This is a genomic window from Allochromatium humboldtianum, assembly GCF_013385175.1.
Lineage (GTDB): Bacteria > Pseudomonadota > Gammaproteobacteria > Chromatiales > Chromatiaceae > Thermochromatium > Thermochromatium humboldtianum.
In genome coordinates, this window is the sequence record NZ_JABZEO010000016.1 from 1 (window position 1) to 57,671 (window position 57,671).

General features: G+C 65.4%; 42 protein-coding genes and 1 pseudogene (1 of these 43 running past the window's edge). 25 read left to right on the plus strand and 18 right to left on the minus strand.

Annotation, left to right across the window (positions count from 1 at the left end):
* The 9 genes and pseudogenes from HW932_RS21670 to HW932_RS17820 all read left to right on the plus strand — a co-directional run.
* Positions 1 to 183 (plus strand): annotated as a pseudogene (locus HW932_RS21670) (hypothetical protein); the annotation flags it as partial.
* A 122-nt stretch (positions 184 to 305) separates the two neighbouring features.
* Positions 306 to 1,307: an AraC family transcriptional regulator gene (locus HW932_RS17785; protein ID WP_176977829.1), complete on the plus strand. Its 1,002-nt coding sequence runs from the start codon at positions 306 to 308 to the stop codon at positions 1,305 to 1,307.
* Positions 1,308 to 1,472: 165 nt separating this feature from the next.
* Positions 1,473 to 1,790 carry a hypothetical protein gene (locus HW932_RS17790; RefSeq protein ID WP_176977830.1) on the plus strand — a complete coding sequence of 106 codons (318 nt, stop codon included), beginning with the start codon at positions 1,473 to 1,475 and terminating at the stop codon, positions 1,788 to 1,790.
* Between the two features lie 88 nt (positions 1,791 to 1,878).
* Positions 1,879 to 2,691: a DUF2092 domain-containing protein gene (locus HW932_RS17795; protein ID WP_176977831.1), complete on the plus strand. Its 813-nt coding sequence runs from the start codon at positions 1,879 to 1,881 to the stop codon at positions 2,689 to 2,691.
* Positions 2,688 to 3,023 (plus strand): hypothetical protein, encoded by a 336-nt coding sequence (locus tag HW932_RS17800; protein ID WP_176977828.1) that lies wholly within the window; start codon positions 2,688 to 2,690, stop codon positions 3,021 to 3,023. Before HW932_RS17795 ends, HW932_RS17800 begins: the two co-directional genes overlap by 4 nt.
* Positions 3,024 to 3,038: 15 nt before the next feature.
* Complete coding sequence (locus tag HW932_RS17805; RefSeq protein ID WP_176977832.1) at positions 3,039 to 5,282, plus strand: patatin-like phospholipase family protein; 2,244 nt, start codon at positions 3,039 to 3,041, stop codon at positions 5,280 to 5,282.
* Between the two features lie 211 nt (positions 5,283 to 5,493).
* Positions 5,494 to 5,778 (plus strand): ribbon-helix-helix domain-containing protein, encoded by a 285-nt coding sequence (locus HW932_RS17810; RefSeq protein ID WP_176977833.1) that lies wholly within the window; start codon positions 5,494 to 5,496, stop codon positions 5,776 to 5,778.
* A complete protein-coding gene (locus HW932_RS17815; protein WP_176977834.1) occupies positions 5,775 to 6,326 on the plus strand; it encodes a GNAT family N-acetyltransferase in 552 nt (183 codons plus the stop codon). Before HW932_RS17810 ends, HW932_RS17815 begins: the two co-directional genes overlap by 4 nt.
* A gap of 27 nt (positions 6,327 to 6,353) precedes the next feature.
* Positions 6,354 to 7,877 carry a fumarate hydratase gene (locus HW932_RS17820; protein ID WP_176977835.1) on the plus strand — a complete coding sequence of 508 codons (1,524 nt, stop codon included), beginning with the start codon at positions 6,354 to 6,356 and terminating at the stop codon, positions 7,875 to 7,877.
* 132 nt (positions 7,878 to 8,009) lie between these two features.
* On the opposite strand, the gene HW932_RS17825 is transcribed toward HW932_RS17820, so the two are convergent.
* Complete coding sequence (locus HW932_RS17825) at positions 8,010 to 9,323, minus strand: DUF3422 family protein (protein ID WP_176977836.1); 1,314 nt, start codon at positions 9,321 to 9,323, stop codon at positions 8,010 to 8,012.
* Positions 9,324 to 9,557: 234 nt separating this feature from the next.
* On the opposite strand from HW932_RS17825, the gene HW932_RS17830 reads away from it, so the two are divergent.
* Positions 9,558 to 10,961: a formylglycine-generating enzyme family protein gene (locus tag HW932_RS17830; protein WP_176977837.1), complete on the plus strand. Its 1,404-nt coding sequence runs from the start codon at positions 9,558 to 9,560 to the stop codon at positions 10,959 to 10,961.
* Between the two features lie 18 nt (positions 10,962 to 10,979).
* Positions 10,980 to 12,209, plus strand: coding sequence for a nucleoside recognition domain-containing protein (locus HW932_RS17835; RefSeq protein WP_176977838.1), 1,230 nt, complete (start codon positions 10,980 to 10,982; stop codon positions 12,207 to 12,209).
* A 52-nt stretch (positions 12,210 to 12,261) separates the two neighbouring features.
* On the opposite strand, the gene HW932_RS17840 is transcribed toward HW932_RS17835, so the two are convergent.
* Positions 12,262 to 12,840, minus strand: coding sequence for an AAA family ATPase (locus tag HW932_RS17840; RefSeq protein ID WP_176977839.1), 579 nt, complete (start codon positions 12,838 to 12,840; stop codon positions 12,262 to 12,264).
* 153 nt (positions 12,841 to 12,993) lie between these two features.
* Between HW932_RS17840 and HW932_RS17845 the strand changes: the two genes are divergently transcribed.
* The 9 genes from HW932_RS17845 (at position 12,994) to HW932_RS17885 (ending at position 32,126) form a co-directional block, all read left to right on the plus strand.
* Positions 12,994 to 15,159, plus strand: coding sequence for a vWA domain-containing protein (locus HW932_RS17845; RefSeq protein ID WP_176977840.1), 2,166 nt, complete (start codon positions 12,994 to 12,996; stop codon positions 15,157 to 15,159).
* A 43-nt stretch (positions 15,160 to 15,202) separates the two neighbouring features.
* Positions 15,203 to 15,940 (plus strand): ABC transporter ATP-binding protein, encoded by a 738-nt coding sequence (locus HW932_RS17850; RefSeq protein ID WP_246296915.1) that lies wholly within the window; start codon positions 15,203 to 15,205, stop codon positions 15,938 to 15,940.
* On the plus strand, positions 15,937 to 17,844 hold the full coding sequence (locus HW932_RS17855; RefSeq protein ID WP_176977842.1) for an ABC transporter permease: 1,908 nt from the start codon (positions 15,937 to 15,939) through the stop codon (positions 17,842 to 17,844). Before HW932_RS17850 ends, HW932_RS17855 begins: the two co-directional genes overlap by 4 nt.
* On the plus strand, positions 17,834 to 19,528 hold the full coding sequence (locus HW932_RS17860; protein ID WP_176977843.1) for an SUMF1/EgtB/PvdO family nonheme iron enzyme: 1,695 nt from the start codon (positions 17,834 to 17,836) through the stop codon (positions 19,526 to 19,528). Before HW932_RS17855 ends, HW932_RS17860 begins: the two co-directional genes overlap by 11 nt.
* Before the next feature lie 34 nt (positions 19,529 to 19,562).
* Positions 19,563 to 20,222, plus strand: coding sequence for a glycine zipper domain-containing protein (locus tag HW932_RS17865; RefSeq protein WP_176977844.1), 660 nt, complete (start codon positions 19,563 to 19,565; stop codon positions 20,220 to 20,222).
* The gene (locus HW932_RS17870) at positions 20,219 to 20,764 is read left to right on the plus strand and encodes a hypothetical protein (RefSeq protein WP_176977845.1); all 546 of its coding nucleotides are present in this window, start codon (positions 20,219 to 20,221) and stop codon (positions 20,762 to 20,764) included. Before HW932_RS17865 ends, HW932_RS17870 begins: the two co-directional genes overlap by 4 nt.
* Positions 20,761 to 21,885, plus strand: coding sequence for a S41 family peptidase (locus HW932_RS17875; protein ID WP_176977846.1), 1,125 nt, complete (start codon positions 20,761 to 20,763; stop codon positions 21,883 to 21,885). Before HW932_RS17870 ends, HW932_RS17875 begins: the two co-directional genes overlap by 4 nt.
* 397 nt (positions 21,886 to 22,282) lie before the next feature.
* Complete coding sequence (locus HW932_RS17880; protein ID WP_176977847.1) at positions 22,283 to 28,588, plus strand: laminin B domain-containing protein; 6,306 nt, start codon at positions 22,283 to 22,285, stop codon at positions 28,586 to 28,588.
* 49 nt (positions 28,589 to 28,637) lie between these two features.
* Positions 28,638 to 32,126 (plus strand): PQQ-like beta-propeller repeat protein, encoded by a 3,489-nt coding sequence (locus HW932_RS17885; RefSeq protein WP_176977848.1) that lies wholly within the window; start codon positions 28,638 to 28,640, stop codon positions 32,124 to 32,126.
* Here the strand turns inward: HW932_RS17885 and HW932_RS17890 are convergent.
* The 6 genes from HW932_RS17890 to egtB all read right to left on the minus strand — a co-directional run bounded on the left by HW932_RS17890 (position 32,098) and on the right by egtB (position 40,839).
* The gene (locus HW932_RS17890) at positions 32,098 to 33,258 is read right to left on the minus strand and encodes a phosphotransferase (protein ID WP_176977849.1); all 1,161 of its coding nucleotides are present in this window, start codon (positions 33,256 to 33,258) and stop codon (positions 32,098 to 32,100) included. The genes HW932_RS17885 and HW932_RS17890 overlap by 29 nt on opposite strands.
* Before the next feature lie 74 nt (positions 33,259 to 33,332).
* Positions 33,333 to 34,613, minus strand: coding sequence for an H-type lectin domain-containing protein (locus tag HW932_RS17895; protein ID WP_176977850.1), 1,281 nt, complete (start codon positions 34,611 to 34,613; stop codon positions 33,333 to 33,335).
* 217 nt (positions 34,614 to 34,830) lie between these two features.
* The gene (locus HW932_RS17900) at positions 34,831 to 37,062 is read right to left on the minus strand and encodes a RelA/SpoT family protein (RefSeq protein ID WP_176977851.1); all 2,232 of its coding nucleotides are present in this window, start codon (positions 37,060 to 37,062) and stop codon (positions 34,831 to 34,833) included.
* A 76-nt stretch (positions 37,063 to 37,138) separates the two neighbouring features.
* Positions 37,139 to 38,380: a DUF1015 domain-containing protein gene (locus HW932_RS17905; RefSeq protein ID WP_176977852.1), complete on the minus strand. Its 1,242-nt coding sequence runs from the start codon at positions 38,378 to 38,380 to the stop codon at positions 37,139 to 37,141.
* A 138-nt stretch (positions 38,381 to 38,518) separates the two neighbouring features.
* Positions 38,519 to 39,514, minus strand: a complete 996-nt coding sequence (gene egtD, locus HW932_RS17910) for an L-histidine N(alpha)-methyltransferase (protein WP_246296917.1) — start codon at positions 39,512 to 39,514, stop codon at positions 38,519 to 38,521.
* A gap of 32 nt (positions 39,515 to 39,546) precedes the next feature.
* The gene (egtB, locus tag HW932_RS17915) at positions 39,547 to 40,839 is read right to left on the minus strand and encodes an ergothioneine biosynthesis protein EgtB (protein WP_176977854.1); all 1,293 of its coding nucleotides are present in this window, start codon (positions 40,837 to 40,839) and stop codon (positions 39,547 to 39,549) included.
* 210 nt (positions 40,840 to 41,049) lie between these two features.
* On the opposite strand from egtB, the gene HW932_RS17920 reads away from it, so the two are divergent.
* Positions 41,050 to 41,712 carry an LON peptidase substrate-binding domain-containing protein gene (locus HW932_RS17920; protein WP_176977855.1) on the plus strand — a complete coding sequence of 221 codons (663 nt, stop codon included), beginning with the start codon at positions 41,050 to 41,052 and terminating at the stop codon, positions 41,710 to 41,712.
* Between the two features lie 9 nt (positions 41,713 to 41,721).
* Here HW932_RS17920 and HW932_RS17925 read toward each other — a convergent pair whose 3' ends face one another.
* From HW932_RS17925 to HW932_RS17940, 4 genes are all read right to left on the minus strand, one after another.
* Complete coding sequence (locus HW932_RS17925; protein ID WP_176977856.1) at positions 41,722 to 42,864, minus strand: hypothetical protein; 1,143 nt, start codon at positions 42,862 to 42,864, stop codon at positions 41,722 to 41,724.
* Positions 42,861 to 43,364 carry a DUF4365 domain-containing protein gene (locus HW932_RS17930; protein ID WP_176977857.1) on the minus strand — a complete coding sequence of 168 codons (504 nt, stop codon included), beginning with the start codon at positions 43,362 to 43,364 and terminating at the stop codon, positions 42,861 to 42,863. Before HW932_RS17930 ends, HW932_RS17925 begins: the two co-directional genes overlap by 4 nt.
* Before the next feature lie 160 nt (positions 43,365 to 43,524).
* Positions 43,525 to 44,235 carry a glutamine amidotransferase gene (locus HW932_RS17935; RefSeq protein WP_176977858.1) on the minus strand — a complete coding sequence of 237 codons (711 nt, stop codon included), beginning with the start codon at positions 44,233 to 44,235 and terminating at the stop codon, positions 43,525 to 43,527.
* Positions 44,236 to 44,259: 24 nt separating this feature from the next.
* On the minus strand, positions 44,260 to 46,419 hold the full coding sequence (locus tag HW932_RS17940) for a PAS domain-containing hybrid sensor histidine kinase/response regulator (RefSeq protein ID WP_343047408.1): 2,160 nt from the start codon (positions 46,417 to 46,419) through the stop codon (positions 44,260 to 44,262).
* A gap of 214 nt (positions 46,420 to 46,633) precedes the next feature.
* Here HW932_RS17940 and HW932_RS17945 point away from each other — a divergent pair, with 214 nt between their 5' ends.
* Both HW932_RS17945 and HW932_RS17950 read left to right on the plus strand, forming a co-directional pair.
* The gene (locus HW932_RS17945) at positions 46,634 to 46,960 is read left to right on the plus strand and encodes a HesB/IscA family protein (RefSeq protein WP_176977859.1); all 327 of its coding nucleotides are present in this window, start codon (positions 46,634 to 46,636) and stop codon (positions 46,958 to 46,960) included.
* Positions 46,961 to 46,978: 18 nt separating this feature from the next.
* Positions 46,979 to 47,398: a SufE family protein gene (locus tag HW932_RS17950; protein WP_176977860.1), complete on the plus strand. Its 420-nt coding sequence runs from the start codon at positions 46,979 to 46,981 to the stop codon at positions 47,396 to 47,398.
* Here the strand turns inward: HW932_RS17950 and HW932_RS17955 are convergent.
* The 5 genes from HW932_RS17955 to HW932_RS17975 form a co-directional block, all read right to left on the minus strand.
* On the minus strand, positions 47,395 to 49,536 hold the full coding sequence (locus HW932_RS17955; protein ID WP_176977861.1) for a molybdopterin cofactor-binding domain-containing protein: 2,142 nt from the start codon (positions 49,534 to 49,536) through the stop codon (positions 47,395 to 47,397). The two genes, HW932_RS17950 and HW932_RS17955, sit on opposite strands and share 4 nt — an antisense overlap.
* Positions 49,529 to 49,993, minus strand: a complete 465-nt coding sequence (locus HW932_RS17960) for a (2Fe-2S)-binding protein (RefSeq protein WP_176977862.1) — start codon at positions 49,991 to 49,993, stop codon at positions 49,529 to 49,531. Before HW932_RS17960 ends, HW932_RS17955 begins: the two co-directional genes overlap by 8 nt.
* Before the next feature lie 137 nt (positions 49,994 to 50,130).
* A complete protein-coding gene (locus HW932_RS17965; RefSeq protein WP_176977863.1) occupies positions 50,131 to 52,191 on the minus strand; it encodes an HD domain-containing phosphohydrolase in 2,061 nt (686 codons plus the stop codon).
* Positions 52,192 to 52,327: 136 nt separating this feature from the next.
* Positions 52,328 to 53,617 (minus strand): citrate synthase, encoded by a 1,290-nt coding sequence (locus tag HW932_RS17970; RefSeq protein WP_176977864.1) that lies wholly within the window; start codon positions 53,615 to 53,617, stop codon positions 52,328 to 52,330.
* 3 nt (positions 53,618 to 53,620) lie between these two features.
* Positions 53,621 to 54,604 carry an aldolase catalytic domain-containing protein gene (locus tag HW932_RS17975; RefSeq protein ID WP_176977865.1) on the minus strand — a complete coding sequence of 328 codons (984 nt, stop codon included), beginning with the start codon at positions 54,602 to 54,604 and terminating at the stop codon, positions 53,621 to 53,623.
* Positions 54,605 to 54,960: 356 nt separating this feature from the next.
* Here HW932_RS17975 and HW932_RS17980 point away from each other — a divergent pair, with 356 nt between their 5' ends.
* Positions 54,961 to 55,269, plus strand: coding sequence for a DUF485 domain-containing protein (locus HW932_RS17980; RefSeq protein WP_176977866.1), 309 nt, complete (start codon positions 54,961 to 54,963; stop codon positions 55,267 to 55,269).
* Positions 55,269 to 56,990, plus strand: coding sequence for a cation acetate symporter (locus tag HW932_RS17985; RefSeq protein WP_176977867.1), 1,722 nt, complete (start codon positions 55,269 to 55,271; stop codon positions 56,988 to 56,990). Before HW932_RS17980 ends, HW932_RS17985 begins: the two co-directional genes overlap by 1 nt.
* Before the next feature lie 91 nt (positions 56,991 to 57,081).
* Here HW932_RS17985 and HW932_RS17990 read toward each other — a convergent pair whose 3' ends face one another.
* Positions 57,082 to 57,671, minus strand: partial view of a diguanylate cyclase domain-containing protein gene (locus tag HW932_RS17990; protein ID WP_176977868.1) — the 3' portion only. The gene runs 322 nt beyond the window's last position; 590 of the gene's 912 nt are visible here — the last part of the coding sequence; its start codon lies off the right edge, out of view; it ends in the stop codon at positions 57,082 to 57,084.

Here is a 57,671-nt window from a genome sequence, read left to right on the forward strand (position 1 = left end):
GGCGCTGCCAACGAGAAGCTGCTCTCCGAGATCGTGTGGCCACATTTTTGGGCTATTCAGATCTTTCTCCTGGCATTGATCTTGATGTACTGCACCATGCGTGAACTCGTTCGCGTGATAGGAAAGGACAAGGTTCAGCGGATCTTTTTCGGCCCGATGCCGAACGCAAGCGTTTCAGGATGATGCCCAACCACACGCTCGAGCGAGCCGCCCGCCAGCGGAGCCGGCGGGTACCCTCGCGGCTTTGCAACTCGGCGGCGGCTCAAAGCGGGCGTTGGCCCCTGGTGGACGACGGAGCGATCCGCATGGCGCCGCTGTTGCATTTGCCGTCACTGCTCGCGGCCCTGGGTGTCGACCCGGACGAAGTGATTCGCGCGGGCGGCGCCGACCCGGCCGCCTTCGACGATCCGGACAAGACTCTGCCCTTTCCGGTGATGGGCCGCCTGCTCGACCACTGCGCACGGGCGACCGGCTGCCTGCATCTGGGGCTGGAACTCGGGCGGCACTCGGGGCTGGACGCCCTGGGCACCCTGGGGGAGATCGCCCAGACCGCACCGGATCTGGGCAGCGCCTTGAGGTTCTTCATCCTGCACCTGCATCTGCACGACCGCGGGGCCGTGCCCCTGCTCTGGGAACGCGGCGATCAGGCGATGCTCGGCTATGTCATCCATTGGCCGGATGTTGCGGGCACCGAGCAGATCTACGACGCCGCTGTGGCGATCATCCACAACATCCTCAAGTCACTGACCGGACCGGGCTGGCAACCCGACGCCGTCTGGCTGCACTGTCCTCTGCCCGAGGACAGGACACCCTACCGCAACCATTTCCAGACCCGGCTGCATTTCGCGGCCCAATACGCCGCCGTGGGTTTCCGTGCCAAGGATCTGAGCCGACCGCTCCCCGGATCGGACGCGCGTGCCTATGCCGGCGGACTGCGCGAGGTCGAGGCACTGGAGGCCTTGCGCGACGGCGGTCTGCATGAGCGCATTCAGCGGGTACTGCGCCGACTTCTGATCGCCGGCGCCCCGGCGAGCGAACTGCGTCTGCAACCGGTCGCGGCGCTCTTCGGTCTGCATGGACGCACTCTCAATCGCCGGCTGCACGCCGAGGGTACGAACTTCAAGGCGCTGCTCGATGAGACCCGCTATCGGATCGCCTGCCAACTGTTGCGTGATACGCAACTGCCCATGCAGGAACTGGCGATCACGCTCGGCTATGCCGATGTCACCGCGTTCACCCGGGCCTTTCATCGCTGGTCCGGGGCCTCTCCCGCCGCCTGGCGTTCCTCTCGCCGACGCGACGCCTGATCCGACACGCTCACAGGGACGCAAAATGTCGTGAAATGTCAATCAGGCGTCCGGGTAATTCGACATAATCGCCGCGCCGAGGGCGATTGATCTTTGTCATGGCCAAACGGCAGCGCCTCAGGTTCGACGCCCAACCAGCCACTCACTCAGAGAGGAAGCCGCGGGATGTTCAAGTCAAGAGTCAAGGCGAGCCTCATCGCTTCCGCCGCCCTGTTCGGCGGCCTAGTCGCTGAGGTCGGGTTCGATGGCGGTTTTCTGGTTCCGCAGGCGCAGGCCGTGATCGGACGGCCCATGACACCGATGAGCTACGCCGGTGTCGCCCGCCGCACCACACGCCGAACGATCTACGCGACATCCGTCTATCGGGCGACGCTCCCCGCCGGCTGCACCACCGTCATCATCGAGGGGACGACCCTGCATCGATGCGGGGCAACTTACTATCAGCCCTCAGGCGGCCGATATGTGGTGGTGCAGGTTCAATGAATTCCCGGATTGAGAGATCGCTTCACAAGACCGCTCTCCCCATCATCGTTCCGATTCACTCGAACCCCAGCCTCGGGAAATCGACTCCATGACGACAACCACTCCAAGCGTTCCAGCCCCACGGCGTGCCCGCCTCGGCGCCGTCTCCCTGATTCTGGCCGCCTCACTGATCGGGACGGGTTCACTCGCCCAGGCCCGCGAAGGGGATGCCCAAGCCATCCTCAAGTCGATGACGGACTATGTGGGTAGCCAGACGAGCCTCGAGTTCAGCTTCGACAGTTCCATCGAGGTCATCACCCCGCAACTGGAGAAGATCCAGTTCACCAACTCCGGCGGAGCGTTGTTGAGCCGACCCGACAAGCTGCGCGCCCACCGGACCGGCGGCTATGCCGATGTGGAACTGGTCTTCGACGGCAAGACCCTGAACGTGCTCGGCAAGTCGCGCAACGTCTATGCCCAGCTCGATGGACCCGAGAGTGTCGATGCCCTGATCGAAGCCCTGCGGGCCGGCCACGGCATCGCCCTGCCGGGCGCCGATCTGCTGCTGACGAATGCCTATGAGGTGCTGACCGATGGCATCCTGGAGGCCAAGCACATCGGTCGCGGGATCATCGACGGCGTGGAATGCGAGCATCTGGCCTTCCGCAACCGCGATACCGACTGGCAGCTCTGGGTGGAAGTGGGCGAGCGGCCCATCCCGCGCAAGCTTGTGATCACCAGCAAGACCCTGAACAGCGCGCCTCAATACACGCTACAGGTCAAGAGCTGGAAGACCGGCGTCACGCCGGCGGCCGACGCCTTTACCTTCACCCCGCCCAAAGACGCGCAGAAGCTCGAAGCCCATGAACTGGTCGATCTCGACGAGCTGCCCCCGGATGCCGCCACTGGAGACGACCAATGACCCGCAAGCCACTGAAAAAAATCGCCATCCTCGCTCTGGCCACGGGAGGCTGGCTGCTCGATGGGGCGATCGGCTCCGGGACTCACCTCAGTCTGATCGCTACGACTGAAGCCGTCGTCGGCGCACCCGCGACACCCGTGAGCTATGCGGGCGTGGCGCGACGCACCACGGCTCGGGCGGTGACGCCCGGTGTCGGGGCCGGCGGCTTGGGCGGACCGGCCTCGGGCGTCGGGGTGCTGCCCGGAGCGGGTGCCGGCAAGGCCGGGGTCGGCTACAGCGGCGGTGTCGGGCGCAACCTGGGCGGCCCCGTGAATCGGGTCGGCGTCCGCTGATATCAAAGAAGGCGCATGCTCCAAAAGCACCTGGTCCTCGCCGTCCTGGCCGTCGCCGGCTGGCTCTGTAACGGCGCGATCGGCGTCGGCGCGCCGGACGGACTGATGGCGAGCGCCGAAGCCGCCCAGCGCCCACGGATCGGTCTGGCTTTGAGCGGCGGCGGCGCGCGCGGCGCGGCCCATGTCGGCGTGCTCAGGGTGCTGGAGGCGCTGAAGATCCCGGTGGACTACATCGCCGGAACCAGCATGGGCTCCATCGTCGGCGCCCTCTATGCCTCGGGCATGACCCCGGACGAGATCGCCCAGGCCCTGCAGGAGGTGGACTGGGACGAGGTCTTCACTGACGCCACCCCGCGCGACGAACGGACCTTTCGTCGCAAGCAGGACGACAAGCTGAATCTGATCCAGCACAAACCCGGCCTCAAGGATGGCCAGGTGCGGTTGCCGATGGCGCTGGTCGAGGGGCAGAAATTCGATCTGGTGCTGCGCCGACTGCTGCTGCCGGTGTCGGAGGTGCGCGACTTCGACCGGCTACGCATCCCTTATCGCGCCGTGGCGACCGATATCGCCACCGGGCGCGAAGTCGTGCTCAGGCACGGCGATCTGGCCCAGGCGGTCCGGGCCAGCATGGCGGTTCCCGGCGCCTTCGCGGCAGTGGACATCGACGGACGGACCCTGGTCGACGGCGGCATGGCCAACAACCTGCCGATCAGTGTGGTGCGCGAGATGGGCGCCGACATCGTCATCGCCGTCGACATCAGCACGCCGCTACTCACCCGCGAAGACATCAAATCGGTCCTCGGCGTGGTCGAGCAGCTCACGGGGTTTCTCACTCGCAACAACACGGAACGCCAGATCGAATCCCTGACCCGGCGGGATCTGCTGATCGTGCCGCCGCTCGATGAGGCCGGGATCAGCAGCGGTGATTTCAAGCGATCCGCCGAGGCGATCGCTATCGGCGAACGGGCCGCCCGCGACCACACACACACGCTGGCGGCGCTGGGCGTGTCGCCGGACGCCTATGCCCGCTATCTCGCCGCCCACCCCAACCCGAGGCAGGGGGCCGCGCCCGTGGAGCGTCTGGCGTTCGTCGAGATCGAAAACAATTCGTCGATCAGCGATGCCGTGATCGAGGCCCAGTTCGATGTGCGTCCGGGCGATCCGCTGGACGTCGATCGTCTGGAAGCCGGCATCGCGCGCGCCTATGGTCTGGGCCATTTCGAGAAGATCGGCTATCGGCTGGAGGAGCGCGACGGGCGGCATGGCGTGGTGGTGCGGGCTCAGGAGAAATCCTGGGGCACCAGTTCGCTGCAAGCGGGACTGCAACTCTATACCAGCTTCGGCGATGGGTCGGATTTCAATCTCGGCGGCGCCGTCACCCTGACCCCCTTCGGCGCCAACGCCGGCGAGTGGCGCACCTTCGTCAGTCTGGGCGAGGAGCAGCAGTTCATCACCGAGGTCTACTATCCGCTGGATCCGGCCCAGACATGGTTCGTGGGCGGTGATCTGGGATATGAGTCCAGACTGTTCCGTCTGTTCGACCAGGATGAGGACCGGGCGCTGGCCGAATACGACACCAGCCGTCTCGGCGCCCGTCTGAGGTTCGGACGCAATCTCGACACCTGGGGCCGGTTGCAGCTGATGTACGACCGGGCGGTCGGGGACGCCGAGGTCACTGTCGGCGCCCCGGATCTGGTGGACTACGACTTCGATGTGGGTCGACTCAGCCTGCTCGGCGCCATCGATACCTACGACAACTACTATTTCCCCAGTCGCGGCTCACTGGGCAGTCTGTCACTGATCAGCTCGCGTGAAAGCCTGGGCGCCAGTTCCGACTACGATCAGGTGCTGTTCAACTACAGCGCGGTCATGAGCCGGGGCCGACATGCCCTGCAGGGCGGCGTCACCCTGGCCACAACCCTGGACGAGGATGCCCCGGTGGAGGCGCTGTTCCAGCTCGGCGGCTTCATGCGTCTGTCCGGACTCGAACGCAACGCCCTGAGCGGCCAGCATCTGGGCCTGCTGCGCGGTCTGTACCGCTACCGGCTCAACGATGTGCTGGTACCCGTCTATGCCGGCGCCTCGCTGGAACTGGGCAATACCTGGAACCGGCGTGACGAGGTCGAATTCACCGACGCCCGTTTGGCCGGCAGCCTCTTCCTGGCAGCGGACACCCCGCTGGGGCCGCTCTTTCTCAGTTACGGCAACACGGAAGGCCGCGATCAGGCCATTTATCTGATGCTGGGGCCGCCCTGGTAAGGCCCCTCGACTCACATGGATTTGTACTCACGTTGTCAAGCTTTCGGCCAATTCAGATCGAAACCGGCACGTTCTTGCTTGATCCAGCCATCGGCTGCCGAACGTTATTTGTGGCTCCCGAACATCAATGCGAAGCTGAGCCATGACTTCCCGAGTTCCCAAGATGTGCTAGACTTTTCTACGCTTTCGTAGAAATCCCGGTCTGTCTGTCATGACCCAAATCTCAGCCAATATCTCCCCTGAAACGCGCGACCGTCTCGAACGCTATGTTCGAGCGCGCGGGTTGAAGAAGGGCTTCGTGATCGAGCAGGCGCTCTTGCATCATCTCCAGGTTGTCAGCGAGCTCCCGGACGATGCGCTGATCCCGCCGCGGCTCGTTCTCACTGCCGAGTCCGGGGCCGGAGTACTGGAGCGGTTGGCGTCCGACGAACCCCCGAATCAGGCCATGCAGGCCCTGTTCAGCGATCCCATGGATGCTCCGCGCGAGGGCGCATGAGCCTTCGGATCCGGCGACTGGAGCCGAGTGACGATCGGCGCGGATTCAGTAGCGGCAATCCGGATCTGGATCGGTTCTTCCTACGCTTCGCGGGTCAGAATCAGTTTCGTCATCACCTTGGCGTCACCTATGTGGCCGTCGCTGGGGATGTCATCCTTGGCTTCGTCACGGTTGCACCATCCGAGATCGTGATCGATGCCCTTCCGGAGGCCCGTCGTCGTCAGCTGCCGCGCTATCCGTTGCCGGTGCTCCGTGTCGCTCGGCTGGCAGTGGCCGAGTCGGCCCAGGGAAGCGGCATCGGCAAAGCGCTGCTGCGTTTCGCGCTGGACCTCGCCTGTCGCACGGCCGAGGAGATCGGCTGCGTGGGTGTCGTGGTCGACGCCAAGCCCGAGGCGCAGGCATTCTACCGCCGCTATGGCTTCGAGCCGTTTGCCGTGCTGGAAGGGGCCTTGCTCGGTCGCCCTGAGCCCGTACCCATGTTTCTTCCGCTGTCGGCGATTCCTCGCCGGTGTCTCGCCGGCACCGAGTCACCATCCGGAACCGCCTGACGGCATCGAATTGAGTGAAGACCTTTTATGACCATCATCCGCGAATCCGATTTCATCCAGAGCATCGCCGACGCACTCCAGTTCATCTCCTACTATCACCCGCGCGACTACATCCAGGCGCTGGGCGCCGCCTATGAGGCCGAGCAGTCGCCCGCCGCGCGCGATGCCATGGCCCAGATCCTCTACAACTCGCGGCTGTGCGCCGAGGGGCATCGACCGATCTGTCAGGATACCGGCTCGGTGGTGGTCTTCCTCAAGGTCGGCATGGACGTGCGCTGGGACACCCGGCAGAGCCTCCAGGCACTGGTCGACGCAGGCGTGCGCCGTGCCTACCTGAACCCGGACAATGTGCTGCGCGCCTCGATCGTGTCCCCGCCGATCGGTGCGCGCACGAACACCGGCGACAACACCCCGGCCGTGGTGCATGTCGAACTGGTACCCGGCGATCGGGTCGAGGTACGGCTCGCGGCCAAGGGCGGCGGTTCGGAGAACAAGGCCAAGTTCGCCATCCTCAACCCGAGCGACAGTCTGGTCGACTGGGTGCTGAAGACCGTGCCGACCATGGGCGCCGGCTGGTGTCCGCCCGGAATGCTCGGCATCGGCATCGGCGGATCGGCCGAGAAGGCGATGCTGCTGGCCAAGGAATCCCTGCTCGGACACATCGACATCCATGAACTCCAGGCACGTGGCCCCGCCGATCCGGTCGAGGAACTGCGTCTGGAGCTGTTCGAGAAGGTCAACGCGCTCGGTATCGGCGCTCAGGGACTCGGCGGACTGACCACGGTGCTGGACGTCAAGATCCTCACCTATCCCACCCATGCCGCCTCGCTGCCGGTGGCCATGATCCCCAACTGTGCCGCGACCCGGCATCTGGACTTCGTCCTCGATGGCTCAGGCCCTGTGCAACTGGAGCCGCCACGTCTGGAGGATTGGCCGGCGATCACCTGGGCGCCCGACAGCGCGGCGCGGCGGGTGAATCTCGACGGACTCACGCGCGATGAGATCGCGAGCTGGCGTCCGGGCGAGCGGCTGCTGCTCTCGGGCCGGCTGCTCACCGGGCGCGACGCAGCCCACAAGCGCATCGCCGATCTCTTGGCGCGCGGCGAGTCCCTGCCGGAAGGCGTGGATCTCACCGATCGCTTCATCTATTACGTCGGCCCGGTCGATCCGGTACGCGACGAGGTCGTGGGACCGGCCGGACCGACCACCGCCACACGCATGGACAAGTTCACCGAGGTCATGCTCGCCCAGACCGGGCTGATCGGCATGATCGGCAAGGCCGAGCGCGGACCGGCGGCGATCGAGTCGATCAAGCAGCATGGCGCGGTCTATCTGATGGCGGTCGGCGGCGCGGCCTATCTGGTCTCCAAGTCCATCAAGTCCTCGCGACTGGTCGCCTTCGAGGATCTCGGGATGGAGGCGATCCGCGAATTCGCAGTCGAGGACATGCCGGTGACGGTCGCGGTCGACAGCCGGGGCGAGTCGGTGCACCAGACCGGACCGGCTGAGTGGCGTGGGCGGATCGCGGGGATTCCCGTGACGGCGGCCTGAACGAAGTCAATAGAGGGGGTGCGCCCGGATCGCCGACCTCACCCCCAAGTGACCCGGAGACTCGGAGACTCGGAGACGGCCGATTCGTCCGATGCCGAACAGGCCGTTCAGAGATCACACGGGGCGCAACATCTAAACCTTCACATGCTCGGACTTGAGCAGACGCGCCTTCATGCGCCGGATGCCGAGCCAGGCGATCAGCACCACCAGAGGCGCGGCCAGCCCCGTGGCATAGGTGGCATCGAAGGCGAGCGGCAGACCATGGGCCTCCAGCGCCTTGAACAGATAGGCCAGCAGGCCGACGCCGTAATAGCCGATGGCGATCACCGACAACCCCTCGACCGTCTCCTGGAGCCGCAATTGCAGCTTGGCACGCTTGTTCATCGATTCGAGCAGGCCGCGATTCTGCTTCTGTAGCTCGACCTCGACACGCGCCCGCAGCAGACTGGTCAGACGCGCCGCGCGTTCGGCCAGTCCCTGCTGGCGCTTGGCGGTCGAATCACAGGTCGCGATCGCCGGCGTCAGACGCGCTTCGAGGAACTCGGTGAGCGTCTGCAACCCCTCGATACGCCGCTGACGCAGTTGATCCAGACGCTGCATGACCACGCTGTAATAAGCGCGCGAAGCCTCGAAGCGATAGCTGGTGCGTGCGGCCACCGCCTCGATCTCGGCAGCCAGATCGGTCAGCTCGGCCAGTAGTTCGCTCTCGGGCACCTCCTGACTGCGATCATCCTGACAGGCCATGCGCGAGGAAACCGCCACGAGACGCCGCTCGGCATCGCTCAGACAGGCGTTGGCCTCACGTGCCGGCGGCAGTCCGAGCAGCGCCATGGCGCGGTAGGAACTGACCTCCAGGATGCGTTTGGCCAGACGCCCGGCCTGATTCGGCGACAACCCCTGGTCGCGCAGCAGGATGCGCGAGAAACCGTCCTCGTGGATGCGCAGATCCGAATAGGCGCGCGCCAGACCGCCGACCACCTCGGAGCCGATCACCGGATGGCCGCCGAACAATGCGCTCAGCTCATCGAGCGAATACTCGGGCTTGTCGGCCGGTTCGAGCGCTAGCGAGACGGCGGCGACGACCTCGCCCGGTATCCCAGCCAGCCAGTCCGCCGGCAGTTGGGTGATGACCGGATTGACAAAGGGGTGCGTGAAGGGGCCGGGCAGACTGAAGGTATAGCTGACGAACTCGGTGTGGCGCTCCCAGAGCAGCCGGATGTCGCCGAGACGGACCAGATAATATTGCTCGATACGCTCCGGGCGCGGCACGCCATAGTGTTCGAGCAGCTCTTGCAGATGGCGCACGGTGCGACCGCTACCGCGTTCACCGCAGACGGCGGCGATGTGCGAGAGCCGCGCCGGTGCGCGTAGCGGCATATAGGTGCGTGCATGGAGCTCGGTGACGAGCTGATGGCGTAGCGGATGCTCCTTGAAGGGCAAGGACATAGAGGGCGTTCTCCTGAATGGAACGATCTGTGATTCGGCGATAAGTATCGCCCTGAAACCGACCTTTTAGAACCACGCTGAGCCCGGACGTTTCGCCGGGCGATGGATACGCTCGACCAAGCATACACGAAAGGCGCGCGACCCCGAGATCGGTTTGGTCTGGCATCCAGGCCGCCAAAGTCGGACAATCGCCGACATCACCGTCCCCACGACGATCGAGACCGAAACATACCGATGGCCGAGCAATCCGACTCGCAAATCTATTCCGACGCAGAGTCCGAACTGCTGCGCAAAACCCTGGAGCAGCTGCGCCAGGAGGCGGAAGAGGAGGTCAAACGGCTCAGTGCCCGACTGGGCGAGCACGACTTAGCGCCCAGCAGCCAGGTCGCAACGGCGACCGAACGACTTGCACTCCAACAGGAAATGCTGCTGATACAGCAGTCCCTAGACGCCAAGGAGCAGGCTCTCGATCACATCACCGAGGAATGCCGGCGGTTGGAGGACGCACTCGAGGACAAGCACCTGGCACTGGAAGGACTCAAGAAGGAGATCGACCGCAAGGATCAGTCGATCCGCGAGGCCCACACCGAGATCGAGCGCTTACGTCAGGAGCTGCTGGAGGCCAGTCGCACCGCCGACCAGCGCGAGATGACGCCTACTCCGTCCGCGCCGGTGATCGTGCGCGGCAAGACGCCGCGTTGGCTGGTTCCGACCACGGGCCTGCTGGTCGTGCTGCTCTCGGTCTCGGCGGTCGCCAACCTCTATCTGATGAGTGAACGTGCCGGCGCTCCTCGGCCGCAACAGGGGATTGAGGCAGTGGCCACCCAGGTCGAGCCGCCGGTCCCCAACGAATCCCTCGTCTCAGACCCCGAACCCGAGTCATCCGAACCGCCCGCCGAGGCCGGCCAGCCGCCGCGCATCCATCAGGACCGACTGCGCGACGGCACGCCCGGACCGGCGATGGTCGTACTCGCCGGCGGCAGTTTCCGGATGGGCCACAACAGTCTCGGCGGCGAGGACTACAGTCCAGCGCGTTCGGTCAGGGTCGGCCCTTTCATGATCGCGGCTCATGAAGTCACTTTTTTGGAGTACGACCGCTTTGCCCGCGCAACCGGCCGCGAGCCGCCCAGCGATCAGGGCTGGGGACGCGGCACGCGCCCCGTGGTCGGCGTCAGCTGGGAGGAAGCGCGCGACTATGCGGTCTGGCTGGCACAACAGACCGGGCGCCGTTATCGGTTGCCCAGCGAGTCCGAATGGGAGTTCGCCGCACGCGCCGGAACCACCACGCCCTTCTGGTGGGGGCAGAACGCCGGCTCCAACCGTACCGTCTGTTTCGATTGCGGCAGCCAGTGGGACAACCGCTCCACGGCGCCCGTGATGAGCTTCCCAGCCAATCCCTTCGGTCTCTATGAGACGGCCGGCAACGCCATGGAATGGGTCGCCGATTGCTATCGGGCACGTTACCAGAGCGCTCCGGACGACGGGCGCGCATTGCTCGCCGGCGACTGTTCCAACCGCGTCGCGCGCGGCGGCGCCTTCAACAAACCCGCCGACTCGATGCGCGCCTTCGTGCGCGCGCGCTTCGCGCCCGACACCAAGCTCAACATGCTCGGCTTCCGAGTGGCCCGTGATCCCTGATCCGCAGGCACAGGCGCGATGCTCAATGCACTCTGGCTCGTTTTCTTCGTCGTCGCCGGCCTGAGTGCCTTCGGACGCTGGCTGATCGACGGCGATCGAGCGGTCTTCGCCGCCGTGGTCACGAGCCTGTTCGACATGGCCCGACTCTCGGTCGAGATCATGGTGGTGCTCTTCGGCACGCTCACCCTGTGGCTGGGTTTCCTGCGCATCGCCGAACGGGCCGGACTGGTCGAGTGGCTGGCGCGCGGACTGGCGCCGCTGTTTCGGCGGCTCATGCCCGAGGTGCCGAGCGGGCATCCGGCGCTCGGACTCATCACGCTCAACTACACGGCCAACACCCTGGGGCTGGACAACGCCGCCACGCCCATCGGCCTCAAGGCGATGCGCGCGCTCCAGGAACTCAATCCCGAACCGCGCGCCGCAAGCAATGCCCAGATTCTGTTTCTGGTGCTCAACGCCTCCTCGCTCACACTGCTGCCGGTGTCGATCTTCATGTACCGGGTGCAGCAGGGAGCGGACGATCCGACCCTGGTGTTCCTGCCGATCCTGCTCGCCACCAGCGCCTCGACCCTGACCGGCCTGTTGACCGTGGCCTTCATGCAGCGTCTGCGGCTGCACGATCCGGTGCTGCTGGCCTGGCTCGGCGGCGGCGCACTGGTGCTCGGCGGCTTCATGGCGGTGCTGGCGAGTCTGTCGGCGAGTGCGCTGGCCGCACTGTCCTCGCTGCTCGGCAATCTGATCCTGTTCGGCCTGATCCTGCTGTTCCTGCTCGTCGGCGCCTGGCGCCGCGTTCCGGTCTATGAGTCCTTCGTCGAGGGCGCGCGCGAGGGCTTCGGCGTGGCGCGCGATCTCCTGCCCTATCTGGTGGCCATGCTGTGCGCGGTGGGGGTGCTGCGCGCCTCGGGGGCGCTGGATCTCGGGCTGGATGGACTGCGCGCACTGGTCGCCTGGATCGGTTGGGACGACCGCTTCGTTGAGGCCATGCCGACGGCGCTGATCAAGCCCTTCTCGGGCAGTGGTGCGCGTGCTATGTTGATCGAGACCATGCAGACGCACGGTGTCGACAGCTTTCCGGCCCTTCTGGCGGCCACCATCCAGGGCAGCACCGAGACTACCTTCTATGTGCTTGCGGTCTATTTCGGTGCGGTCGGCATCCAGCGGGCACGACATGCCGTGGGCTGTGCGCTGGCGGCGGACGTTGCTGGGGTAATGGCCGCGATCGGCGTCTGTTATTGGTTCTTTGGTTGAAGTCCGGCCCAGGATTTGGCATGGATGCCGGGACGGCTGGTCATCCCAAAACTCACTCTCGGCACTCGCCGGTTCCAGCCCGCCAACGCTCGATCGCATCGATCGCACGGCGTCGGCGCGTCTCCCGGTCGCCCGAGACGAGCACGACACGATAGCCCGCCTCCGCCAACCGTGCGCGGAACAACGCCATCTGACCACAGCGGTCCCCGGACCGATCGCGCACGCCATCCGCCACCCAGGGCACGTCGATGTCGGTCAACAGATAGAGATCCCGCCGGCGCCTTGGACGACACTCGGTCAGCATAGCGTCGAGTTCGGACGGCACGGCACCGAAGAAGCACTCCGACCAGATGCGGATGGTCAACACATCGGTATCGCAGATCAGGAATCCATCCTCCGCCAGACCGGCAGCGGCCTGATCCTCGGCTGCCTGCTGGCCGTAGGCGATCACCAGGACATCTTCCAGAACACAGTTCCCGCCGGTGCGTGCCAGCTTCTCCAGAATCCAGGCGCGCGCAAACTCGGGCACGAGCGGGACGGAGAAATGGGCCGCCAACTGCTCGGCGAGCGTGCTCTTGCCGCTCGACTCCGGCCCCGTGAATATGACTCGATGCAGAGGATCTATCTGCATATCGCCAAATTCCACATCATTCTGTCGCATTCGAATCCATAAAGGACAAAAACTGCCAACTTCATTCTCGGCACTGAATTCGTCTCCGAAATCCGGAACCCTGACTATAATCTGACTGGCTTCTCGGTTCGTGAACAAGCTTGGGGACACATCATGCCTTGGAAGACAGAACACAGAGAAAGATCCTTCGCACAAACATTCGCTTTCGCCGGCCTCCTGGCGGCAAGCTGGCTCCTATGGATGCCGGCGGCGCTGGCCGATCTGTCCGAACTGGAAGGCGACTCCGGACATCAGACCCAGACCACGGATACGCCCTCGACACCACCCGCACAGCCGATCGACGACGGCCTCTCCTGTCCGGGCGATTCACCCTGTATCGAGACCGCGACCCAACTGACGCTCCGGGTGCTGCCGCGTCCCTTCTCGAATATCTACCAGGAGCCGGTCGCCGATGGAGGCGCGATCGTCCAGGCCAATCCGCCGGCCTTCCGCCCGCTCTACGCCTTCGAGCGCCGTGACATCGATCTGCGCGAGGGCGCCGAACCGCGCGGCTGGTATCGCGTCGGCCGGACACGCACCCAGGCCGACGGCTGGATGCAGGCCAAGGACGTCTTCGAGTGGCGTCAGGCGCTGCTGGTCTCCTTCACCCATCCGGGTGATCCGATCGAGGGGCGTCATCCGGTGCTCATGTTCAAGGATCGCGAGACGCTGCAAGCCATCGTCGACGACATGGACATGGCCGCCAGCGCTCAGGCGCTCTACGACGAGATCGATCGCGGCGGCACACCCGAGGCCGTCATCAGTCTGGAGCCGAAGCGCTTCGTCGACATCACGACCAACTTCTACATGCTGCCGATCCTGCAATGGTCGCAGACCCAGATCGATGGCGACGATGTCCGTCTGCTGCAACTGGCCTCGGCCGTTCCGGGCGCGCGCGGCGCCGATACGCTGCAAACGCCCGAGTATCGCGAGCAGGCCCAGACCGGACGCGACACCGCCGATCAGGGCATCGAGGACATCGCCGTCGACATCGTCTTCGTCATCGACACCACGCGCAGTATGCAACCCTTCATCGACATGACCCGCGACGCGGTGGCCAAGATGGCGCGCAATTTCAGCGAACGCACCCAGGATCGCTTCCGCTTCGGTCTCGTGACCTATCGTGATTCGCTCGAAGCCGTGCCCGAACTCGACTATCTCACCCGCAATCACACGCCGACCCTGGTCACGGCCGAGCGTCTGGCCGAGATCCTGGACACCGACGCCAAGGCGACGCGCGTCGGCAGTCTGGGGTACGACGAGGATGTTTTCGCCGGTGTGGATGCCGCTCTGCGTCAGTCCCCCTGGCGCGAGAAGTCGATCAAGTTCGTCATCCTGATCGGTGACGCCAGCTCGCACCTCAAGGGGGATGCGCACAACTCCACACGCAAGGACGAGACCGATCTGCGGCGCGAATACGACGATGCCAACGTCCATCTGCTGGCGATCCATCTCCAGAATCCCAAGGCAGCCGAGGATTTTCCGCGTGCCCTGCAGCAGTTCGGCACCCTGGCGCGCATCCGTGGCAACCCGTCGCAACAGGCGCTGGAACAGGTCGATACGTCTCAGGATGACGCCTATCGCCAGCTGGTCGACCGCGTGACCACCAGCATCAATACCGAACTCGAACGCACACTGGCGGCCAAGGCGCCGGCCGCGCCGATGTCTCCTGGGGCCGCGACGCCCCCGACCGTGCCGGGCACCTCCCCCACAGAGGCACCCGAAGTCCTGGATTCGGTCTCAGGCATCTGGCAGGCGGCCTTAATCGAGTACATCGGCCAGTCGGCCAACCCGCCCAAGGACATCGTCGCCTGGTCGCTCGACCGTGACCTGATCAATCCGGCCGACCGCGCGCTGGAAGTCCGGGTGCTGGTCACGCGCGAGCAGTTGAGTTCGCTCGCCCAGGCGCTCGACAGCGTGATGCAGGCGCTGATGCGCGCCGAGGTGACACAGGCGCAGTTCCTCGAATCGCTGCAAAGCGTCTCGGGACAGGCGATGAAGCGTCCGGACGATCTGGCACAGGCCCAGCGTCTGGCCGATACCGGACTGCTGCCGGCCTTCATCCAGTCCCTGCCCTATCGCAGTGACGTGCTGGCCCTGACCGACGAGATGTTCGCGAGCATGACCGCCGAGCAGCGCGCTCAGTTGGAATGGAGCATCCTGGCCAAGCTCGAACAGTATCGCGCCATCAACGATCAGGTCGACGCCTGGTTCAGGCTCAACGATACGGATGCCGACAGCGACATGGTCTATCCGCTGCACATCGACTATCTGCCCTGAGCGGTCGCTGACCATGCGCGACGGACAGGCACCGATGGTCAGAATGGAGTCGATCGTCAAGCGGCGCGGCCAGGCCGACAGCGGGTTCGAGCTGCGGGTACCCGAGTTGCGGGTCGACACCGGCGAGGTGGTCGCCCTGATCGGCGAGAGCGGGTGCGGCAAGAGCACGCTGCTGGATCTGATCGCGCTCATCCTCGCGCCCACCTCGGCGGTGCAGTTCCGGCTGCACCTCGCCGGGGAGGGTGCCGGACAGGATCTGGCGGCGCTCTGGGCGCGGGGTGACGAAGGCGCGCTGGCGGCGCTGCGGCGCGAGGCGCTCGGCTATATCCCGCAAACGGGCGGGTTGCTCTCGTTTCTGAGCGTGCGCGAGAACATCCGTCTGCCCTGTCGCATCAAGGGCGTCAGCCTCGCGGATCGCGAACTGGAGACCCTGGCCAAGCGGCTCGGCGTGGCCGAGTGTCTGGACCGCAAACCGCATGCGCTCTCGATCGGACAGCGCCAGCGGGTCGCGATTCTGCGAGCCATCGCCCATGGTCCGCGTCTGCTGCTCGCCGACGAACCCACGGCCGCGCTCGACAAGCCGCGCGCACGCGCCGTCCTGGCCGACATGAACGCGCTGGCGTGCCAGCAGCATCTGGCCGTGGTGGTCGTCACGCACGATCTGGATCTGCTGGCCGAGCATGTTGACCGGGCTTATACCTTCGATCTCGAACGCCTCTCGGAGTCCGAGACGCGCTCGACCTGCCGCGCCCTGGATGACGCGAAGCGAGTCATCGCATGAAGACACATCGCTCAGGGCATGCACGCCTGGTGCCGGCCCTGGCAGCGGCGCATCTGCGTCACGACTGGATTCTCACGCTCTGTCTGGTCATCGCGCTGACCGCCGTCATCGCACCGCTCCTGGTGCTGCTCGGACTCAAGCACGGCACCATCGAGACCCTGCGCGAGCGGCTGGTCGAAGACCCGGTCTATCGCGAACTGCGTCCGACCCAGACCCAGCCCTATTCCGAGGACTGGTTCGCGCAGGTCGCGGCCTGGCCGGGCGTGGCCTTTCTGACGCCGACCATCCTGCCGCTCTCTTCGGTGGTGCAGGTGGTGCGGGCCGATGAGACGACGAGTCTGTTCGATCTGATTCCGACGGCGGCCGGCGATCCCTTCCTGCTCGAAAACGGCGCGCCTGTGCCGGGCGAAAACGAGGTGGTTCTCACCGCCGAGGCGGCGCGTCTCAGTGGTGTGGCGGTCGGCGACCGGCTCGGCGTCCGGGTCAGCCGCACCCGTGGCGGGCGCTCCGAGAACGTCCAGGCTGAGTTGAAGGTGGTCGGTGTCCTGCCGATCGGCGCCGGCACCCTGACCCGGATCTATGCGCCACTGGCGTTCGTGCTCGACGTCGAGTCCTACAAGGAAGGCTATGCCGCCGCGCGGCGCGGCTGGCCCGGCGATACGCCCGACCCCTATCCCAGTTTCGACGGCGTGGTGCTGCTGCTCGACGAACCGCTGTCGCCGATCGTGCGCACCGGAGCCATCATCCAGACCGGGTTTGCGCGTATCGGGGAAATCACGCGCGATCAGGCCGAGGCGTTGCTGGGCCTGCCGATTCCGCAACGGCTCCATGCCTACGACCTGAGCACGCCCAACACGCCGATCACCCAGTCCAACATCCGCGCCATTCAGACCAAGCTGCGCGGTCGCGAGCCGCTGCTGCTGCCCTATGTCCGCGACCTCGAACTCATCGGCGCCGATGGTCGGCCGTGGCGTCCGGCCGGGCTTTCAGTGGACGCTGCACAGGCCGCGCGGCTCGATCTGCCGCCCGTGCCCTGGGGCGGCTTCCAGGCACGCCGTGAGCGGGCCGAGGAACTGACGTCCGTGCTTTGGCCGACAGACGCAGAGGCAAATGCGGACTCGGGCGTCGGCTCGGACATGGGCTTGGACTCCAACCCAGACGCCGACACCCGTCAGGGTGCGGATGACGGCATCGTAGTCACGAGTCCGGGACGCACGGAGCTGTCCTTCGTCCTGCGATCCCTGGGGCCGAGTCCCGTGTCCGAGCCGCTGGCGCCGATCGAATTGCTCGGCATCCTGCGCACGGCTCAGGATCGGGCCGTGGCCTATGTCGCGTCGAGCGGACGCTTCGAGATGCAGCGCGCCGGCTATCGGGGATTCCGGCTCTATGCCGCCAGTCTCGACGACGTGCCGCGACTCTATCGGCGTCTGCGCGAACAGGGTCTGGAGGTCGACGCCGCGATCGAGGCCATCGAACGCATCCAGGCGCTCGACGGCGGAGCGACGCGCCTGTTCTGGCTGATCGCCTTGCTCGGGCTGTGCGGCGGAACGGCAGTGCTAGTCGCCAGTCTCTATGCCGCCGTCGATCGCCTGCGCGCCGAACTCGGCATCATCCGGCTGCTCGGGCTGTCGCGCGCGCATGTGGCCTTCTTCCCGATCGTCGAGGGGCTCATGATCGCGGCCCTGAGTCTGGCGGTCAGCTTCGGCGCCTATGGCGCGCTCGCCACCGTCATCAATCGCAGCTTCGCCAACGAGCTGGCGCCGGACGAGCGCTTCTGCGCCCTGCCCGCCTCACTGATCGCGCCCATCGTCCTGACCACACTGCTGCTGGCCTGTCTGGCCGCGCTGGTCGCGGCCTGGCGCTCCACCAACATCGATCCGTCGGAGGTCGTCCGTGCCGATTGAACGCCGCTCGATCCAGGGTTTGCGTCCGCTCTTCGGACGGCTCGGGCTATGGCTCTGCCTGTGCCTGAGCGCCGTTGCTGTGCTCGCCGAACCGCCGCCGCGCACGCCCGACAACCCCAAGCCGGCCGAGGGCGATGTCGTCATCGACCTGCCCAACGAATCCCAACTCGTCTTCCGACGACTCACGGTGCCCGGCCCAGGTTTCTGGGGCGATCAGCAGCGCGTCATCCAGATCGGCGATGCCACAGGCGGGATCTTCGAGGGACTGCAACGCACCCAGATCAGCGGTTCTTTTCCAAACGCCGACGGCACCGGCTGGGAGATCCTGCTGGCCAAATACGAGCTGACGCGCGGTCAATACATCGCCGTCATGGGTCTGGAGCGTCTGCTTGCGGTCAGCGCCGATCCCGAGGATCAGAAGATCCCGACCCTGGACGGACGCGCCAAGCGCGAGGCCCTGATGCGTCCCCTGGCCTCGGTCAGCCATCAGGACATCCAGGACTTCATCCGCACGCTCAATCAGTGGCTGTTCGACCCCGCGCATCCCGAGCGCACCACCAAGCTGCCGACATACGCCGATGTCCCCGGCTTCATCCGTCTGCCGACCGAAGAAGAACTGGAATACGCCACGCGCGGCGGCCAACCGGCCCTTGAAGCCGGCGTCTTCGACGATCGACTGCCCTTCGATGCCGCCCGTCTCGACGAGTACGCCTGGCATCTGGGCAATGCCAAGCATCAGTTGCGCCCGATCGGTCTGCGCCAACCCAATGGGCTGGGCCTCTACGATCTCATCGGCAACGCCCAGGAGATGACCACGGGCGTCTTTCGTCCCGAGATCTGGCAGGGCAAGCCGGGCGGCGTAGCGGTACGCGGCGGGAGCGTCTCGACACCGCCCGCCGATCTGCGCAGTTCACTGCGCGCCGAACTCGACGTCTATGCCTGGAAACCCGACGAGGGCCGGATCGAGGAACGGCGCTCCTACAATACGGGCGCACGTCTGGCGATCGGCTCGAACGTGGTTCTGACGACCGCGCAGCGCAAGGCGCTGGAGGATGAATATCTCGCCTACCGTAACGAGACGCGCCGCGCCATGCCGGTCGGGCGCACACTCGACAACCTGGTCGCCCAGGCCAGTGTGCAGCTCGGCACCGTCGATCCCATCATCGAGCGCCTGATGGCCGACAACCCCGCACTGCGCGAGCCGCTGCAAACGGTCCAGGTCTACATGGACCGGGCGCGCGACCGACTCGAACTGGCCCAGCGCGAGAGCGCCCGCAGTCTCGCCCAGGACGCGGCGCGCAACGGCGTCAATCTCAGCGTCTATCTCTCGCGTCTGGAGCGTCTGGCCGCCACCCTGGAATCGGCTCAAAAGCTCGCCGAACTCTCGACCCGCTATCAGGATCAGGTCGAGGCCGTCGAACGCTCGATCCGGGAGATCGAGACCGCCGCGCGCGAACAGTTGCAGGGCTATCGCGACAAGATCGCCAAGCTCGGCGAGTACGAGCCGGACTACATCGCTCAGGCCTTCAAGACCCTGGGTGAAGGCGAGCTGCCGGTGCGCGAACGCGCGGTGATGGAACTGCTCGCCGTCCATGTCGAGGAATTCGCCGAACAGCGCCGGGCCGAACCCGAACGCTGGCTGGAGGAATTCCGTGCACGTTTCAAGGACTTCAAGGACAACTGAAAACCCGACACAGAGCCAACCGAGGACATCGACCATGTCAAAATCGACGCCAAGATCGAACCCCACTCTGCCCTTGCTCCTAGCCTCCGGATTGGTCACGGGGTGCGCCAATATCCAGGACGATCAACAGCGCACCCAGGCCGAGGGCGCGGCGGCCGGCGCCGTGATCGGCGCCCTCATCGGCTATGCCATCGACAAGGAACAGGGCGCAGCCATCGGAGCCGTGATCGGCGGTGGCGCCGGCTTCGTCGTCGGCAACGAGATCGCCAAGCGCAAGAAGGCCTATGCCAATACCGAGGACTTCCTGAATGCGCAGATCGCCCGCGTGGCCGAGTTCAACCGCACCACGCTCGCCTACAACAACAAACTGCGCCGCGAGATCGCCAGTCTCGATCGTGAATCCAAGCGCTTGCAGGCCCAATACAAGTCCGGAGCGATCAAGAAGCAGACGCTGGTCAGTAAGCGCAATGCCCTGAATGAGAAGATCGCCGGCAGCAAGAAGCTCGAACAGACCCTGGTCCAGGAGCAGAAGGTCCAGTCGCAGATCCTGGCCGAGGAGCGCAAGACACGCCCGGCGAACGATCCCTATATCCGCAAGCTCGAACGCGAGGTCAAGACCCTGCAAGGCAACATCGATACGCTGCGCAGCAACAACACCCAGTTGGCCCAGATCGATCCGAGGTTGTCGGTATGAAGTCGCCCATTGCATGGTCGATCGTACTCTTCGCTCTCTGGCTCAGCGGCTGCGCCTCGGTGTCCACTGATCCGCGCGAAGGCGGACTGGCGGGCGGCATCAAGGGTCTGAGCACGGGCGCCTATGACGCACGCATCCAGGAACGCGAGGATCGTCTGGCGGTTCTCCGTCAGGTTCAGGGCGAGCTGGAGACCGAGCGCGCCGATCTCGAGTACACCAAGGCCCAGCGCAAGCAGAAGGTCGCCGCCGAGCGTGCGCGCGTGCGCCGGATGAACCGCGATATCGCCGCCCTGAATCAGCGGGTCGACAGCCTCTCGGTATCCGCGAACCGCAACGATCAGCGGGTCCGGACACTGCGCACGCGGGTTCCGCAGATCCAGAGCCAGTCGGCACGGCTGCAATCGGATCTGGATGCGTTGGAGGGCAGCGGCCTCGGAGACACCGAAGCTGATCTGAAGCGTGCTCAGCTCGAACAGCAGCGCGCCTCGCTGCAAAGCGAGTACGACCTGCTCAACCAGATGTCGCTGGATCTGGCCCGGTGACAAGGCGCCGGACGCGCGGAGTCCGCACACTGGCGTTTCTGACCGCCTGCGCGTTCGCGCTCACGGCCGGAGGCGCCGGGGTTCCGCTCGACGAGATCCGCCAGGTGTTGCGCGAGCAGGCGCTGACAGCGCCGGCAGAGTCGCGCTTGCGCGACCTGGACGCGGCGAATCTTGCTATCGGGTTGCAGGCCATCGACCCGGCGGCGCGCTATTTTCCGCGTGCGCTCTATCGCTCGCCGAATCAGGGCCGCGACGCCATGAGCGGCATCGGCGCCGAACTCCTGCCGAGCGGCGACGATCTCTGGCTGCTGCCGTTCCAGGGGGGCGCGGCGGCGACGGCCGGTCTGACCGATCGCGCGCGACTGCGGACGATCGATGGTCGGTCCATCGCGGGCTTGAGCCTGGATGAGATCGCCCAGCGGCTCCGCGGGCCGGCGGGGACGCGGGTCGTGGTCGGCATCGAGGACGCGGCCGGCGGCGCACGGCGGCTGACGATCGAGCGCCGGTCGTTCCGCCCGCTGGATGTCGAACTGGTGCAGCCGGGCGCGCATCGCATCCTGCGCGTGCGTGAGTTCGTCGCTGGACTCACCCGCCCCGCCCTGCTGGCCACGGTCGACTTCATCGAGAACACCGGTGCCGGCCAATCCGAGCAAGACCCCATCATCCTGGATCTGCGCGACGCGACCGGCGGCGATCTGTTCGAGGCGTTGGATATCGCCGCGCTCTTTCTGCCCGAGGGCGCGCAACTGGCGACCCTGGCGGCGCGCGGCGGGGTGACGAAGACGATCCGCGCGCCAGCGGGTACGGATCTGGAGCAGCCGTTGATCCTGCTGATCGGTCCGGGCACGGCCAGTGCCGCCGAGATCCTGGCCGGCATCCTGCGCGACCATGGACGCGCCCGGCTCGTCGGCCAAACGACCTACGGCAAGTGCGACTCGCAAACCGACGTGCGTCTGTCCGACGGATCGGTGCTGCGCTTCACCAACCGGGCGGTGCGCCTGCCGAGCGGTGAACACTGTTCCGGTGTCGGGATCGCACCCGATCTCGCCGTCGACACAGCCACGCTAAATGATCTGTCACGACTGGTCCCGAGGGCCATTGGAGCCATCCATGAGCGCTAGGAATCTCGAACGAACCGACATACCCGGAAGAATCCAAACCGCTTGGAGACCCGCTGTCCGATGGATGCTCTGCCTCGTGTTGGTGTTAACGACCTTGGCACCCGCGTTTGGCGATGAGACGCACGATGAAATCCTACGAGCCGCCCAAAATCCTCTTTTGAGTACGACCCCGCGCGATCAGGCGCTCGTACTCAAGCACATCAATGAGATACACCTCCTGCGGGGGATGGGACGCCTCACCGACCCGCAGTATCAGAATCTGATGTTTTGGCATCAGAGCCAGAATCTTTTGATTGCCCGACAGGCGATCGAGCGACTTGGAGTCTACAAGCTCGATGTCCAGAAGGTAGCGTCCGACGCAGGCGCATGGCGAACAGGATCGGACACGGACTTTCTCGTGTCGCGCACGGATGGTAAGCCGGTCACACTCGAGGACATCCAGGCCATCGAGCGTGCTTATCGGATCGCGACCAATGAGCAGATTCGACGGTTGGGCCGGGGTGAAATCAAGCCGCCCTCACAGCGTTATGACACCAGTACCGATTTCATGGTGGCCCATGATGCGACCACACCCGAGGAATTCGCGCGTATCGGCACTCATTTCGAGAACAAGCAGGCCGATACCTACAAGCGTATCGAGGCCGCGCGCGTCGAAGCCCAGATGCGTACCCCAGGGGCCGAGATCGATCTCCTGGATGGCGGCCACTATGTAAACGAAATGGTCGATCAGGCTACGCGCAAACAGGCACGCATCGATGCATTGAGGCGTGAACGCGCCAGTGCCGATCCCGAGCAACGGGCGAGGATCGATGCCCAAATCCGGCAACTCGAATACGAACGCAACAAATACATCAAGCGCGTCAATGCCCTGAACACCCATCTGGCGGGCAGTCAGACCTCGAATGTCGAGGGCATGCAGGATCTTGCGCGGCAGGCGAAACTGGCCTATCTGCGCACCCTCAATCACATGCTCGTCGGCTTGCCCGAGGGAACCAAGGCCCGACAAGCGAGTTTCGTTCTGGCCCTGCACATCCATGATCTGCCACCGGCACTCCGTCAGGCGCAGATCGCGGGACTCGATCCGAGTGTTCAGTCAAGGGTTCTGGAACAACTCAAACAGTTCGAGCAACTCAGACGCGCGGAGCGCGAACGTGTCTCCAAGCAGGAGGTTGTCAAGCTGGAGGGGTTCCTGAGCCAGACCGAACTCGGTCAACGACTCATCAAGGTCTTCGGTGCCGAAATCGAGGCACTCACCACCCGACCTACGGAGAGTTCGCGCTTCATCGCCGATCTTTATCGAGATCTGTCGGCAGTCGATCAGAAAATTCAGAATCGCGCCCAATCGCTGGCGATGTGGCTCGACGTCGTCACACAGATTCGCAAGGCCAAATCCGATGCCGATCTGGCCATTGCCCTGGGGCGGACCCTGGCCTCCAAGACCTATTACGGCCTGATCGCCAGCTATGCCTATACCGGACTCGTCGAACGCGATCCAACGGCACTGGCCAAATCACTCATCATCCTGCTCTGTCCCAAGGCCGCTTTGCCTCAGGTGGTACAGGCCATCGGCGGATCGGTCATCGAGTTGACGACATCCACCGTCTTCGATCATCAATTCATGGTGCTCTATGTCAGCGCCGATTTCGACAAGGACGATGGTCACTTACTCGGATTGAAAGACTTCCACGATGGACCGGATGCCGTCTGCCGCTTCGTCCATGAGACGCTGCAACCCGGTGGGGAACACTGGGTCGAGGGACTCTTCACACGCGCTCTGGATCTGGCCAAGGAGCGCAATCTGAGCCAGGAAGTGCTCAGCGGACTGAATGCCTTCGGCAAGCATGCCTTCGTGCAAGCCCTCGAAAGTACGATCTATGGAGGTTCGGCCAGCTTCATGGCCGACAATGCCAGCGTGCAACAAGCCCGCGCTGAGGTTGCCGCCGTGACGCAGCTCATCGACGACTTTGCCGAAGGACTCGGCATCGAGGTTCCGCTGACGGCGGATACGTCCTGGCCTGGATTGAGCGCGCTCGAACCTGCGGCTCAACAGGCATTTCGCAAGCTGTTCGAGTTACGTTCACAGACCTGGTCCAAGACCGAACAAACCCTTTGCGCCGCCATCAAGGAGAGTCTTGAGAGACGCCATCGTGCCGAGATGGCGCTCGCGGGGGGAGATGCGGCCGCGCTTGCGCTGTTGGAGCAGGTCGAAGCACTGTTGCATGCCTTGGATATCCACGAGTTGGGCTTGTCATGGCTGAATTACGAGGGAACCTATAATCTGGTCATGCGCACCCTGGTCATCTCCAACCAGGAGCAGCGTATCAAGGCCATGGAAACCTTGCAGCGCTATCACACGGGCTATTCGGCGGTCCAGGAGATACGCCGGATCATCGAAAGCCTGATCGTGACGAGCGCCGACAGCCGCCTCTCGCCGCGTCCATTGACCGGCGCCCCTCCCCTGACCGGCGATCCGGAATTCGATCATGCACTCGCGGCCAGGACACTCGAGCGACTTACGGAAGACCTAGCCGGCTACGAGAAACGTCTACTCTGGACCAAGCGTAACGGCGTCAACGACTGGCTGGCGAATCTGGACGATGACTTCGATCGGCAGACGCTCGAGCAGATCACGGTGGCGCTGATCGACTATCACAACGCCTCCGCCACGATGCAGGGTGCCTCCCATATCCAGACCCGCGTCAACAAAGTGCTCGAATTCGGTAAGAGTACCCTGGCGCATCTCAAGCATCGCGAGGCCTTCGGTCGAACCGAGCGACTGAGATCGACCATCGAGGATCTCATCACTCGATTCGAGGAACGCTATCGCATCCGGGAACCCGAGCTGTCGATCCTGCCGCCACCGGCGATCGTCGAAGGACGCGCAACCACGGACGAACTCTATGTCTTTGGCCTTGCCTCCCAGCATCTGCCCCCAGCGGGAGCTACCTATGTCTGGCGTGAGGATGGGCATGAGATCGGTCGTGGCGAGCGGCTCTTGTATGCCTTCGACGCAGCAGGCCGAAAAACGCTGAGCATCGATGTCGCATGGAGCAAATCGGATCGAGTCATTCGCGAAGGCAAGGTCTCGGCCAAACTCGTGGTCGACATCCTTCAGACGGCGAAGAAACCTGGATTGACGATCGATGCCCCCGAAGATCTGAGTTCGAGTGGTGCATCAGGACGATCCTATGTGCTTCGCGCGGCGGCGATCGATATCCCGGCTGACGCCGAGTTCATCTGGTTGATCGATGGGGTTGAGTCAGGTCAGGGAAAACAGTTCGTGCTGAACGCCGACCGCCCTGGCTCCAGGGCCATCGAGTTGGTCGCGCGTTGGAAGGTCGCCGGGAGTTCCACGGGCGTCGAGACGATTTGGGCACCCCCGTTGATTGCTCGAATCGTGGAGGATGCCGACAAAACCGATGACCCCAAGCCCACCGGAACTACCGAGCAAAAACCGGCTTGCTCCTACGCATATAGCGCCTGGAGCGACTGCAACCGCGCCACCAAGACCCAGACGCGAACGGTCACAGCCCGCGAGCCGGCCGGCTGCGAGGAGCGCCAGAAACCAAGCCTCGAACAGTCCTGCACTCCACCACCGACCGAAGAGGAGCTGCGCCACCGCTATTTCAACTGCCTCTGTCGCTGCTCCAGCGGCTGGGCGGGACACATCGGCGTCTGGTACGACCCCGAGGGCAAATCCATTCCCGAATGCGAGAGTTCCGGGCCCTGCTTCGGCGGCGCCGGAGCCTTCGGCTGCACCCGCCGGCATTTCTTCGCCGGGCCGAGCGACTGCGCCAAGGGCTGTTGGGAAGGCTCCTGGGGTAAGGGCGCCTATGACCCGGCCAAGGCCGATGCGTTGCGCAAAGGCGAGAACCGCAAATACAAGAAACCCCTGACCGTCCAGATCGAGGCGTCCAAGAACCCGGCCGATTTCGGCGACATCGTCGACCTGACCGCCAAGACCTCGGAAGGCTCGGGCGGCTACAGCTGGAGCTGGAGCGGCTGTGCCGAAGACGCCGCAAAAGACCGAGCCAAGGTGCCCTTCACCCAGTCATGCCGACCCTGCACGGCCAATGTCACGGTCACGGATCAGGACGGCGATACGGCCTCCGACTCGCTGCCGGTGCAATGTACCGCGCTCAGCGTCAAGCTGACCAAGGAGCGTCCGGCCGAAAACACCATCCCGGTCGGCGACAAGGCGGGGCTGCTCGCCGAGGTGTTCTCGGGCGATCAGCCGGCCGGCGGTCGCTTCACCTATTACTGGGAGCCGAACCCCGACGTCCAGTATGGCGGTGATCCGAAGAATCCGAGCTACGAGACCAGCGGCGGCGCGCAATCGCGCAACACGGCGCTGTTCCGTCAGACCGGACGCACGCCGGTCTGGGTCACGGTGCTCAAGCAGGTCGGCGAGACCAAGGTCACAGTGGGCGAGTCCGAACAGATCCTGATCGACGTGATCAGCCCGCAACTCAGCCTCAAGGCCGACAAGACCAGCCCGCTGATCGGCGAGACGGTGGTACTCACCGTCGAGGAAACGCCGAAGATGAGCGACGATCTGGTCAGCTTCTGGTGGGAATACAGCGGCGAGGCCAGCAACCCAGGTGTCCACCCCAATACGCCCAACAGCCGCGCCTGGTCGTACAAGCCCAAGAACGACAAGCCCGTCACCATCACCGTGCATGCCAAATCGAAGGACAGCGGCGAGGAACTCGACAGCGCCTCTCTCACCCTCACCGCACGACGCATCCAGGTCAGCGTCAGCGGACCCAGGATCGCCGGTCCGGCGCCCATGGTCTGGAAGCCGGGAGTCGGCCTGGTCGCCGCCGAACGTCAGGTCGCCGAACACCAGCGGGTCGAGTTCTCCGCCACGCTCAACCCGTCTATCGACAATCCGCGCTACCAGTGGCGGATCGAGCCGTCCGGCTGCTCGATTCATTCCCCGAGTGCTCGCGACACCGGCGTCACCTGCTCCAGCACAGGCAGCTACAGTCTCAGCGTGACCGTGAAGAACGCCGACGGCGCCGAGCTGGGCAGCGGCGCCGGTCAGCTCAGTGTCAGCGTCTCGCAGGCCGCCGTGGACTCCGGTCGGAAGACGGCCAAGGCGATCGAGGAAACACTCGCGCAGGCCCGCGAACAGGCCGGGCGCGGACGTCTGGACGAGGCGCTGTCGCTCGCCAAGCAGGCGCTCGCACTCGATCCCGCCTATGCGCCGACCAAGCAGTATGTCGCCAGTGTCGAGAAGGCCAAAGCCGGCCTCGATCGCGACCTCGCCGCCATCGAGCAACTGATCGGGCAGGGCAAACTGGACGCTGCGCGTTCACGGCTCGACACGCGCGCGAAGGCATTCCCCGAGTATCCCCCGCTCGTCGTACTCCAGGAGCGGCTGAAACAAGCGTCCAAGTCCACCGGCGAGAAGGGCGTCAAGACAGCCACGGCGACCGGCGTCTGGGAAGTCGTCGCCAATGGCTGGCCGGGGCGGCTCGAACTGGGAGCGAACTGTACGCGACTGCGCATCGAACGCGGCTGGGAAGCCCTGGCGTCCGTTTCGGTGGCAGACGGCGTCCTGAACTTCACCCGCCCACTCGGCGCCGTGACTCAGGTCTATCGCGGCACGCTGAGTGCCGATGTCGTGCAGGGAACCTTCACCCAGGGCGGCGCACCCAGGACATACGATTGGTCGGGAAAGCGTCTGGCCGGCGAGACGCCCTGCAGCGATGACACGACGCCCGATCCTGAATCCAAGCCCGAGTCCGGGCCGACATCAGGTCCGGCCAAACCCACCGACAACAGCGGGACCATGTCGGGTTGGAGCGTCGACTCCGATGTCGTCGAATCGACGGCCGGTGAGATCAGCACCAGTCCGCCATCGGACGGCGTCACCAGCTATTACAGGGCTCCGGCCTCACTGCTCGGCGACTGGTCCGGATTCAGCCGGCTGAGCTTCGACAAGAAGAGCAGCGGCGGCCGCTCCTACGCCAGTCCGGACGAGTACGGAGCCGATGGCGACGTCGTCATCGAGAGTCCGCACGGCACGGCCAGATTCGATATCGAACCCGATCACAGCGGCAACTGGCGTACCTATCGGATCCCGCTCAGCGGCGATGGCTGGAAGCTCGGCGGCGGGGCGCGCTCGCTGGCCGAGGTGCTGACGAACGTGACGGGGCTGCGGATTCGTGCCGAATATGGCGTGGGCAAGGACGAATCGGCGCTGCGCGCCGTCCGGCTGGACGGGCAGGCGGCTGCAACGTCACCGCCATCCGGCACGCAGACCGCAACCACGTCCGCTGTCTCGTCTACTGAGACCAGGATCCCGGCCGAGCCGGTCGTCTCCTTCGACAACGGCAACATCTACGGCGTCGGCAACGGTCCGACCTCGACCACGACCTTCGAGCTGGAGGAGCCGCGCATCCTGGCCATGATCCAGAACTACCACTGGAACTCGGCCCGTGGCGCGACACCCGGCACCATCGCCCTACGCGACGCCCAGGGCCGCCAATACGGCCCCTGGCAGACCGAGGGCAGTCCGGGTCAGGGCGGCGTGCCCAATGCGTACTGGACGGCACGTCCGATGATCCGGTTGCCGGCCGGTGTCTACACGGTCATCGACTCCGATCCGGCATCCTGGGCGCAGAACGCACAATCAGACGGACGCGGCTTCACGCGCGTCGAGACCCTACCGGCGTCTGGTGGCGTGAATCCCTGATTCACCTCACATGCACCATCGCTTTACACCAACCCTAGAGGACAAGACGATGCGCGATCGAAGACACAACGACTGGCGTTGGCTGTCCGCCGGACTGCTTTTGCTCCTGGCTCAGAGCGGCGTCTCGGCCCGCGAGACCTTCGAGGTCATGGAGGTCGAGGGCCGTGTCGAACAGGCGACTGGACCGGCTGAGTTGCAGCAGCTCGACGCCGAGGATCGAGTCACGGTACGCGCCCTGATCGGATTCGGGCGTCTGCCGGAGCCGCTCAGGAAACTGGTGCTCGAACTGCGCGGACTGGGTGTCGATGCACTGGGCGCGGGTGCGAACGAGATCCGCGACTTCATCGCCCAGGCCGAAGCCGGGACGCTGAAAGCGGACCCGCAACAGTTGCAGGCGCTGCTGACCCTGCTCGAAGACCGCGAGTATCTGGAATGGACACCGTTGGCCCCAGGTGCCACGGTCGAACTCGACGCGCACGACTGGATTCGCGGCGATGGACGCGCCGTGCTGCAAGCGGCGTCCGGTCAACGCCAGACGCTCGCGGCCGAGGAACGCCCGAGTCAGGCCGGCCCCATCGTTACCACTCAGGATCAGGAGCCAATCGCACCCGCAACCCCGATCGCCGAAACGACCGCCACCGTCCCCGCCGACCGGATCTGGATGAACGATGGCCCTGGTATGCGTGTCTTCGACCATCGCCGCCCGGATCACGGTCTGTCGCTGGAGGCGCTGGAAGCGTCCGGCATCGCCGCCATGCCCGATGCCGGCTATGTCGTGGCCGGCAGCGTCCAGGGGGCGGGAGGACGGGAGGTCTGGGCCGCCCGCTTCGACGCCGATCATGACCTGCTGTGGTCGCGCGCGCTCGGCGGCTCCTTCGATCTCCACATCATGGCCGTGACTGCGCTGGGCGACGACGGCGTTCTGATCGGCGGCTCACTCAATGAGAAGCAGGCAGGGTTCCTGATCGCCCTGGACGCTCAAGGCGAACCGCGCTGGACACAGGTTCTGGGCAGGTCGGAAAACGCCGCCGTCGAGGTGCCGCTGGCACTGGCCACCGATGCCGCCGGCAATGCGCTCATGGCCGGCGAGAACATCGGCGCCGATCAGCAATTCAAGGGCTTCGTTGCGCTCATCGCCGCCGATGGTCAGCCGGGATGGCGTCTCGATCTGCCTGCGACCAGCGGCGTGCGATCAGTCATCCTCACCAACAGCGGCTGGTCGATCGCCGGCGAGTCAGCCGGCACGTCCGGTGCACCCTGGGTAGCCGGTCTCGACCCGACGGGACATCTGACCTGGGAACGGACCTATGCCGATCTCGCGGCGCGTGGCGCCCCCGTCCTGGCCGGTCTGGACGACGGCGGAATCGTGCTGGCGGCTCGTAGCGCCGAGGGCACCAGCGACCCGCTCTGGCTGCGCCGGCTTTCGTCCAACGGCGAGCCGCTGGAGACCCAGCGTCTGAGTCCGGCAGTCGGCGAGCAGGACGGCATCGAAACCCTGGCGCGCCTGACGCGCGACGCCGAAGGCGCGTTGTGGCTCGCGGGTATGACCCAGGGACAGGATGCCTGGCTCGCCCGCCTGTCGAGCACGGGCGACGTGCTCTGGACCAAACGCTATGGCCGCGCGGCCCCGGATCGCTTCAGCGATCTGCATGTCCGGCCCGATGGTCTGATCGCCGTCGGCCACACGCAATCGGAGGACACCGACGCCCGTGGTCTGTGGGTCGTGACGCTCGACGCCAATGGTCAGCCGCGCCCCGCTCCCGAATACTCGCCGGCAGCGCGCGACCTGATCGCCCGCTTCGAGTCCAGTCTGGCGTCGCTGGACGATGACGTGCGAATCGGCGGCGCACCGCTGATCAGCCAACAGGCGGATGGCGGGTTGCGCTTGGCCCTGCCCTTCCTGCGCATCGACGATGGACTCCCCGTCTCCAATGAATCGGCGGCGCTCGATGTGAACTGGCTGAGTGTCGACCTGACCCCTGGGGCCGTTCCGGACAGCTGGCAGGTCGCGATCGACTGGCCCGAGACCCTGACGCTGCGCAACAGTGACGGCAACGAGATCGGTACACTCCGAACCGCCGGACATCGTCTGGAATTGGACTGGCCGGCGCCCGATGCCATGCCAACGCGCCTGGATTTCGCCCTCGAAGATGTCCAGATTCGCGTCGACGGTCAGGCCCGACTCCAGCCCATCCATGAAGCCCTGGGCCTCCCGCTGGGACCGGATAGTCTGGGCAGCGATGACACCGACCTGGGGCTGATGACATTGGGCACGCTGCGTCTGGCAATCACCCCGGAATCGGCGCCTGAAGCTGTGCGCACAACCACGTCGCAGTCCCTGGAACTGGCCGATCTGCGTGCCCAGAGCCGCTCGGGAGCCGACACTGTGCAGCTCGGCGGTCTGCGCTTCAACGTCGACTATCGCGACCTGGATCTGGCCGCACTCACCGCCGGCTATGGATCACTGCTCGAAATGATCGAGTCCGGCACGGAGACGCCGGACATCGAGACGCTGCGCCGGACGATCGAGCGCTTGCTCCAGGCGAGCGGCCAGGTCGAGACCTCAGTCGTCATGACCGATTTCGCCGCCGATCTCCCCAGTGAGGACATCAACTACCGGATCGCTGAATTCAGCGTCTCGGCCCAGGGCGGGCCGGCCGACGAGGCCGGTCGATCGTGGAATCTGCGGACCGGCTATGGGTTGCGCGGTCTGACGATGAAAGAGGACGGGCAGGACAACAGGATCGACGCCCTGAGCTTCGATCTCGCCATCGACCGGCTCGCGCTCGCCGCGATCCTGGATGTCGCTCTGGCACAGGCGCTAGGTCAGCCACCCGCCGAGGCCAGTCTCGCGCAGGCGCTCGGACAGCCGGTCGCGGGCGCGGAGCTGGGCTTCGCGATCGATGCCCTGCACATCGCCACACCCGATGCGCCACCGGCGAATGTCGATGCCATGCACTTCGCACTGACCCTGAGTGAGGCCGCCGGCCCGAGGCCCCAACTGACGCTGCGCTACGACCACGCCGGTATCGGCCCCATTCCCGACCTGCCACCCGAGCTCGTTCCGGGCAAGGTCGATCTGGGTCTGGTGCTGTCGGGACTGGCGCCCAGCACCCTGGCGCCGGTCCTGCTCCAGGGCGAACCCGATCCGGCTCAGATCATCGGGCTGCTGGCGCAACAGGCCGCCCGGCTCGACATCGAGACGATCAACGTCGACATGCCTGGAACCGGGGTCCGGATCACGGGCGTGGCCAACGCCGAGCAGACCGCCGCGCCGGACGCTCCAGGTCTCATCCGGCTGGATCTCGAAATCCGGGTGCGCGACTTCGATACCCTGATCGCGCGGATCGGCGAGACCCTGTCGCCCGACGAACAGCGCGACCTGAACGCCACGGCGGCCCTGATCAAGCTGATGGGCAACGAAGAGCCGCAGGCCGACGGTTCGACGCTGCACCGCTTCGAAGTGACAGGCGACAGCACCGGGGATCTCAAGGTCAACGGCAAGGATCTCACGCCGATCCTCGAAGCGGTCCAGTAGCGGATGGCCGGCCGGAGACCGGGTGAAACGCGGCCTCGATCGCAGCCCGGATCGCCGGCTCCCGGCGCTCGATATCGGCGACCAGGGCGAACTGGATGCGCGCCTTGACCAGATTGCGTCCCGGCCGGTCGACCTTGAAATAACGGTCGCCCTGGAGGTGATCGGTGAGAAAGCGCAGACCCAGTTCGAAGGGCATCACCCGGATGCCGTCGAACAGACAGTCGATATCGTCCTCGCCCAGCCAACCGCGCGTCGCCTCGGCATAGCCGGTGAGGATCGCTTCGGCGAGCGCAAGATCGAACCGAACCTTCGAGGGATCGGTCTCGCCCTCGCCGAGGGCATTGCAGCAGGAACGCAGACAGTCGCCCAGATCGTGCTGGATCAGCCCCGGCTGCACGGTGTCCAGATCGATCAGCGCCAGCGCGCGTCGCCCGTCGCGGTCGAAGAGGATGTTGTCGAGCTTGGGATCGCCGTGGGTGAGACGCGGCGCGATCCGACCGGACTGCACGGCACGATCCAGGGCTTCGGCCAGATCCGACCGCGCCTCGATGAAGCTCTGGAGTGCGGTGATCTCGGACGCCGTCGGATCAGGGCCGGGGCGCACGGAGCCACTCGGCGTGGCGACGGACGGATCGAACAACGCTCTCAGACGTTCGAGATAGCTCGGCGTGTCGTGATAGCCCGGCAGCGTGACGGCGAAGTCGGCGCTCGGCAGCACCGCCGTCCAGCGATGGAAGCGCCCGAGCACCCGACCGACCTCGCACGCCTGAGTCTCATCCTGAAGCCGTGACAGATTACAGGTGTCGGGGATGAATTCCATCAGACGCCAGACGGCGCCCGCGTCATCGCGCACGAAGCTCGCCCCATCATGGGCCTGGATCAGGACCGGCACGCGCAACCCGAGCGACTCGGGCCGATCGGGATGGCGTGCCAATCGCGACAGATTGGCCATGATCCGCTCCGGCTCGGGAAAGACATGGCCGTTGATGCGCTGGAGCACATAGTCACGCCCCCCCGACTCCAGTCGATAGGTGTCGTTGATCAACCCCCGCCCCAGCGGCGAGATGGAGCCGATGGGTGGGGCGATCCTGAAACGGGAGGCGAATTCGATCAGCGCTGGGTCGATGGGCACGGGGTCTGAGCCGACAGGAGGATCGGTGCCTGGTTTGGATGGCTTGCGAACGGCCTGACCAGGCGCCGTGACGATCAGGATTCGACGTCGGCGAAGATGTATCCCAGAACTTCCTTGGCATGGGCGGTCTCCTTGTCACGCGACTGCTCTTCCTGGACCCAGATCTCGCGGGCACTCAGGCCGGTCGAGCGCCAGCGCAGACTGTTGGTATCGCCATCCAGCGTCGTCTGGAGATCGCCGACGAAGACGGGAGCTTGCCAGAAATCGGTCTTGGCGGCCAGCTTGTAGCGTGCGTGCGAAACGGCCTTGCCCGTGCGTCCGACCTCGAAGCGCAGACCCGCGACCGTTCCGGACGACGCCTGCCAGGCGATATAGTCGATGCGCTCGGCCGCGTGGACCTGGGCATTGGCCTCCTGCTCGCGCATTCCGACGAAGAAACCATTGGCCGTCACATCGCGGATGCGCGCGTTGACCGCGTCGGACTCGTTGAAGCTCGTGACCGCCGCGAAGACGACCGGCGCCTCGCCGAAGCGCTCGCCGAAGGGCTGAAAATCGAACGTGCCGGTGGCTTCGCTGTTCAATGACCCGGCCTCGACCCAAACGCCGCCCGGCAGTTCATAGGAACCGCGCTCCAGGGCGATGTAGCTGGTCGTCTCGGGACCATGCCAGCCGTCCAGCGAGCCCCATTCCTGGACCCGCACCCAGAATCCCTCGGGGCCGACGTCGCGCACGCGGATGACGGCGGCCTGGGCCTCGTCGGCGCTCATCGACTTGACGATGACGATCGGATCGACGAAGGGGCGCTGGAAGGCTACCCACTGCCATTCCTGATCGAGGCTCAGATCACCGACCTCGATCGGGAAGCCGGATGATTCGCTCAGGTTCGATCCATCCGTCGATCCCTCGGCGTCACCACGACCGCCGGCATCCGTGCCCTTACCCGAAGTGTCTTGGGTCGGCTCGGCAGTCGGGATCTGGATCGAGGTATCCGAACCGGGCGCAATGGTCGCGGACACTTCGTTCGAGTAGTCACTGCACTGGGATTTGGCCTGATCACAGGCGCGCGCCGCGAAATAATAGGTCTGCCCTTCATCGAGCTGGTCGATGGTCAGGCTGGCGGCGGTCGTTTGCCGACTGTTGGTGTAGACGCCAGCGGCGAGTCCGTAATGGACCTCGTAGACGGCGACCCGTGCATCCTCGACCGGCTCCCAGGCTAGATCGACGTGACCGGCCAGGGCCGTGCCCGACTGCGCGAGGACCGCCGCCAGACCAAGATAACGCAGCCCCGCCGCGACCTCGAATCGATTCCGGCCATTCGACCGCGTTTCTGAACTGCAAGAGGCCTGGGCGCTCACGATGACTTCACCTGACGACTGACTGGAGGACGTTCGCCGAGTGGCCGGCTTGGGACTGGCCGTCGGCTCGGTCGTCAGTTAATCAGTTCGGTCGAGGTGAAACCGTGACGGGCTCCACGGATACGCGGAGCGACAGACTGGGAGTCTCGAGAAACGCGAACCGCGTCACACATCGAAGGCGTGACGCGGACGGCGAGCAGCGGCTCGCCGCCTGGAATCAATGGAAGCGGCGGACCTGATGGACCTCGGGGAGCTGCTGGAGCTTGGTCATCAGACGAGAGAGATGGGCATTGTCCTCGACCTCGATGGTGAAGCGCATCGAGGCCGTGTCCGTGCTCTTCTCCGAATGGGTCTCGACCCCGATCACATCGACGTCGGCATCGGCGAAGATCGAACTGACGTCGCGCAGCAACCCCTTGCGATCGGCGGCCACCACCAGCAGATCGACCGGATAGTGACTCGGCCCCGAGCGGTCGGCCCAATGCGCCTCGATCAGACGCTCGCGCTCCTCGGCGCCCAGATGGCGGATGTTGCCGCAGTCGCGCCGATGGATGGTCACGCCGCGCCCACGGGTGACGAAGCCGATGATGGGATCATCGGGCACCGGCTTGCAGCAGGGCGCCATGTGGGTCATGAGATCGTCGACGCCCTCGATCACGACATCGCTGCCCGCCCCCGGCTTGTGATGGCGCGGCGGACGCGGCTTGATCTCGGGTTCGCGCTCGCGTTCCTTGGCTTCCTCGGCCTTGGGTTCGCCGACCTGACGCGCCACCTGACCGACGGCCAGATCACCGCGTCCGATGGCGGCGAGCACGTCGTCGCCGCGCTTGAAGTTGAAGCGCAGCGCGATCTCGTCGAGATGCGGTTTGTCCGCGATGCCGAGCCGCGCCAGCTCGCGCTCCAGCAGCCCGCGTCCCTCGTGCAGATGTTTGTCGAAGTCCTGCTGCTTGAACCACTGGCGCACCCGGTTGCGCGCGCGCGCCGTGGTCAGATAGCCGTGATGCGGACTGAGCCAGTCACGGCTCGGGGCAGTGTTCTTCTGGGTCAGGATCTCGACCGTGTCGCCGCTGTGGAGTGTGTGATTGAGCGGGACGATGCGGTCATTGACCTTGGCGCCCCGGCAGCGGTTGCCGATCTCGGAATGGATGGCATAGGCGAAGTCGAGCGGTGTGGCGCCCTTGGGCAGCTCGACCACCTTGGACTGGGGCGTGAGCACATAGATGTGCGCCGGCTCGAACTCGGCCTTGAAGCGCTCCAGACGCTCGCCGGCAGCCTCATCCTCGTTCTTGGTCTCCAACCACTGGCGCATCCAGACCACACGGCGCTGGAACTCGGCATCATGGCCCTTGGCCTCCTTGTAGGCCCAGTGCGCCGCCACGCCGAACTCAGCGTGCTGGTGCATGGCGTGGGTGCGGATCTGCACCTCCAGCGCCTTGGCCTCCGGCCCCTCGACCGCTGTGTGCAGCGACTGATAGAAGTTGCCCTTGGGGGTGGCGATGTAGTCGTCGAACTCCTTGGGGATATGGCGCCAGAGCCCATGCACCACGCCGAGCGCGGCATAGCAGTCGGCCACCGAGTCGACCAGGATGCGCACGGCGCGCAGGTCGAAGATGTCGGCGATGTCGACGTTCTTGCGCTGCATCTTCTTCCAGATGCTGTAGATGTGTTTGGGACGGCCGGTGATCTCGGCGCCGATGCCCAGCTCGTCGAACTTCTCGCGCAGAGTCGCCATGACCTCGGCGATATAGTGCTCGCGCTCCTCGCGCCGCTCGGCCAGCAGTCTGGCGATGCGCCGGTATTCCTCGGGCTGGAGATAGCGCAGCGACAGGTCTTCCAGCTCCCATTTGATCTGCCAGATGCCGAGCCGGTTGGCCAGCGGGGCATAGACGCGCTGGGTGTCGCGCGCGATCTTGGTGCGCCGCTCGGGTTCCAGATCCTTGATCGCGCGCATCAGATGCACCCGCTCGGCCAGCACCACCAGCACCACGCGCACGTCCTCGGCGATGCCGAGCAGCAGACGGCGCAGGTTCTCCTCGTGCTGGGGCTGGTCCTTGGCGGCGATCACGGCCTCGACGTTGGCGAGCTGATCGATGCGCGTCAGGTCGTCGACCATGCGCGCGATGCCGGGGCCGAAGTCCTCCAGCCGTGCCGCCTCGGTCAGCTCGCCGCCGCTCCAGTCCAGACAGCCCTTGAGCAGGGCCGCGACCAGGGTCTCGTGATCCATGCGCAGGCGCGCCAGGATGTCGGCGGTGGAGAGTCCGTGGCGGATCGGGGTCTCGCCGGTATCGGGGCGCGGCTCGCCCCGGCAGTGCGCCAGCACCTCGCAGGCACGGGCGAGACAGGCGCGCTCGTCGACCGGATACTGAGTCTCCAGACTGTCGAGCCAGTGCCGGATCGCCTCCGCGTCGTCGGTGTGCGGCTCGGGGAGGTTGTAGAGTGGTTTGACCATGAGAAGTGCGTGCAGTCTCCAGCAATCAGCGGTCGTCCGTCAGCGGCGGCCTCTGGACAGCTCCTTGGGACGAGCCCTAGAGAACCAGGCTGACCAGCCCATCGGCGAGCTTGGGTTCGAACCAGGTGGACTTGGGCGGCATGACGTCGCCCCGGTCGGCCACGGCCATCAACTCTTCCAGGCGGGTCGGATGCAGGGCGAAGGCCACAGCCATCTCGCCCGAGTCGACGCGCGCGGTCAGGCCGGCCAGTCCCCGGATGCCGCCGACGAAGTCGATGCGCTCGTCGCGGCGCGGATCCTGGATGCCGAGGATCGGGCCGAGCAGATGCTCCTGCAACCGGCTCACGTCCAGGGCCGCGACCGGATCGGCGGCGGGCGGGATGGCATCGGAGAGCGTCAGCCGATACCAGACACCCTGGAGATACATCCCGAAGACGCCCGGGCGCTCGGGTGAGACCGGCGTGCCGGACGGCTCGACGGTGAAGCAGTCCGCGACCCGTTCCAGGAAAGCCCCGGCGTCCAGACCGTTGAGATCGCGCACCAGTCGGTTGTAATCGAGGATACGCATCTGATCGTGCGGGAAGACGACGGCGAGGAAGCCCTGATGCGCCTCGGCGGCCTCTCTATCCTGATCCCCGCACCGTCGCGAGGCCGCGACGCGCGAAGCCGCCGCCGAGCGATGATGTCCGTCGGCGATGTAGAGACTGTCGAGCCGCTCGAAAGCCTGAGTCAGATACTCGATCACATCGCGCCCGACGACTGGCCAGAGCTGATGACGCACACCATCGGCGGCGGTGATGTCGACCTCGGGCGGCTGATCGGCCGCCACGGCGGCGAGCGTCCGGTCGATCTCGGGCGTGGCGCGATAGGCCAGCAGCACCGGCCCGGTCTGGGCGTCGAGCGCCTGGATCTGGCGCACGCGGTCGTCTTCCTTGGACGGGCGGGTGAACTCGTGTTTCTTGATGCGCCCGGCGTCATAGTCGGCAATCGAGGCCGAGACCACCAGCCCGGTCTGGACATGCTCGCCCCGGATCAGCCGATAGACGTAGTAATACGGCTCAGGATCGCGGACCAGCACGCCTTCGGCCAGCATCCGCTCCAGGTTCTCATGGGCCTTGGCATAGACCTCGGACGCATAGGGGTCCGTGTCCTCGGGCAGATCGACCTCGGCGCGCGAGATGTGCAGAAAGCTCCAGGGTCGCCCCTCGACCAGACGCCGCGCCTCGGCGGTGTTCAGCACGTCATAGGGCGGCGCGGCGACCTCGGCCGCACGACCGGGCGCCGGACGCAGACCGGCGAAGGGTTGGATCAGTGACATGGCGCTCGCTCCCACACCAGTGGCCGTTGGAAAACCATCGAAGACGCGATGGTATCAGGTCCGCTTGAAACGATGAAAACGGCCATCGCCTCCAAAGCGCGGGCGAACGCCAGGCCGTCGCATGCCATGCGACGGAGATCAGGCCTCCTCCACGATCAGACAGTGGACGCTGAACAGATCATCGGCGTCGGTCCACACCTGCTCGGAGACGAAGCCCGCCGAGCGCGCCAGCCGCTGGAAGTCCTCGATGCCGTATTTGTAGGAGTTCTCGGTATGGATGGTCTCACCGAGCCGGAAGTCGAACACCTGCCCGGCCACGCGCACACGCTGATTGCCTCGACTGACCAGATGCATCTCGATGCGGCCGGCTTCCTCGTTGAAGAAGGCGCGATGGCGGAAGGCATCGACCTCGAAATCGGCGCCCAGCTCGCGGTTGAGCCGGGTGAGCAGATTGAGGTTGAAGGCTGCCGTCACGCCCTGGGCGTCGTTGTAGGCGGCGTCCAGCACCGCGCGCTCCTTCTTGAGATCCACCCCGATCAGCAGGCGTCCGCCCGGACCCAGCACGCGCGCCACCCGTTTGAGGAAGGCGCGCGCCTCGTCCGGATCGAAGTTGCCGATGCTCGATCCGGGGAAGAAAGCGGCCAGATCGCGCCAGTCCGATTCCAGCGGCAGCTCGAAGGGGCCGGAATAATCGGCGCAGGCGGCGCGGATCGACAGCTCCGGGAAGCGCTCGGCGAGCGCCTGGGCCGATTCGAGCAGATGGGCCTTGGAGATGTCGACCGGGATGTAGACCCTGGGCTGGAGCGCGGCGAGCAGGGTTTGGATCTTGAGACTGCTGCCGCTGCCCAGCTCGATGAGTACCGAGCCGCGCCCGAGCCGGTCGGCCATGGCCGCGCCATGCTCGCGCAGGATTTGGATCTCGGTGCGGGTCGGGTAATACTCGGGCAGCTCGGTGATGGCGTCGAACAGCTGCGAGCCGTGCTGATCGTAGAACAGCTTGGGCGGCAGCCGCTTGCGCGGCCGGCTCAAACCGTCCAGCACCTCGGCGCGCACGTCGGCCGTGGTCGGATGGAAGTCGAAGAAGCGGATGCGCGACTCGGCGCGCTCGCGCTGTCCGGTATGTCCCTGTGTCATCGGTGAAGCCTTTAATGCTGCCGTGTCCAGTCTCATGCTGCCACCTCCGCCAGCCGGAAGCCCATGAACTGCCAGCGTTCGTGAGGATAGAAGAAGTTGCGATAGGTCGGACGGACGTGATCGCGCGAGGTCGCGCAGGAGCCGCCGCGCAGCACCATCTGGTTGCACATGAATTTGCCGTTGTACTCGCCGAGCGCGCCCGGTGCGGCACGATAGCCGGGATAGGGCAGATAGGCCGAGCCGGTCCACTCCCAGACGTCGCCGAAGAGCTGCTTGAGTCCGGCGCCCGGTCGAGCCGGACGCGGATGCAGCACGCCGTCGTCGACGAAGTTGCCGGCGATCGGCTGCCCCTGCGCGGCGTGCTCCCACTCGCACTCGGTCGGCAGCCGCTTGCCGGCCCAGGTGGCATAGGCGTCGGCCTCGTAATAGCTGACATGGCAGACCGGTTCGGCCGGGTCGAGCGGACGCATGCCGGAGAGCGTCATCAGCCACCACTCGCCGTCGCGTTCCTCCCAGTAGAGCGGCGCGCGCCAGCCCTGCTGCTTGACCGCCGCCCAGCCGTCCGAGAGCCAGAGTCCGGTGTTCCGGTAGCCGCCGTCCTGGATGAATTCCAGGAATTCGCCGTTGGTCACGGCCCGGTCGGCGAGCGTGAAGGGGGCGACGAAGACGCGATGACGCGGCGCTTCATTGTCGTAGTGGAAATCCTCGCCCGTGGCGCCGACCTCGATCAGACCGCCCTCGAAGTCGAGCCACTGGAGCGGCGCAGGCCTGCTCGGCGTCGTGGTGGGCAGATCGGCGCGATAGGCCGGACGCAGCGGGTTGTGGGCGAAGTGGCGCTTGATGTCGGTGACGAGCAGTTCCTGATGCTGCTGTTCGTGGTTGAGTCCGATGCGCAGACGCTGCTCGACGGTCGACCAGTCGGCGGCCGGACACTCGGCGATCAGACGTGCCATGGCCGCATCGACATGCCGCCGGTAGTCATAGACCTCAGCCACCGTCGGGCGTGCGAGCAGACCGCGTTCGTGACGCGGCCAGAAGCCGGTGCCGGTCTGCTCGTAATAGCTGTTGAACAGATACTCGAAGCGCGGATGGAAGACCTGATAGCCCGGCAGGAAGGGGCGCAGCAGAAAGGTCTCGTAGAACCAGGAGACATGAGCCAGATGCCATTTGGGCGGACTGGCCTCGACGGCGGTCTGCAAGCCGTAGTCCTCGATCTCCAGCGGCTCGCAGAGTCGTTCCGAGAAACGGCGCACCCTGGGGTACTGCTCGGCGAGTGCCGCGCGCGCGGCGTCGATCCGGTCCTGAGTGGCTGATGTATCCGACATGGGTTCCCTCGTGATCGATGGATGGCGCCCGCGTGGGGCCGTCGGTCGGGAAGGTGCGGTCGGACGCGGGGATTTCCAGGTTCGCGACAGTGGGAGACTGGTGATTCGGGGGCGATGCCCCATTTCAGGACAGGTCCAGCGTGAAAAAGGGTATTTTCACCTCCACCGGAATTCAGGATTCATCGCGCGGTTCGACTGGAGCCTTCATTGATGACTCGTACCCCGTTCTTCCCCAAGTTCTCCGACCTGCCGCCTGCCCTGCCGCTGTTTCCGCTGGCCGGGGCCGTGGTGATGCCGGGCGTGCAACTGCCGCTCAATATCTTCGAGCCGCGTTATCTGAGCCTGGTCGCCGATGCGCTGGCCTCGAATCATCTGATCGGCATGATCCAGCCGACCAGCGAAACCCTGATGGATGATGTGCCCGAGATCCATCGCGTCGGTTGTGCCGGACGCATCACCTCCTACAGCGAGACGCCGGACGGGCGCATCATCCTGGTGCTGACCGGGGTGTGCCGTTTCCAGGTGACGCGCGAGATCGAGGAGCACAACGGCTATCGGCGCGCGCGGGTCGACTGGGAGCGTTTCGCCGCCGACTATCATGGCGATGAGCAGCGCATCCCGGATCGCCCCGGTTTTCTCGGCTCGCTCAAGACCTATTGCCAATTGCATGGCGTCGAGATCCCCTGGGACGACATCGAGAAACTGGCCGATCAGGAGCTGACCAATCTGCTGTGCGCCCACTTGCCGCTCAGTCCCGAGGACAAGCAGGCGTTGATCGAAACCCTGCCGACGACCGAGCGTGCGGTGCTGATGCGCGGGCTGCTCGACATGGCCTCGGCCTCCAGTATGCGGGTGGCCGAGCATCGGCATTGATGGCGTACATCAGTCGGATGCGATGTCCTCGTCCTCCCCCAGGCCGACGCTGACCAGCTCCGCACTGGTGAGCCGCCAACGCTGCCCGCTGCGTTCCAGATCACCACGGATCAGCACCGGCAGTTGTTGATCATGGGCCTGAACGGCTTGACTGTAGCCGGCCTCGTCGAGGGTCGTTTGGACGGACTGAATCTTGCCGTCGATCACGGCCCGAAGCGTCACCCGGCCCTCGGCCTCCTTGTGGTCGCGCTGGAGCTGGTAGACGGTTCCGAACAGCTCCATGTCAGGGCGCGAGTGCCGTTCGCGAAAATTTCGCGCCGCTTCGCTCAGAATCGCACCCGTACTCGTTGAGAAGCGCACGCGCTGATGGGGCGTGGCGCCGGGGCGGGTGCGCGCCCAGGTGACGCCGACCTCCAGACGATCGGCGTATTGGATGAGCTTGGCGACCGCCTCGCACAGATTGGCGCTGACTCCGACGCCGACGGCCCGCTCGAAGGCGTCCATGCCCGCTGTCGTGGCTTGCTCGGCGGCTTGGTTACAGGCCGTCAGCGCTTCCATCAGGCGCCGCGTCACCTTGCGCTCATAAGGCTCGTCGTCGAAGGGGAGCCAAGCCGGATCGAGCGACGCCTGCAACAGTGGCGGCACAGGAGCCAGGAGCTTGACTACGAAGCTGCCGTGCTCGGTCTGCCCCAGGCGAACCCGCTGGACGTACTCGTTGGCCTCGCGATTGGCGCCGGCGCGATACAGGGCGCGCGGATTGGAGACGGCACAAGCGGCGGCCAGCAGCATCTCGCGAGTCTGTGTCACCAGCCCCTCACCTGTGGCTAGGCTCACTGAGCCATCTTCAGTATTCCCAACGGCACGGACTCGGATCACGTCGTGATCAGCGCCGAGCAGATCTCGATAGAGTGTGAGCGCATCCCGTTCGGTGGCCTCGGTCAGAATCGCGATCAGTTCCGCGACGACGGAGGCATAGTCGGCGATCGCCTGGGTGCGTGGGATGATCAACTCGGGCTGATGTGGATGGGCATAGACATCGGCATGTTGACCATAGGGTTCGAGACGCTCCCAACCCTCGCCGCGCACATAGGCCGCAAGCGCAGCGGGCGTGATGGCGCGCAGGGCTTGAACATCACGGATCTGGATCTTCATCGGATCGTTCCTCGTCTCGATTGCTCCATCAAATCGCGCAACGCATCGACATCGAAGCGCTGATGGGCGGGCAATGAGACCGTCACGGATGTGCGGTTGTCGGTTTCCGGAAGATTGGTCAACGAGACCCAATAGGCGCAGCGGCGCAGAACCAATTCCTCGTCAGTGACCGTCAGCCACTCGGCTTCGTCCTGTGGCAGAGCGAGCACGACGAGCACCCGTGGGGTCTGAGTCGGCTCGCGTAGCAGGTCGTAGTTCCGGCGTTTGAGAGCGTAGCGGTAGTGTCCCTCGTGCGGTTCGCCAAGCTGGGTGGTGGCCTTGAGTTGGATACCCAGCGAAGGACGCATCCGTCCACCGGCCTTGATGACGTAATCGATGCCGTCGCGGTCGAAGTCCAGGCTGGCCACCACATAGCCGGCATCGGCGGCTACGGCTTGCACATAAGCGCGCGACAAGGCCTCTTCGCGGTCGGTCGAAGCTAGGAGTCGGTCCGAGGTCATGCGTTGTGTTCATCCGCTGCTTTACGTTTTGCGCCCGCGCGTTCAGATAACGCCAGACGCTGCTGTTCCGGCGTTGTTGTCGATGTCGCCGCTTCCAGCCGGTGGCATTCGGCTAGCCTAGCAACTTCAGGTTCCGCTGCCTACCGGACGAGCAGAGTGGCTATGGGCGTGACTCGATCGTACTGAGCCAGGCGTCGAAGAACCGCCGGCCCTGTTGCTCCAGGGTCGGCGCCAGACGTGCACTCTCGGCGCGCAAGTCCGGGATCGAGATCCCGGCAGCCGCTAGTTCGCTGGCATGACCGATCAGCCAGCGTTCGAGCTGGTCGGCGCGGACTTCCGGGTGACACTGGAGCGCAAGCGCCGAGCGCCCCCACGAGAAAGCTTGGTTGGGATACAGATCGGTGGAGGCCAGTTGCGTGGCGTTGCTTGGAAGATCGAAGGTGTCGCCGTGCCAGTGCAGCATCGAGGTCAGGGCGCCATCGAGGTGCGCCAGCGGCGAGACCTGCCCCTCCGGCGACAGGCGCAGCGGCGTCCAGCCGATCTCTTTGCACGGTCCCGGATAGACACGCGCCCCGAGCGCCCGCGCCATCATCTGCGCGCCCAGACAAATCCCAAGCGTCGGGCGATCGGCCTGCAAGCGTCTTTCCAGCAGGCTTAACTCGTCGCGGATGAACGGATAGCTCGCCTCTTCGTAGGCGCCGATCGGCCCGCCCAGCACGACCAGCAGGTCCGGCTCAGTGGGATCGATGTCGTCGAGCCGGTCGACGCCGGCCTCCAGATAGCGCAAGGCCCAGCCGCGCTGGGTCAGCACCCCGGCGAAAGCCCCCAGGTCTTCGAATGCCACGTGCCGAATCGCGACCGCTGTTTTCATTGATGCGCTCCGTTGTTCGATTCATCAACCCAAGGACTCCAGCAGAGCCAGCAGCGCCTGTCGCCCGAGCGGCTTGACCAGATGCTCATCGAAACCGGCGGCCAGCGAACGTTCGCGGGCCTGCTCGTGGCCGAGTCCGGTCAAAGCGACCAGCTTCAAACGCTTGGGATCGGGATAGTCAGCACGCAGACGCCGCGCGATCTCCAGCCCGTCCATGCCGGGTAGGCCGATGTCGAGCAGAGCCACGCGTGGACACTGACGCTGCACCAAATCCAGGGCGTCCGGACCGCAACGGGCGACATCGACCGGATAGCCCAGGATCTCCAGCAGCATCGCCAGAGCATCGACCACGTCCGGATCGTCGTCCACCACCAGGACGCGCGGTTTCTCGCCTGCCGGCGGTGCCGGCGGATCGTCCGGAGACGCGCTCACATTCATGCGCGGTGCGTCCGTGAGGACCGGCAGCCGCAGACAGAGTTCGGTGCCGCGCCCCAAGCCATCGCTGCGCGCCTCCAGACGACCGCCATGCAGCTCGGCGAGTCGGCGCGCGATGGCCAGTCCCAGCCCCAGTCCGCCGTTGTCGGCATCGCTTGCATGCGGCCCGCGCGTGAAGAGTCCGAACAACGAATCGAGCTGTTCGGCCGTCATGCCCTGCCCGTTGTCGCGCACCTGGATCAGCACCGAGTCGCCCTCGATGCGGGAGTCGATGCGGATCTCACCGCCGGGCGGGGTGTAGTTGGCGGCATTGACCAGGATGTTGAGCAGGATCTGCGACAACCGCACCGGATCGCCCAGGACACGCCAACCGGGCGCCGGCAGTCGACAGACGAATCGGTGTCGATGCTCCTCCATGAGCGCGCGCGCCCCATCGGCGGCCTGCTGGAGCAGTTCGCGCACCCGCAGCTCGACCGGCTCCAGCTCGATGCGCCCCTGCACGATCCGCGACACATCGAGCAGATCGTCGAGCAGCCGGCCCATGTGCGCGGTCTGGCGGTCGAGCACCTCGATCGCCCAGCGGATGCGGGGGTCGCCATCGACGCCGAGCGCGCGCAGAATCTCGACGGCATGGCGGATCGGCGCCATGGGGTTGCGCAGCTCGTGTCCGAGCACGGCCAGGAACTCGTCCTTGCGCCGGTCGGCCTCGCGCAGCGCCTGCTCGGCGGCCTTCTCGGTGCGGATGTCGCGCGTCACCGTGGCATAGTGCAGCGGACGCCTGGTGTTGGGATCGTCGATGCGCAGCGCGTCATAGAAGACGTCGATCGGCTCGCCGGTGACGAAATGGCGGAAGCGGAACTCCCCAGACCAGCGCCCGGCGGACTCCACCACCGGCAGGATGGACTGGCGCAGCTGCTCCAGATCCTCGGGCATGAAGAAATCCTCGATCCGGATCTCGGTGATGTCCTGTTCCGCATCGAGACCGACCAGCGAGCGCCCGGCCGGGTTGATATAGAGTCCGCGCCGGTCGAGTCCGGCGATACCGATGAAGTCCGACGAGGACTCGACCACGGCGGCCAGATCACGCGCACGGGTCTCGGCCTCGCGCCGGTCGGTGATGTCGATGATGGCCGCCACGGAACGCACCGGATCGCCGTGCGCATCCCGGATGAAGGTCGCGTTCACCAGCGCCCAGACCACGGTGCCGTCCTTGCGTACATAGCGTTTCTCGGTGAAATAATCGGTGTCCAGTCGCAGCGCCGCGCGCCGGAAACGCCGCCGGTCGTGCCAGCGGTCCTCCGGATGGGTGAGATCCTGGAACGACATCCCGAGCAGCTCCCCGGCCTCGTAGCCGAGGATGCGGCACAGACGCTGGTTGACCCGCAACACGCGGCGGGTGCTCGGGTCGATGACCGCCATGCCGACCGTCGCCAGATCGAACATGAGCCGGAACTGGGTCTCGCTCTCGCGCAGTGCCTGCTCGACGCACAGCGTCTCGGTGAGATCGAGCGCACAGACGAAGACGCCGGTCGTCTCGCCCGCTGCGCCGAGCATGGGAGTCAGGATCAGGTCGAGCCGGTGTGTGCGAGCGGCCTCATCCAGGGCAAGGGTTTGGCGAACAGGCCGGCCGCTGGCCAGCACCTGACGCGCCAGCGGCATGAACTCGGCGCTGGTCGTCAGGTCCGGCAGCGGTGTCTGCGGATCAGTCGAGGTCTGGAGCCAATTCAGACAGAGTGCCGTATCCAACACGCCCAAGGCGACCGGAACCTGGATGGTACGCTCGGATGGGGTTGGCGAGGACTGAGCAAGCGAATCGGGGAGCAAGACGGGCCTGAGCAGTGAGAACGAGGTCGATGGCGCGGACGATACTCGCTGCCCGGACAGGCTTCAACCTTGAAAAGGCTCTCTGCCGGATGCAGATTCAGCCCCATCGATGACATTGATTTTCAACGAGGCGAAAACGATGACGGTAACCTTGACCGAAGCGGCGGCCCGACACGTCGCCAGCCAGCTCCAACGACGCGGGCATGGGCTGGGTCTGCGCGTCGCCACCAAGAAGAGCGGATGCAGCGGCTTTACCTATGCGGTCGACTATGCCGATGAACTCGGCGCCGACGACCGGGTGTTCGAGAGCCACGGCGTCAAGGTCGTGGTCGACGAGACGAACCTGAGCCGGCTCGACGGACTGGAGATCGATTTCGTCAAGACCAACCTGCTCAACCAGGGTTTCGAGTTCCACAATCCCAATGCCAAGGATCACTGCGGTTGCGGTGAGTCCTTCCGGGTCTAGTCGCGCGTGGTTTCGGGCATGAATGCAGACATCGGCGAGATCGTCGAGAACTTCGAGCTGTTGGGCGACTGGGAGTCGCGCTATCACTATCTGGTCGAACTCGGCGAACGTCTGGCGCCCATGCCGGACGCGCACAAGACCGACGCCAATCGCGTCGTCGAGTGCATGAGTCTGGTGCATGTGGCCGCCCATCCGCATCCGGAGCACGCCGGGCGAGTGGCCTACTGGGGCGACTGCGACACAGCCATCATCAAGGGCGTGGTCGCGCTACTGGTCGGGCTGTTCTACGACAAGACGCCGGATGAAATCGAAGCACTCGATGTCGACGAGCTGTTCCAGGGACTGCAACTCGAAGAGCATCTGAGTCCCAACCGCCATGTCGGCGTCTATGCCATCGTCAATAAGATGAAGGCGCAGGCGCGATTGCTGGCGGTTTAGAGCCGGATCGGCAGCGTTCTGAACGGACGCCCGAGCAAGGCCAGAAGCGCATTGGCCACGGCCGGGGCCACCGCCGGCGTGGCGATGGGGCTGACCCCGCCGGGCGGGGCGTCGCTGTCGATCAGGATCGACTCGACCTCGGGCATCTCGTCGAAGCGCAACAGCGGATAGTCGCCGAAGCCGGTCTGCTCGACCCGGCCATCGCTGAAGGTGATGGCGCCCTTGAGGGTCGCGGTCAGCCCGAAGACGATCCCGCTCTCGATCTGCGCCCGCACGGCATCCGGGTTGACCACCTGCCCACAGTCCAGCACGGCGACGAAGCGCCGCGCGCGTACCCGCCCCTCCTCGACCGCGACCTCGGCCAGCAGGGCCAAGCGGCTGCCGGCGGCCTCGACCAGCGCCAGACCTCGCCCCAATCCATCGGGTACGGGCGCGGCCCAATGCTCGGCGAGCCGGTCGAGCAGCGCCAGATGGGCGGGGCTATCGGCCAGCAGACTCCGGCGCAACGCCAGTGGATCGCGCCCGCCCGCGCGCGCCAGCTCGTCGAGAAAGCACTCGGTCGCAAAGGCATTGTGCGAATGACCATCGCCGCGCCACAGCCCGATCGGGACCGGCGTGTCGGCGCGACGGTACTCCAGCCGCCGATGCGCGAACCCATAGGGCAGACTCGCCGCGCCATCGATCATGAGCGGATCGATGCCATCGCGAATGCGACCCGGATCGCGCCGCGCGAGCACCGAAGGCCCGACCACGCGATGGAACCAGGCCACGGGTTCGCCGGTCGCGTCGAGTCCGCCGCGCAGCCGGTGCAGCGTCATCGGCCGGTAGTAGTCGTGCTGAAGATCGTCGGCGCGCGTCCAGATGACCTGCACCGGCCGCCCGAGCCGGTGCGAGAGTTCGACGGCGTCATGCACGAAATCCAGCTCGCGCCGCCGACCGTGACCGCCGCCGAGAAAGGTGGTGTGCACCCGGATGCGCTCGGGCGGCAATCCGGTGAGACGCTGAGCCAGTTCCTGTGTGGCCGCAGGCGACTGGGTGGGCACGTGGATGTCACAGCCGTCCGGGCGCACGTCGGCGGTGCAGTTCATCGGCTCCATGCAGGCATGGGCCTGGAAGGGCGCCTCGTAGACCGATTCGATCTCCAGCGCGGCGGCGGCCAGGGCGCGGCTCACGTCGCCCTCCCTGAGCGCCACGGGCGCGCGTCCGTTCAGGCCGATGTGCAGACGCGAGCGCAGGCGCTCGGTCGCCACCGCCGTATTGACTCGGGGCCGACAGTCGATCTCCAGCCGCGCATGCCCAGCCAGCGCCGCCCAGCTCGTCTCGGCCACGACCGCGATGCCATGGCGCACCGCGAACACGTCGATCACGCCCGGCACTTCGCGCGCGGCCTGTGCGTTCCAGCCGCTGATCTCAGCGCCGATGACCGGACAGCGCGCGATCGTGGCATGGAGCATCCCCGGCAGCCGCACGTCGAGTCCGAAGCGCGCCGCGCCACGGACCTTGAGCGGCGTGTCGAGCCGGCGCTGACTGGTTCCGATCAGGGTCCAGTCGGACTTGTCCTTGAGCACGACCGAGGTCGGGACCGGCAGACTCGCCGCCGTGGCCGCCAGTTCGCCATAGCCGAGACTGCGCTCCCCGTCGGCATGGCGGACCCGGGCCCGATGCGCGCGACATTCGGATTCGGGCACGCCCCAGGTCCGGGCGGCGGCCGCGATCATGAGCATCCGCGTCAGGGCGCCGGCCTCGCGCAGCGTCTCCCAGCCGTCGCGGGTGGATGTTCCGCCGCCGGTCGCCTGCTCGCCCAGCAGATGATTGGTATAGACCGGAGCGACGGGCGCCGGCTCGATCCGGATCTGATCGAGTCCCGCCTCCAGTTCCTCGGCCAGCAGCATGGTCAATGCGGTCATGACCCCCTGCCCCATCTCCGCGCGCGCCAGCCGCAACTGGATGCGGCCATCGGCATGCAGGCTGATCCAGGCATTGGGTTCGAACTCGCTCGGAGCCGATGCGGCCGATGTCTCACTCGTCTCCGCGCGCGTCGGCCAGACCCAGCCGAGCGCCAGCCCGCCGCCGCTCAGGGCGACGATCTTGAGCAGATCGCGCCGCGTGAGTCCTGTCGTTGCACGCGGATCAGCCACCCTGGACCTCTGGCGTGGCTGCCCGATGGATGGCGCGACGGATACGCGCATAGCTACCGCAACGGCACAGCACCCCGGACATGGCGGCGTCGATCTGGGCGTCGGTCGGACGCGGATGCTGGGCCAGCAACGCCGCCGCCGTCATGATCTGGCCCGACTGGCAGTAGCCGCACTGCGGCGCCTCTTCCAGCACCCAGGCCAGTTGCAGCGGATGGCGACCATCGGGCGACAACCCCTCGATGGTCTGGACCGAACGCCCCTCGACGGCCGACAGCGGCGTGGAGCAGGATTTGACCGGCTCGCCGTCGAGCCGCACGACACAGGCGCCGCAGGCGCCCTCGCCGCAGCCGTACTTGGTGCCTATCAGTCCGAGATGATCGCGCAACACCCACAGCAGGGGCGTGGCCGGATCGAGCGCGAGCGCCTGCGGCTCGCCATTGAGCGTGAAATGGATCATGGGTCCGAGACCGAGCGAACGAGAGACGCGCTAGCATTACAGATTTCGCGCTTGGGTGAAAGGAAAGCCCCAGCTCCCGCCACTCGCCCCGCCGCATCATGCACCGCACAACGACAGGATGACCGGCGCGCGAGCCGTCAGGCCCTCCGACTCATCCCGGCCCACTCCTCACGCCCGCCCCAGTTGTCCAGACGATTGAGCAGACTCAGCACGAAGCGCTTGTCAAAACGCCGCCCGATCTCGCGCATCAGGATGGCCTCGGCCTCGTCGAAACTCCGGGCGTCGCGGAAGGACCGCGGGCTGATCAGAGCCACGAAGGCATTGGCGAGCGCGACCACCTGAGCGGCGGGCAGGATCTCGTCACCCTTCAGGCCGCCCGGCCGCCCGCTGCCGTCGACCCATTCGTTGATCTGCGCCAGGGTCTCGAGTACCGGGCCATCGAACTCGATGTCGCGCAGCAGCTCCGGCCCGGCATCGAGCGCCTCGCGCACCCGCTTCAGCTCCTGATCGGTCAGACTGCCGCCCTTGACCAGCAGTGAACGCGGGATGCGGATCTTGCCGATGTTGACCAGACGCGCGGCCTGCTCGGTCGTCTCGACCTGCGACGGGTCGAACCCGAGATCCTCGGCGATGGCGCGCGCGACCTGGACGACGTATCTGGACTGATGCGCCGAATCGGGATCGCGCTCGTCGACCAGACCGACGAGGGTGTCGAGCAGCTGCTGGGTGTTGCGTTCGCGCCGGGCGCGCTCGTGCATCAGGTCGGTCAGATCCTCGATGGTGACGAGCACGGCCGGTTCCTGGGCATCGGTTGCGGCCGTGAAGGGGCAGTGATGCGAGCGCCACACCCGTTCCCCGCCCTGCTCGTCGCTCAGGCGCTCGATCTCGACCAGGGGTGTTCCGCTCTCCAGGACGTGCCTGTTGATCGCGCCATAGCGCCCGCCCGCCTCCTGTCCGAGCACGCCGGTCAGTGAACGTCCGAGCAGTTCCTCACGCGCGATGCCGCTGAGTTCAGCCAGACGCCGGTTGGCATAGGTGATGTGGTTGTCGGCATCGACGACCAGGATGGGATTGGGCTGGCTGTCGGTCAGGATGTCGAGGAACCCCGACAGACGCTCGAAACGCTCCGAGGACAGCCGATAGCATTCGGCGACCTCCTCGACCCGGCGCGAGGTGGCATAGAGCCAGACCAGCACCAGGGCCGCGCCGATCAGCACCACCAGCACCGCCAGTCCGCTGATGAGCGTCATGCGCCGCGCATCGCTCGCCGCCAGGGCTTCGGCGGAACCGATCCGATGCACCAGCACCCAGTCGGTTCCGGGGATGCGCCGACTGACGGCAAAGGATTCGGTGAAGGCGTAATGACGGCCCTGATGGAACAGCCCCGGCTGCTCCAGCGCTTCGACGTCGATGAGATCCCTGGTGTTGACCGCGAGCCGCTTCGTCAGCGGCTCACTGCCGTCGAGCAGCGGCGAGAGATATTCGATCAGATTGCCGGAGCGACGGATCACATAGGTTTCGGACGTGCGCGCCGTGAGTCCCGGTTGTTTGAGTATCGCAAAGACCCCGGCATCGATCGGGCGCAGCGCCAGGAGACGCGCGATCACCGTCTCAGAACCCTCGTCTCCGGAAGCATCCGCGAACACAGGCACCAGAAAACCGAGCGTCAGCCGATCATGCACACCGCGATGCAGATCGAGCAACCCGCGCTCGGTCAGCGGCGTTCGTTGCAGGAACTCGGCCAGCGCACCCTCGATCGGCGGCATGCCGTTCGTCGCGGCCAGGAGCCGGCCTTGCGGGTCGAGCACCGCCAGACTGCCTTCGAGCCCCATTTCGAAGTGACTGGGCCGATAGCCGGTACTCTGACGCGACAGAAACCCCATGCGTTCGGCCGTCACGGCCAGCAGGTCGCGCAGCGTCTCACGTACCGTCTCGTCCGGCGACTCACCTGCCTGCATCAGATCCGTCAGCGCTCGATGCAAGGGAGAATGCTGTGCCGATCGCTCCAGCACGGCATACTGACCTTGCATCCAGTGCTCGATCGCCTCGACGCGACTGTCGGCCACGAGGTTCATCTGGGTCTGCAACGCCTGGATATCGCGCCCCTTCTCGGCATTGGCGAAGACGATGATGCCGTAGATCGCCAGCCCCAGGCTGAGCACGAGTGCGGCGATGGCGAACTGGATCTGTTTGTTCAAACCTGTGTCCTCTTTACGAAGACAGGATCGAACTCACCCACCGGGCGGCACGCGTGATCCCGATGGACGCCGGTCGATCCTGTCTGTTGTCAGGAGTCTGTCGTGACCGCCGTCTCGATCAGTCCGCCCCCAGGGTTCAAACCCGCGCTTCCTTGGGCACGTGATCGGTCACGCCCGGACCGACATAGATCTGGCGCGGACGGGCGATCTTGTTGCCCTGGGTCTGGGCCTGTTCCCACCAGTGCGCGATCCAGCCGGGCAGCCGCCCGATGGCGAACATGACGGTGAACATGTTGGTCGGAATGCCGATGGCGCGCATGATGATGCCGCTGTAGAAGTCGACATTGGGATAGAGCTGGCGATCGACGAAATAGGGGTCTTCCAGCGCGATCTCTTCGAGCCGGCGGGCGATGTCGAGCAGCGGATCCCGGACGCCGAGCGTCGGCAGCAGCTTCTCGGCAACGTTGGCGAGCATCCTGGCGCGCGGGTCGAAGTTTTTGTAGACCCGGTGCCCGAAGCCCATGAGCCGGACCTTGCTGTCCTTGTCCTTGGCCAGTCGCACGTACTCCTCGGGACTGATGTGGCCGCGATGGATCTGTTCGAGCATCTCCAGCACCGCGACATTGGCCCCGCCGTGCAGCGGCCCCCAGAGTGCACAGACACCGGCCGCGCAGGAGGCGAACAGATTGGCCTGACTGGAGCCGACCATGCGCACCGTCGAGGTCGAGCAGTTCTGCTCGTGATCGGCGTGCAGGATCAGGATCAGGTTGAGCGCATCCTTGACGATCGGATCGCAGACATACTCGGCATAGGGCTGCGAGAACATCATGTGCAGGAAGTTCGGCACATAACGCTGCCCCGGATGGGGATAGATGTAGGGCTGCCCGATCGAATGCCGGTAGGCATAGGCGGCGATGGTGCGGATCTTACTGATGAGTCCGGCGGCGGCGGTCTGGAAGTGATCCCTGTCCTCCAGCTCGAAATAGTCGGGATGGAAGCAGGAGAGCGCGTTGATCATGGCCGAGAGGATGGCCATGGGCGGCGCCGAGCGCGGGAAGCCCTCGAAGTGGTGCTTCATGCTCTCGTCGAGGTTGGCGCAGGCGGTGAGCCGCTCGGAGAAGATCCGGTACTCCTCGGCACTCGGCAGATGCCCGAAGATCAACAGCCAGGCGACCTCGACGAAGTTCGGCGCCTGCTCGAACTGCTCGATGGGGATACCGCGATAGCGCAGGATGCCCTGCTCGCCGTCGATGAAGGTGATGGCGCTCTCACAGCTGCCGGTGTTGCCGTAGCCCGGATCGAGCGTGATGTGGCCAGTGCGCGCGCGCAGATCCTGGATGTCGATCGCACGTTCGCCCTCGGTGCCCTCGCGGATGGGGAAGCGGTACTCCTGGCCGTCCAGGATCAGGATCGCGTCACTGGCCATGGTTCAGATCTCCGCCACCAGTTTGTCGTAGAAGCCCAGGAAGTCGTCCGGGGTCGGCCCCTCGCGCCACTCGATGGCGCTGCGCGGGTGCTGGTTGAGCTGGCCGGTGAGGTTGTAGGGGATCGACGGCCCCCAGTCGAGTTCCCGGCGCAGGGGGAACAGGTATTTCTGGATCACCTCGATCACCGGGCGCACGTCGAACTTGGGATTGCGCAGGAAGCCGAGCAGCAGTTCGGTGTGACAGTTGCCCGCACCGCGTCCGAAGCCGTACATGGTGGCATCGACCCGGTTGCAGCCGAGGATGATGGCCTCGATGGTGTTGGCGAAGGCCAGTTGCAGATTGTTGTGGGCGTGGATGCCGATCTCCTTGCCGGTGCCTTCCAGGGCGGAGGTGTATTTTTTGTAGAGCCGGTCGATCTGCTCGCGGTAGAGATAGCCGAAGCTGTCGACGATGACCATGGTGGTCGCCGGCGTGGGCGCGATCGACTCCAGCACGGTGTCGATCTCTTCCTCGGTGATGTTGGAGACGGCCATCAGGTTGGCCGTGGTCTCGTAGCCGAGTTCATGGGCATGGCGGATCATGTCGACCGCCTCCGAGACCTGATGGGCATAGAAGGCCACGCGGATCATCGACAGCGGACTCTCGGCGGCCGGGACGATCTGAGTCTCCCAGTCGCTCTTGCCGGCGTCGGCCATGGCCGCGAGCTTGAGTCCGGTCTTCTCGGGGTCGTGATCGCCGACCACGCGCCTGAGGTCAGCCTCGTCGCAGTGACGCCAGGGGCCGAACTTCTCCTTGGGGAAGATCTTGGGCGAGTTTTTGTAGCCGATCTCCATATAGTCGATGCCCGCCTCGACACAGGCCCGGTAGACAGCCCGCACGAACTCGTCGCTGAACTGATGGGCATTCACCAGCCCACCGTCCCGCACGGTGCAGTCGAGCACCTTGAGTTCGGGCCGGAAGGTGATCCAGGGGGCTTTGTCGGACATGGGTCGGTCTCCGCGAGGGCATGGGTATTGATCGATTCTGCATTGTCAACCCAAAGGCATTGTTCGGGCAAATAGCCGTGCGATACAATCAGCGGCTCGCACGATCATATAAATGAAATTGATAGATTAAATCTTATTCCGATTGACTCTCGACGTCAGTCAATACCAGAATCCCGCCGCTCTATACCGCGCGCATCGCCCAAATCCTCAAGACATCCACGAGAGACACTCGTATCGCCATGATGCGGGGTCATATAGCAGCGCGCGTCCATACAGTCGACGGTTTCCTCGCTCTTCAGCGAAGTTCATCACCGTCGTTTGTCTCTCGACCTCACACAACACTCGAAGGAAGACCCATGCAACAAGACTCGGTCGACGCCATCAAGGCGCATCCGCGTTATCAGGAGCTCGTCTGCTCCCGTAAATGCTTCGCCTGGAACCTGACGGTCATCATGCTGGTGATCTACTACGGCTTCATCCTGATCATCGCCTTCGCGCCCTCGCTGCTCGGCACGCCGATCGCCGACGGGGCCGTGACCACCATCGGGATGCCGGTCGGCGTGGCCATCATCGTCAGCGCCTTCGTCCTGACCGGGATCTATGTCGCCAAGGCCAACAGTCGCTTCGATGCCCTGACCAAGGCCATCCGGGAGGATCTGCAGTAATGAAGCGCTATTATCTCTGGGGCGTGCTGCTCGCCCTGCTCGCGCCCTTCGCGCTGGTGGCCGGACCCGCCGTGAGCGGCGAGGTCGAGCGTCAGGCGACCAACTACACGGCCATCGCGATGTTCATGGTCTTCGTGGCCGGAACGCTCGCCATCACCTACTGGGCCGCCAAGCGCACCCGCTCGGCCAAGGACTTCTATACCGCCGGCGGCGGCATCACGGGCTTTCAGAACGGTCTGGCGATCGCCGGCGACTATATGTCGGCGGCCTCCTTCCTGGGTATCTCGGGGCTGGTGTTCGCCTCCGGCTACGATGGTCTGATCTACTCCATCGGCTTCCTGGTCGGCTGGCCGGTGATCATGTTCCTGATCGCCGAGCAGATCCGTAACCTCGGCAAGTTCACCTTCGCCGACGTCAGCTCCTACCGCTTCGGTCAGACCCAGATCCGCACCATGGCGGCCATCTCCTCGCTGGTGGTGGTCGCCTTCTATCTGATCGCGCAGATGGTCGGCGCCGGCAAGCTCATCCAGCTTCTGTTCGGTCTGGACTACTGGATGGCGGTGGTCGCCGTGGGCGCGCTGATGATGGTTTATGTCATCTTCGGCGGCATGACCGCGACGACCTGGGTGCAGATCATCAAGGCGGTGCTGCTGCTCTCGGGCGCGACCTTCATGGCCGTGGCCGCGCTCTCGACCTTCGGCTTCTCGCCCGAGGAGATGTTCCGTCAGGCCGTCGAGACCCACCCCAAGGCGCTCGACATCATGTCGCCCGGCTCGCTGGTCACAGACCCGGTCAACGCCATCTCGCTGGGTCTGGCGCTCATGTTCGGTACCGCCGGTCTGCCGCACATCCTGATGCGCTTCTTCACCGTGCCGGATGCCAAGGAAGCGCGTAAGTCGGTGTTTTATGCCACCGGCTTCATCGGCTACTTCTACATCCTGACCTTCATCATCGGTTTTGCGGCCATCGTGCTGCTGTCGCAGCATCCGGAGTTCTTCAAGCCCGAGGCGCTCGCGGCCGATGGCTCGGTGATCAAGGATCAGCTCGTCAAGGGTATCGACGGCGGCACCAACATGGTCGCCATCCGTCTGGCCGAGGCTGTTGGCGGCAACCTGTTCCTGGGCTTCATCTCGGCCGTGGCCTTCGCCACCATCCTGGCGGTGGTCGCGGGTCTGACCCTGGCCGGCGCCTCGGCCATCTCGCACGACCTCTACGCCAGCGTCATCGCGCGTGGTCGCAGCAACGAGACCACCGAGATCCGCATCTCCAAGATCGCGACCTTCAGCCTGGGTCTGCTGGCCATCGTGCTCGGCATCGTCTTCGAGAGCCAGAACGTGGCCTTCATGGTGGGTCTGGCCTTCGCCATCGCGGCGAGCGCCAACTTCCCGGTGCTGGTCACTTCGATCTTCTGGGGCAAGATGACCACCAATGGCGCCCTGGCCGGCGGTGTGATCGGTCTGATCAGCGCCGTGGCGCTCACCATCCTGTCGAAGGCGGTGTGGGGCGATGTGCTGGGGCATGTCGACGCCGACGGCAAGTCGGTCGGCCTGATTGCGCTCAACAATCCGGCGATCATCTCGATGCCGCTGGCGTTCTTCTTCATCTGGATCGTCTCGCTGTTCGACAACTCCGAACAGGCCAAGCGCGAGCGTCATGCCTTCGAGGCGCAGCGCATCCGCTGTGAGACGGGGATCGGCGCCGAGGGTGCGGTGGATCACTGAGATCCGGTCTGAATCGAGCCAGGTCTGATCGACTCAGCTTGGCTCGTAGCTGGAAGCGAGCGGGACGCGGCCTCAGGCGCGTCCCGCTCGGTCATTCGAACCCAAGGCGATTCCGCCCCTGAGACTTGGCCTGATACAACGCCCGATCGGCGCTCTGCTTCAAGGCCTCGGCGTCGCGCTTTGGCTGACGCGGTGAATGCGTGGCGACACCAACGCTGATCGTGACATGAGGCGCTACGTCCGAGTAGGCATGCTCGATCCCGAGTGCTCGCACGGCTTCGAGCAAACGCTGGGCGAGATGCCCGGCTCCCGCTTCGTCGGTCTCGGGCAGCACGGCCGCGAATTCCTCTCCCCCATAGCGCGCCACCAGATCCGTTGGGCGTTGCGGCACCTGATACAAGGCTTGCGCGACCTGCCTCAGACACTCGTCTCCGGCTCCATGGCCATAGTGATCGTTGTACGGCTTGAACTGGTCGATATCGACCATGAGCAGCGACAATGACTGCCCGTTGCGGGTCAAGCGCCCCCATTCCTCCCGGAGCTTCTGATCGAAATGACGACGGTTGGGGATCTGGGTCAGGCCATCCTGCATGGCGACCTGTTCGAGCCGGTCGGTGCGCAGCTTGAGATGGATCTGATTGCGCACCCGAGCGCGCACGATCGCCGGGCTGAACGGTTTGC

Coding starts and splice junctions, on each gene's coding strand:
- HW932_RS17785 (WP_176977829.1), top strand. CDS start 306: ATGGCGCCGCTGTTGCATTTGCCGTCACTGCTCGCGGCCCTGGGTGTC.
- HW932_RS17790 (WP_176977830.1), top strand. CDS start 1,473: ATGTTCAAGTCAAGAGTCAAGGCGAGCCTCATCGCTTCCGCCGCCCTG.
- HW932_RS17795 (WP_176977831.1), top strand. CDS start 1,879: ATGACGACAACCACTCCAAGCGTTCCAGCCCCACGGCGTGCCCGCCTC.
- HW932_RS17800 (WP_176977828.1), top strand. CDS start 2,688: ATGACCCGCAAGCCACTGAAAAAAATCGCCATCCTCGCTCTGGCCACG.
- HW932_RS17805 (WP_176977832.1), top strand. CDS start 3,039: ATGCTCCAAAAGCACCTGGTCCTCGCCGTCCTGGCCGTCGCCGGCTGG.
- HW932_RS17810 (WP_176977833.1), top strand. CDS start 5,494: ATGACCCAAATCTCAGCCAATATCTCCCCTGAAACGCGCGACCGTCTC.
- HW932_RS17815 (WP_176977834.1), top strand. CDS start 5,775: ATGAGCCTTCGGATCCGGCGACTGGAGCCGAGTGACGATCGGCGCGGA.
- HW932_RS17820 (WP_176977835.1), top strand. CDS start 6,354: ATGACCATCATCCGCGAATCCGATTTCATCCAGAGCATCGCCGACGCA.
- HW932_RS17825 (WP_176977836.1), bottom strand. CDS start 9,323: ATGTCCTTGCCCTTCAAGGAGCATCCGCTACGCCATCAGCTCGTCACC.
- HW932_RS17830 (WP_176977837.1), top strand. CDS start 9,558: ATGGCCGAGCAATCCGACTCGCAAATCTATTCCGACGCAGAGTCCGAA.
- HW932_RS17835 (WP_176977838.1), top strand. CDS start 10,980: ATGCTCAATGCACTCTGGCTCGTTTTCTTCGTCGTCGCCGGCCTGAGT.
- HW932_RS17840 (WP_176977839.1), bottom strand. CDS start 12,840: ATGCAGATAGATCCTCTGCATCGAGTCATATTCACGGGGCCGGAGTCG.
- HW932_RS17845 (WP_176977840.1), top strand. CDS start 12,994: ATGCCTTGGAAGACAGAACACAGAGAAAGATCCTTCGCACAAACATTC.
- HW932_RS17850 (WP_246296915.1), top strand. CDS start 15,203: ATGGAGTCGATCGTCAAGCGGCGCGGCCAGGCCGACAGCGGGTTCGAG.
- HW932_RS17855 (WP_176977842.1), top strand. CDS start 15,937: ATGAAGACACATCGCTCAGGGCATGCACGCCTGGTGCCGGCCCTGGCA.
- HW932_RS17865 (WP_176977844.1), top strand. CDS start 19,563: ATGTCAAAATCGACGCCAAGATCGAACCCCACTCTGCCCTTGCTCCTA.
- HW932_RS17870 (WP_176977845.1), top strand. CDS start 20,219: ATGAAGTCGCCCATTGCATGGTCGATCGTACTCTTCGCTCTCTGGCTC.
- HW932_RS17885 (WP_176977848.1), top strand. CDS start 28,638: ATGCGCGATCGAAGACACAACGACTGGCGTTGGCTGTCCGCCGGACTG.
- HW932_RS17900 (WP_176977851.1), bottom strand. CDS start 37,062: ATGGTCAAACCACTCTACAACCTCCCCGAGCCGCACACCGACGACGCG.
- HW932_RS17905 (WP_176977852.1), bottom strand. CDS start 38,380: ATGTCACTGATCCAACCCTTCGCCGGTCTGCGTCCGGCGCCCGGTCGT.
- egtD (WP_246296917.1), bottom strand. CDS start 39,514: ATGACACAGGGACATACCGGACAGCGCGAGCGCGCCGAGTCGCGCATC.
- egtB (WP_176977854.1), bottom strand. CDS start 40,839: ATGTCGGATACATCAGCCACTCAGGACCGGATCGACGCCGCGCGCGCG.
- HW932_RS17920 (WP_176977855.1), top strand. CDS start 41,050: ATGACTCGTACCCCGTTCTTCCCCAAGTTCTCCGACCTGCCGCCTGCC.
- HW932_RS17925 (WP_176977856.1), bottom strand. CDS start 42,864: ATGAAGATCCAGATCCGTGATGTTCAAGCCCTGCGCGCCATCACGCCC.
- HW932_RS17930 (WP_176977857.1), bottom strand. CDS start 43,364: ATGACCTCGGACCGACTCCTAGCTTCGACCGACCGCGAAGAGGCCTTG.
- HW932_RS17935 (WP_176977858.1), bottom strand. CDS start 44,235: ATGAAAACAGCGGTCGCGATTCGGCACGTGGCATTCGAAGACCTGGGG.
- HW932_RS17945 (WP_176977859.1), top strand. CDS start 46,634: ATGACGGTAACCTTGACCGAAGCGGCGGCCCGACACGTCGCCAGCCAG.
- HW932_RS17950 (WP_176977860.1), top strand. CDS start 46,979: ATGAATGCAGACATCGGCGAGATCGTCGAGAACTTCGAGCTGTTGGGC.
- HW932_RS17960 (WP_176977862.1), bottom strand. CDS start 49,993: ATGATCCATTTCACGCTCAATGGCGAGCCGCAGGCGCTCGCGCTCGAT.
- HW932_RS17970 (WP_176977864.1), bottom strand. CDS start 53,617: ATGGCCAGTGACGCGATCCTGATCCTGGACGGCCAGGAGTACCGCTTC.
- HW932_RS17975 (WP_176977865.1), bottom strand. CDS start 54,604: ATGTCCGACAAAGCCCCCTGGATCACCTTCCGGCCCGAACTCAAGGTG.
- HW932_RS17980 (WP_176977866.1), top strand. CDS start 54,961: ATGCAACAAGACTCGGTCGACGCCATCAAGGCGCATCCGCGTTATCAG.
- HW932_RS17985 (WP_176977867.1), top strand. CDS start 55,269: ATGAAGCGCTATTATCTCTGGGGCGTGCTGCTCGCCCTGCTCGCGCCC.